Consider the following 41,550-nt stretch of genomic DNA (forward strand, 5'->3'; position numbering starts at 1 on the left):
GGCCAGGCGCGCCCCACACGGGGCGACGACCACGGCCCAGCCGGCCCGAGACATGATGCCCCGCACGGTGGCGAGTTCGCCGGCAGCCGTCGCGGGAGCCTGATCGGGATCCCAGCTGGTCACGTCGACAAGGATGGCAACGGCCGGTGCGCCGGCCGGGCGCAGCCCGCACAGCGCCGTGGCCAGGGCGGGTTCGGTCCGCCCCAGCACCGCCACGATCATGCCGCCCTGGCCGGCGGCGGGCCGGCGGGCCGCGGCCAACGCCGGCTGCAGCGAGGATGCCTCGGCCGGGGTGAGGGTGGACAGTTCGTCGAGCAGCCCGGACAGCGCCGTGCCCGTGACCGTTGCGACCGGGCCGCGATCGGTGATCAGTCGGACCCGGTGCCCGCCGCGCGCCAGATGCATCCCGACGCCACCGACGGCGGCGACCGCCCATTCGAAGGCCTCCGAGCCGCCAGGGCCGGGCCAGGCCCGGGACCGGGAGTCCAACAGCAGTGTGGCGGCGCTGGTGTGCGGATGCTCCTCCCGGCGGACCATCATCTCCCCGGAGCGGGCGGTCGTCTTCCAGTGCACCCGGCGCAGGTCGTCGCCCGGGCGGTAGGGACGGGTGGTGGTCTCGTCCTCGCCGACGAGGCCGCTGACGCGACGCTGCTCGGCCCGCTGACTTGCCGACCCGCGGGGCCGTGCGGGCGGCAGGCGCTCCAGCGTCGGGGCGACGACCAGCTCGTCGAGGCTGCGGAAGCTGCGGGTCAGTTCGCACAGGCCGAACGGGTCGCCGAGGCGGATCGCCATCGGGCCGATCTGGTAGCGCCCGCGGGCTGTGGCCCGCAGCGCGTAGGTCAGGTCACGACGCCCACCCGGCTCGATCCGGTCGAGGACGAACCGGGCGCCGCCGCCGAGGCCGGCACCGGCCGCGTCCTCGACGAGCAGCACCGACGATGCCGACCGGCTGACGTTCTCCAGCTGGATGCGTACGGCCACCCGATCGCCAGCGGTGACCCGGCGCGGCTCGAGGCGCCGGGTGCACGACAGCCGGTAGCGGGTGCGGGACACGACCGCCGCCGCGATGACCGGCAGACTCGCCAGCAGAATCCCGATGCGCAGCAGGTCCTGCTCGCCGAGCAGGACCGCGGACACCACACAGGCGGCGCCGGCAGCGAGAAAGGAGCGACCCCGGATCGTCAGGCCACGCAGTGCCGCGACAAAGTCCCGCACACGTAGCTCTAACGACCGTGGCGCAGCGGGCGTGCCCCGCCAGGCCGCGCGACGGGCACCCGATCCAGGATGTCGGCCAGGATCCGGCCACACACCTCGGTGGCCGGCTCGCCGGAGAGCAGGATCTCCGGGTGCGCCAGCAGCCGGTGGGCCAGCACCGGGATCGCCATCTCCTGCACGTCGTCGGGCAGCACGAAGGTCCGCTGGTCGAGTGCGGCCCGCGCCCGCGCCGTACGGATGAGGTGCAGCGCCGCCCGGGGAGAGGCGCCGAGCGCCACGTCGGGATGCGCGCGGGTGGCGCCGACCAGATCGACGATGTACTGGCGCACTTCGGGGGAGACGTGCACGGTGCGCACCAGGGTGACGAGCCGGGCGATCTCGGCGGCGTCGGTGACCGGGCTGACGCCGGCGAGCGGACTGGTGTTGCCGTGCGCGTCGAGCATCGCCATCTCGGCGGCCGGCGACGGGTAGCCCATCGAGATGCGGGCGGTGAAGCGGTCACGCTGGGCCTCGGGCAGCGCGCGGGTGCCCTCCATCTCCACCGGGTTCTGGGTGGCGATCACCATGAACGGGGACTCGAGCCGGTAGGTCACGCCGTCGACGGTGACCTGGTGCTCCTCCATGCACTCCAGCAGGGCGGACTGCGCCTTGGGTTCGGCTCGGTTGATCTCGTCACCGACGACGATGTTCGCGAACACCGGGCCAGGCCGGAACTCGAAGTCACGGGTGCCCTGGTTGTAGACGCTCACGCCGGTGACGTCGCCGGGCAGCAGGTCCGGGGTGAACTGGATGCGCCGCACCCGGGCGTCGATGGACCGGGCCAGCGCCTTGGCCAGCATCGTCTTGCCGACGCCGGGCACGTCCTCGATGAGTAGGTGGCCCTCGGACAGCAGTACGACGAGTGCGGTGGTGATCGCCTCACCCTTGCCGTCGATGACGGTCTCGACCGAGGCGCGTACACGCCCGGCCACGTCGGCGAGATGACCGATGTCGGTCACCGGGTCGCGCCAGTGACGCAGACCAGGGTCGGTCACCACCAGTGTCCCCTTCCGGGAGTCGGTCGTCCGGGTCTCAGAGCGCCCGGGTCTCAGGGCGCCCAGGCGTCGCAGCGCACGGCGCCGGGCCGCGCGGACACGAACGACCCGGCACCTGGTTGGTGCGCGGCCGGTTCCGGCAGTACCCGTTTCTTTTGAGTGTGACATCCGCGGGCGTGTCACAGGCGACGGTGGTCGCGGAAACTCCCTCCTGATCGGATCGGTGCCGGACCGGGGCGGGGCCGGGCGCCGGATCGGCGCGGGGCCGGCACAGGGCTGCCGCGAGGCCGGCGCGGGCCCCCCGACGGGGTCACCCACCCGTGCCGGGGCCGTTCCACCGACGTGCGATCTCGTCGACCGAACCATTGCAGGTAGAGCGTGTTTCCGTCCGGTTTTCGCGGTTTATACCACCCCGTAACAGGGCATAGCAGGCGCCCGCTGATGGAGTGTTCTCGGTGGGTTGGCGCGGGGTGTCGAGGGGGTGTTGGGTGGGGGGTAGTGGAGTAGAGTGGCGCGTAGTGGGGGGGATCGGCATTCGGGTGGCCGTCCTGGGTGATCGGGCGCCGTCCTCCTGGGCTGTGGCAGGGAGGTCGAGGGCGCATGTTCCTCGGCAGTCACACGCCGCGGCTGGATGACAAGGGGCGGCTAACCCTGCCCGCGAAGTTCCGGGACGAGTTGGAGGGGGGGCTTGTGATCACCAAGGGGCAGGAGCGCTGCCTGTACGTCTTCCCCATGGCGGAGTTCACCCGGATCAGCGAGTCCCTGCGGGCGGCTCCGGTCACCGCGAAGGCACTGCGTGACTACAGCCGGATCTTCTTCTCGTCCGCCGCCGACGACGTGCCCGACCGGCAGGGGCGCATCACCATTCCCGGCCCCTTGCGCACCTACGCGGGACTGACCCGCGAGTGCGTCGTCAACGGCGCGAACACCAGGGTCGAGGTCTGGGATGCCGCGCGTTGGCAGACCTATCTGGACGGTCAGGAAGAGTCGTTTGCCGAGCTGTCCGAGGAGGTCCTGCCCGGAGTGATCTGAGTCGTCGGGGACCTCGCGCCTCGCGCGCCACGGTCCGCTCGTCCCACATCCCGTCCGCTGCCACCGGCCGCCTCTTCCCCGGCGACCGGCGACCGGCGGACGTGGTTGCCGGGGTCGGGCGCCGCCGTCGGTGCTCGGACCGTCGAGTCGCCGGCCCGCCGGTCCGCCGCCTGTGGTGCCCTCTCGCCGCGTCCGAGCCCGTCCCGCACCGGGGCGAGAGCCCGTCCGCGCGGGTGGATGCCCGTCCTGCACATCTGAAGACGAGGTCCACGAGCGGTCGAGGGAGGCTCAGCACTGAACGCGATGCACACGCCTGTGCTGACCGGCCGCGTGCTCGATCTGCTGGCCCCGGCTCTGACCACGCCGGGGTCCGTGGTGGTGGATGCGACGGTGGGTCTCGGCGGGCACACCGCTGCCCTGCTCGAACGGTTTCCCGGGCTCGAGGTGATCGGGCTGGACCGCGACCCGCAGGCCCTGGCCCACAGTCGGGCGCGGCTCGACGTCGTCGCTGCCGGACAGTTCCGACTCGTCCAGGCCGTCTATGACGAGATCGGCGCGGTTCTCGCGCGCCTGGGTCGGGCGTCCGTGCACGGGGTGCTGTTCGACCTCGGGGTGTCCTCCCTGCAGCTCGACAGCGACGAGCGCGGTTTCGCCTACTCCCGGGACGCGCCGCTGGACATGCGCATGGACGGCGGCGACGGCAGCGGGCAGACCGCGGCGGACATCCTCAACAGCTACGACGCCGTGGCGCTCACCCGGATCCTGCGGGACTACGGCGAGGAGCGGTTCGCCCGGCGGATCGCCGAGGCCATCGTGCGCGCTCGCGCCGACGCGCCGTTCACCACCTCGGCCCGGCTGGTCGACCTGATCCGCAACGCGATTCCCGCGCCGGCCCGGCGCACCGGCGGCAATCCCGCCAAGCGGACCTTCCAGGCGTTACGCATCGAGGTCAACACCGAACTCGACGTGCTGGCCCGAGCCCTGCCCGCAGCCTTCGACGCGCTGGCCGTCGGCGGGCGCCTGGTCGTCCTGTCCTACCACTCGTTGGAGGACCGGATCGTCAAGCATCAGCTGGCACCGTACGCGCAGGAACTGGTTCCGCCGGGCATGCCGGTGGTCCCGGCGGGCGCGGCACCCAGACTGCGCTGGCTGACCCGCGGCGCCGAGCCGGCGAGCGACGCAGAGAAGGTCGACAACCCGCGAGCGGCCTCCGTCCGACTGCGGGCCGCCGAACGTACGGCCCCGAACCCGGGTCAGGCCCGGCCCACCACCGGAGGTGCATCGTGACCGCTCCCGCGCAGCCGCTTTCCCGCGGCGAGCGTGCTGCCGCCGGCCGCGCTGCCCGCCCGGCCTCGTCGGGTCGGACCACCTCCGCCGTTCGTGGCGCCTCCTCCGGTCGCGCCCGGTCCTCGGCTTCCTCGGCGCCGGCCCGCTCGTCCGCGGCGACCGCGCCCGTTCTCGAGCCGGCACCGCGACGTGTACCTGGCCGGGTACGGCTCACGGTGGTGCGCCCGGCGCCACCGGGAGCCCGCAAGGGTCCGTTCGTCGTCCTGTTGCTCATGCTGCTCGGTGCCGGGCTGCTCGGCCTGCTGCTGCTCAACCTCGCGCTGATGGAGGGCTCCTTCCAGGAGACCAAGCTGCGTAACCAGGCCGCATCCCTGGCCGACGCCCAGCAGTCCCTGGCGGTCCAGGCCGACCAGCTGTCCGACCCGGCGGCCCTGGCCGCCGCGGCCACCCGCGCCGGCATGGTGCCCGGCGGGGTCCCGCAGTCCCTTGCCGCCGGCTCGCCGCTGCCGCCCGGCGCCCGGGTGCTGTCCCGGGAGCCGGACAGCGGCGCCGTCCTCGTGATCGTCCCTGCGCCGGCCGGCCAGCAGGCCGCCGCCACCGGGCCGGCTCCCGCTGCTGCGCAGGCTCCGGCCGGTACGCAGCCGGCGACCACACCAGCCAGCTCGGCAGGGCCGGCCGACGGTGCCACCAGCACCGGGACGGGTTCGACGGGCACGGGTTCGACAGGCACGGGTTCGACAGGCACGGGTTCGACGGGAGAGGCCGCCGGGACGGGTGCGGGAGCTGGGCAGGGTGAGCCCGGACGGTGAGCTCGCCGCGGTCCGGCTCGCCGCGACGAGGGCGCGGCCGGCTGCAGCCGGTGTCGCCACCGGATGACCCGAGGTGGTCGGTATCCCGACGAACACGAGGACGAGGAACGCAGGGTGGCACCGGATGCGCCGCGCTCGGCGGATGGACGGGACCGGACCGAGCGCCGTCCGACGGGCTCGGGCACACGGCGCCCGCCCGCGGCCCGCGCGGCTGGGGCCCGCACGTCGACAGCCCGCACGTCGGCCGGGACACGGGTGGCAACGACTCGGGCAGCCGGGACTCGTGGGTCGGGTACCCGAACATCCGGCACCCGGGCATCCGGCACCCGCGGGTCGGGTCCGCGGGGGTCTGCGGGGCGGTTGGCCGGGAACCTGCGCAGCGACGGGCGACCGGGCGGTGGGCGGCGTCCACCGCGGCCGGCGGCGCCGCGGACCTACCGGCTGGGCAGCCCACGGCGGCGGGTACGGGTGACGGTGGTGCTGATGGTGGGGCTGCTCGCGGTCCTCGGGCTGCGCCTGACCCAGCTGCAGGGCATCTCCGCGTCGAAGTACGCCGCCCAGGCCGAGGCGCAGCGGCTGCGCACGGTGGTGCTGCCGGCGGCCCGCGGCGCCATCACCGACCGCACCGGGCACACCCTCGCCCAGCACGTCGAGCTGCGTGCCGTCTACGCCAACCCGACGAACATCAAGAACCCCAGGGCCACCGCGGTCAAGCTCGCCCCGTTGCTCGGTGAGAGCGTCGAGACGCTGACGACGCGGATGACCACCGACTCGCAGGACAACGTCAAGTTCGTCTACCTGGCCCGGCGACTCACCCCGCAGGTCGGTGACAAGGTCACCAGATTGGGGCTCGCCGGCATCGGCATCGCCGAGGAACGCGGGCGCACCTACCCGGGCGGGTCACTGGCGGCGAACGTCGTCGGCTACATGCGCCGCGGCGAGGGCGACACGCTCGTCGGCGGTGGTGGGCTGGAACTCGAGTACGACCAGCAGCTGCGCGGCACCGACGGGAAACGTCAGCTGCTGGCCAATCCGCAGGGCATCGAGATCCCGTCGGGACGCACCTCCCAGACCGACCCGATGCCCGGCTCGGCCCTGCGCCTCACCCTTGACCGGGACATCCAGTGGAACGCCCAGAACGCCATCGCCGAGGCCGTCCAGACCTCGCAGGCCGACGGCGGCACCGTCGTCGTGATGGATCCGCGCACCGGCGACATCCTCGCGATGGCCGACGCGCCGACGTTCGACCCGAACCACATCACCGACGCGGACCGGGACGCGCTGGGTAACCGTGCCACCCGGGACGCCTACGAGCCCGGCAGCGTCAACAAGGTGATCACGATGGCGGCCGCGCTGGACCGGGGTCTGATCACCGACCAGACGCCGGTGACCATCCCGCCGTCGATCGTGCGCGGCGGGGTGACCATCGAGGACTCCGAGAAACACGGCGTCGAGCACCTGACGACGGCCGGCGTGCTCGCCCGCTCCAGCAACATCGGGACGGTGGAGATCGCCGACCAGGTCGGCCGGGCCGGGCTGGAGCGGGCGCTGCGGGCCTTCGGCCTCGGCGCGACGACCGGACTGCGCTTCCCCGGCGAGGGCAGCGGCCTGCTGCCGGCGTCGAAGGCGTGGTCGGGCAGCCAGGCGGCGACCATCGCCTACGGGCAGGGCATGTCTGCGACGGCCCTGCAGATGGCCTCGGTGTACGCCACGGTCGCCAACGGCGGGGTGCGCGTCACCCCACGCCTCGTCGACGCCGTCACCGGCCCGGACGGCGTCGTCACCACCACCGCGCACCCGCCCGGCCAGCGGGTCATCAGCGCCCAGACCGCCTCGACGCTGACCGCGATGCTCGAGACGGTCGCGACCAACGAGGGCACCGCCCCGCTTGCGCAGATCCCCGGCTACCGGGTCGCCGGCAAGACGGGCACCGCCTACCGGGCCGATCCGGTGCACGGCGGTTATGAGGGTTACACGTCGTCGTTCATCGGGTTCGCCCCGGCCGACGCCCCCCGGGTGGTGGTCGAGGTCGTCCTCGACCACCCGAAGAACGGATACTTCGGTGGGCAGGTCGCCGCGCCGGTGTTCCAGAAGGTGATGAGCTTCGCGCTGACCACCCTCGGGGTGCAGCAGCCGACGACGAAGCCCACCCCGCTCGTTCTGAGCCTTGACCAGTAGACCTTGACCAGTAGGCCTTGACCGGCAGGGCTTGACCGACAGTCGCGGATGTCCGGTCTGTCCAGGCTCGCTCGGCGCGTCGGGCCCGGGTTACCAGGTGTCCGCGGCGGGACCACCCCCATGCCCGGGCGCCCGTGCGGATGCGGGTACCGGCGCCCACTAAGGTCGTCAGCGTGACCTCTCCGGCACCTCGACCGGCCGCCACCGCACCCTGCGGCCTGGCTGACCTGCGCACGGTCCTCGCCACCGCAACCGGGGACGCTCCCCCCGCGGCCGGCGATCCGGTCGTCCGCGGCGTCACCCACGACTCCCGGCAGGTGCGTCCGGGCGACCTGTACGCGGCGCTGCCCGGCGCCCATGTGCACGGGGCCCGGTTCGCCGCGTCCGCGTTCGCCGCGGGTGCCGTGGCCGTGCTCACCGATCCCGCGGGTGCGCGGCTGATCGCCGCGCAGGATGGTCAGGGTGCTCCGGGGAACCGGAAGCCAACGTCGGAATCGGTGCCGCTGCTGGTCAGCGAGGATCCGCGACGTGATCTCGCGGCGGTGGCCGCCCGGGTGTACGGCGACCCGTCGGCCCGGCTGCGGCTGCTCGGCGTCACCGGTACGAACGGCAAGACGACGACCGCGTTCCTGCTCGACGCGGGTCTGCGGGCCGCCGGCCACACCACCGGGCTGATCGGCACGGTGGAGACGCGGATCGCCGAGCAGCGTCTCGCCAGCGCCCACACCACCCCGGAGGCCAGCGACCTGCAGGCGCTGCTGGCGCTGATGGTGGAGCGCGGCGTCGACGCGACCGTCATGGAGATCTCCAGCCATGCACTGGCCCAGCATCGCGCGGGGGCCCTGCACGTCGCCGGTGCGCTGTTCACCAACCTCAGCCAGGACCACCTGGACTTCCATCCCACGATGGAGGACTACTTCGAGGCCAAGGCGAGCCTGTTCGCACCCGGGCGCTGCGACGTCGCCGTGATCGGCGTCGCCGACACCTGGGGCCGTCGCCTCGCCGCCCGCCGTCCGGACGCGATCACCTTCGCCGTCGACGGGCCGGCCGACTGGACGGTCGCCGAGCTGTCCGCCGGCCCCACCGGCTCGGACCTGGTTGCCTGCGGCCCGGACGGGCTGCGGGTGACGCTGTCGGTGCCGCTGCCCGGCCGGTTCAACGTCGCGAACGCGTTGGGCGCGCTGGCGCTGCTCGTCGCCGTCGGCCTCGACCCGGCGCAGGCGGCCGCGGGGATCGGTGCGCTCGCGGGTGTGCCCGGACGGATGGAACGCGTCGACGCCGGGCAGCCGTTCCTCGCCCTCGTCGACTTCGCCCACACCCCCGACGCGGTGACGACGCTGCTCGAAACCGTCCGGCCGCTGGTGAAGGGTCGCGTGATCGTCGTGCTCGGCTGTGGCGGCGACCGGGACCGCGGCAAACGCCCACTGATGGGCGGGGCCGCGGCGGCCCTGGCCGACCTCGCGATTCTGACCAGCGACAACCCGCGCTCCGAGGACCCGGACGACATTCTCGCGCAGATGCTCGCCGGCGTCGGCGAGCCGCTGCGTACGGCCGGGCGGGTCCTCGTGGAGCCGGACCGGTCCGCCGCGATCGCGACCGCGGTGGCCGCCGCCGGCGCGCAGGACGCCGTCGTCATCGCGGGCAAGGGCCACGAGTCCGGTCAGGAACAGGCCGGTGTGATCACCCCGTTCGACGACCGGATCGTGCTGCGAGCAGCCCTGGACGCCCTGAACGGCGAGGTGGGCGGATGATCGCGCTGACCCTCGCCGAGGTGGCCGCGGCCACCGGCGGCCGGCTCGACTCGGGGGCGGATCCGGCTGCGTCGGTGTGCGCGGTGACGGTCGACTCGCGCCATGTCGGCCCCGGCACGCTGTTCGTCGCGATCGTCGGCGAACGGGTGGACGGGCACGACTTCGCCGCCACGGCGATCGCTGCCGGAGCCCCCGCCGTGCTTGCCACCCGATCGGTGGACGTGCCGTCCGTGCTGGTCGTCGACCCGCTGGCGGCGCTGGCCGCGCTCGCGGCAGCGGTGCGGGAGCGGTCCCGGGCGACCGTCGTCGCCGTCACCGGCTCGGCCGGCAAGACCACCACCAAGGACCTGCTCGCGGACCTGCTCACCGAACTCGGCCCGACGGTATGGCCACCGGGGTCGTTCAACAACGAGATCGGCCTGCCACTGACCCTGCTGCGCACCGAGGCCGACACCGCCTTCGTCGTGCTGGAGATGGGCGCGCGCGGCCTCGGCCACATCGCGGCGCTGTGCGCGGTGGCCCGCCCGTCCGTCGGGGCGGTGCTGAACGTGGGCAGCGCGCATATCGGCGAGTACGCCGCCGGCCGGGCCGGGATCGCTCAGGCCAAGGGCGAACTCGCCGCGAGCGCCACCGACGCGGTCATCCTCAACGCCGACGACCCGCTGGTCGCCGCCATGGCCAGCCGCGCCCACCCCGGCGCCACGGTGATCACCTTCGGCCTCGCCGCCGACCCGCCGGGTTCAGCAGTCGATGTGCGGGCTGCCGAGGTGCGGGTGGATGCGGCGGGGCGGGCGTCGTTCGTGCTGGTCGCCGAGGGTGAACGTCATCCGGTGACGCTGGGGCTCATCGGCGCGCACCAGGTGCCCAACGCGCTGGCCGCGGCCGCGGTGGCGCTGCGGCTGGGCCTGCCGGCGGCGCGGGTCGCAGCCACGCTCACGGCGGCCCGTCCGCGCAGCCGGTGGCGGATGGAGGTCACCCCGACCGGGGCCGGGGTCACCGTCGTCAATGACGCGTACAACGCGAACCCGGAATCGATGCGTGCCGCGCTGCACACGCTGGTCGGCATGCGCGGGTCGGGTCGGTCGTTCGCCGTACTCGGTGGGATGGGCGAACTTGGCGTGGCGGCCGACGAGGCACACGAGGACCTCGGCCGGCTCGCGGTGAACCTCGGCGTCGACCGGCTCATCGCCGTCGGCACCCCGGCCCGTCGCGTCCACCGCGCCGCCGCGGACACGCTGGCTGCTGACGATGCGCTGGCCGCCGGGGACGGGGATGTCAGGTCGTCGACCTGGGTGGCCGATGCCGACGAGGCGGTGGCCGCGGTGGTGGCGCAGGCGCGGGCGGGTGACGTCGTGCTGGTGAAGGCGAGCCGGTCGTACGGGCTGGAGCGGGTCGCGCAGGGGGTGGTCGCGGCGCTCGGCCCGGCCGCCGGCGACGGAGCCAGCGGTAGCGAAGCCAGCGATGACGAAGCCAGTGGCAGCAGCGTCAGTGGTAGCGGAGTCAGTGGTAGCGGAGTCGGCAGTGGGGTCGGCCCGCAGGCCGGTGCGGAGATCGAGGGGATATGAGGACGGACGGCTGTCGGCATCGACGCGAACCCGCGGGCGGGACGTCCGGGTGAGGGGCGTACTGATCGCGGCACTGGTCGCGCTGGTTGTGTCGTTGCTCGGTACGCCCTGGGTGATTCGGCTCTTCCGCCGGCAGGGCTATGGGCAGGAGATCCGCGAGGACGGCCCGTCCAGTCACCTGACCAAGCGCGGTACCCCCACGATGGGCGGTACCGTGATCATCGTCGCGACGCTGGTGGGCTACTTCCTGGCCCACCTGGTGACCGGGATCGGCTTCACCGCGTCGGGGCTGCTGGTGCTGCTGGTGATGACCGGGCTCGGGCTGGTCGGGTTCCTGGACGACTACATCAAGATCCGCAAGCAGCGCAGTCTCGGGTTGACCGCGCGGATGAAGTTCGCCGGTCAGGCTCTGGTGGCGCTGGCGTTCGGCCTGCTCGCGGTGCGGTTCAAGAACCACGACGGGCTGCTGCCGGGCTCCACGTACATCTCGATCGTGCGGGACACGTCCTTTTCCGTCGGGATCGTCGCGTTCCCGCTGCTGGCCTGGATCATCATCGCGGCCACGTCGAACGCGGTGAACCTCACCGACGGCCTGGACGGGCTCGCTGCCGGAACCTCGGCGATGGTGTTCGGCGCGTACGTCGTCATCTCGTTCTGGCAGTTCGGCAACCAGTGCGGGTCGGTCGGTGACCAGTCTGGCTGCTACCTGGTGCGCGACCCGTTGGACGTGGCCCTGGTCGCGGCGGCGGCGATGGGAGCCTGCTTCGGCTTCCTGTGGTGGAACGCCAGTCCAGCGAAGATATTCATGGGGGACACCGGGTCGTTGGCCCTGGGCGGCGCGTTCGCCAGCATCGCCATCGTCAGCCGAACCGAACTGCTGCTGGTCGTCCTCGGCGGTCTGTTCGTCATCGAGACACTGTCGGTCATGATCCAGGTGGCGTTCTTCAAGGCGACGAAACGGCGCGTGTTCAACATGGCGCCGATCCACCATCACTTCGAACTCGCCGAATGGCCCGAGACGACGGTGATCATCCGGTTCTGGATCGTCTCCGGGCTCGCCGTGGCGTTCGGCCTCGGCCTGTTCTACGCGGAGTTCCTCAACCACGGCGGAGGGTAGACGCATGCCGGGTGACCGTCCGACGATCCCGGCCGACCCGGGCCGGCCGGGTGCTGCTGGCCGTCCGGAGCATGGCCGTCCAAACCCTGACGGTCGGCCGGCCGCTGGCGGTCGGTCGGATTCAGCCGGGTACCCGGAGCTGGCCGGTCGGGCAGTCCTGGTCGTGGGAGTCGGGGTGTCCGGCGCGGCGGCGGCGCGAACGCTGCTGGCCCGCGGGGCGCAGGTGCGTGTCGTCGACGCGGGTGATGACGAACGCCGGCGCGCCGCCGCAGACCGGCTGCGGGAGCTCGGTGCCACGGTGGACCTCGGCGGGTTGCCGACCGCCCCGGATGGCGCGGCACTGGTCGTCACGTCGCCCGGGGTGCCCCCCACCTCGCCGCTGATCACCGCCTCGGCCGCGGCGGGGGTACCCGTCTGGGGGGAGGTGGAGCTCGCCTGGCGGTTGCGCGGCGCGGCGGACTGGCTGGCCATCACGGGCACGAACGGCAAGACCACCACCACCGAGATGCTCGGTGCGATCCTCACCGCGGGTGGGCTGCGGGCGACCACCGCCGGCAACATCGGCACCCCGATCGTCGAGGCCGTCGAGGCCGATCCGCCGTACGAGGCGCTGGCCGTCGAGCTGTCCAGCTTCCAGTTGCACTACACCGAGCGGCTCGTCCCACTGGCCGCGACGGTGCTCAACGTGGCCCCCGACCACCTCGACTGGCACGGTGGCGCCGACGCGTACGCCGCGGCGAAGGGGCGGATCTGGTCGGCTGCGGAGACGATCGCGATCGGTAACGCCGATGACCCGGCCAGCCAGCGCCTGCTGGCCAACGCACCGGGCCGCCGCGTCCTGTTCGGCCGTAATCTGCCTGGTCAGGGCATTACGGTCGACAACGGCCGACTTGTGGATCATGAATTTGGCGGCGGGCGAATCGTTGCGGTGAGTGACCTTCGGGTTGCCGGGGATCACATGATCTCCAACGCTTTGGCTGCCACGGCGCTCGCTCGTGCGCGCGGAGTCGCACCGGAGGCGATCGCCGCGGCCCTCACCGGTTTCCGCGCCGGGGCGCATCGCAACGTCGAGGTGGCCGTCGTGGACGGCGTCCGTTGGGTTGACGACAGCAAGGCGACGAACCCGCATGCCGCCGCCGCGTCGCTGGCGGGCTACCCCTCGGTGGTGTGGATCGCGGGCGGCCTGAACAAGGGGCTGCGCTTCGACGACCTGGTTCGCGAGGCCCGTGGGGTGCTGCGCGGGGTCGTCCTGATCGGTACCTGTGCGGATGAGATCGCCGCCGCCCTCGTCCGACACGCCCCCGATGTCCCGCTCGAACGGGCTGCCGGCATGGACGATGCGGTGAAGGCTGCAGCGTCACTCGCCCGTCAGGGCGACACGGTGCTCCTCGCGCCGGCCGCCGCGTCGATGGACATGTTCCGCGACTACGCGGCCCGCGGTGACCAGTTCGCGGAGGCGGTGCACGCGCGAGAGGGGTGAGGCGTGGCGGGGTCGGGGCCGGAACGCGGTTCGGGGCCACAGCGCGGTTCGGGGCCACAGCGCGGTTCGGAGGCAGACCGCGGGTCGGGGTCGCAGCGCCGGTCAGGGTCGCAGCGCCGATCGGACGTGGACAGCCGGTCAGGGACGGATCGCCGCACGGGGGCGGACCGGCGCACGGGGCCGCCGCGGGAGGCGGGGGCGGACCGGCGTACGGGGGTGGACCGGCGCACGGGGTCAGGGCGGCGGTCGGGAACACCGCGTGACGAGGTGCCGCTGCGTCCGATGGCGGCGCCGGAGCCGGGTGCGCCGGGGGCGGGATCGCGGGCGCCGCTGCTGGACCGGCCGCTGGCGTCCTACTACCTGCTGCTGTCCTCGGTGGGCCTGCTGCTGCTGCTCGGCCTGGTCATGGTGCTCTCGGCGTCCAGTGTGCGGTCCTATGCCGACTCCGGCTCGTCCTACACGTTGTTCATCCGGCAGGCGATCTGGGTGGGCATCGGTGTGCCGATCGCGGTGCTGGCCAGCCGGCTGCCGGTGCGGGTGTTCCGGGCGGTGTCCTACCCGCTGCTCAGCCTGACGATCTTCCTGCTGCTGGTGGTGCTCATCCCGGGCATCGGCAGCGTACGTGGTGGGGCCCGGCAGTGGATCGTGGTCGGTCCGATCACCGTGCAGCCCAGTGAACTGGTGAAGATCGCCCTGGTGCTGTGGTGCGCGGACCTGCTGGTGCGCAAGCGGCGTCGGCTGGCCGAGGCCAAACACCTGCTGGTGCCGCTCGTCCCGATGTTCCTGTTCGTCGACCTGCTCATCCTGCTGGAGCCGGACCTCGGGGGCGCGATCTGCGTGACCGTCGTGCCGCTGACCATCCTGTGGGTGGTCGGCACGCCGAAACGCTTCTACGGCGCGATGCTCGTCGCGATCATCCTTGCCGCGACGATGCTCGCGGTGCTCGAGCCCTACCGGCTGCGCCGGCTGCTGTCGTTCACCGATCCCTTCGCCGACGCCAACGGAGATGGCTTCCAGGCCGTCCAGGGCATCTATGCGCTCTCGACCGGCGGCTGGTGGGGTGAGGGGCTCGGCGCGTCCATGGAGAAGTGGCCGGACCTCCTGCCCGCGGTGCACACCGACTTCATCCTGGCGATCATCGGGGAGGAGCTGGGGCTGGTCGGGAGCCTGGTGGTGGTCGGCCTGTTCGGGGTGCTGGGCTACGCGGGGCTGCGCATCGCGCACCGCTGTGACGACCTGTTCGTCCGGCTCGCCGCCGCCGGGGTCACCGCGTGGATCATCGTCCAGGCGGTGGTGAACATGGGCGCCGTGGTCGGCCTGCTGCCGATCACCGGCGTGACCCTGCCGCTGGTGTCCTTCGGTGGGTCGTCGCTGCTGCCCACGCTGCTGGCGCTCGGCATGCTGCTCGCCTTCGCCCGGTCCGAGCCGGCGGCTGCCGAATATCTGCAACGCCGCGCCGAGGAGCGGCGGGCGGCCCGGGCCGTCCCACTGCGGGTGCGGACCCGGCGCTGGCTGCCCGGACGGCGCCCCCGCCGTCCCATGCTCGGCCTGGTGACGATCGAGGGCGACCGGATCGATCCGCCCGGCCCGGGCTCGTCCGGGGGGCCCGGTCGCGGCGGCGGCGGACGGCCGCGCGACGTCCGCGAGCCGCGCAGGACCCGTGACACCCGTGGGTCCCGTGACACCCGTGGGTCCCGTGACACCCGTGAGTCGCGCGGGACTCGGGATGCCGGCGAGACCCGGGTACCCCGGGGGTCCACCCGGCAGCCGCGTGGGTCCGGCCGGCGGGAGACCGGTGAGGTCGCGGGTCCGGACGTCCGTGCCTCGAATCGCCGCAGGTCACGAGGGGCAGAGGGCTGGGACGGGGGCGCCCGGACGCCGACCGGTCCGCGTCGCCCGGGGCGGGGGATGACCACCCCGTCCGGCCCCACGGGGCGTGTCGGCGGGACCGGCGTGGCGTCGGTCCGCCGCGATGTGTCATCGTCTTGACCGATGTTGCGAAGCGTGGTGCTCGCCGGCGGCGGGACAGCCGGCCATGTCGAACCCGCCCTTGCCGTGGCGGATGCCCTGCGGGCCACCGATCCGAGGCTACGGCTGACCCTGTTGGGCACGACCACGGGTGTCGAGGCGCGGCTGGTGCCGGCTCGTGGGTACGAGCTGGCGACGGTGCCCAAGGTGCCGATGCCACGTCGGCCCGGCCCCGACCTGCTGCGGCTGCCCGGGCGGCTGCGCGCCGCGATCCGCCAGGCCGGCGCGACGCTGGACGAGACCCGCGCTGACGTCGTGGTCGGCTTCGGTGGGTACGTCTCGGTGCCGGCCTATCTGGCCGCTCGGCGCCGCGGCATTCCGATCGTTGTGCATGAGGCGAACCCCCTGCCGGGGCTCGCCAACCGGCTCGGTGCCCGGTTCACCCCGTATGTCGCCACCTCGTACCCCGGGACGCCCCTGCGCGGCGCGACCCTTACCGGGATTCCGCTGCGCCCGGAGATCCTCACCCTGGACCGGTCACCGGCCGCCGCTCGCGCCGCCCGCGCCGCCTACCACCTCGACCCGCACCGCCCCACCCTGCTCGTCTTCGGCGGCTCGCAGGGCGCGCGCAGCCTCAACCAGGCGATGACCGCGGTGGCGCGTCCGCTGGCCACCGCAGGCATCCAGGTCCTGCATGCTGCCGGTCCGAAGAACTACGACGAGGTCGCCGCGGCACTGCCCCGTGGCCTGCCGGCCCCCTACGAGCTGCGCCCCTATCTTGATCACATCCCGTCCGCGTATGCCGCGGCCGACCTGACGCTGTGCCGTTCCGGGGCGATGACCTGCGCGGAGCTCGCCGCGGTGGGCCTGCCCGCGGCCTACGTGCCGCTGCCCATCGGCAACGGAGAGCAGCGCCGCAACGCCCTGCCCACGGTGGAGGCCGGCGGGGGGCTGCTCGTCGAGGACGGCGAGCTGTCCCCCGAGTGGCTGCTCGCGAACGTGCTGCCGGTGCTCACCTCGGCGGAGCGGCTGGCCAAGATGTCGGCGGCCTGCGCCGGCACCGGCCACCCCCGCGCCGCCGCCGCGATCGTTGATCTGATCCGCACCGCCGCCGACGCCCGCCGCCGCCGCTCCCGCCCCCGTCACGCCGCATCCTGACCACGTCCGGATCCGGCCGGTGTGGGCCCGGCCGGTGCGGGCCTGTTCGTGCGACGCGGCACCGTCCCTCGACCATGATCACATGCCTCCGCGTGGCTGTGCCGCTACGTCCACGCTGGCCGGCGACCGTTCCGCACAGTCACGGATTCCTGCCGAGGCCTGGTGAAGATTTCGGCTCGTCGATCCTTCACCAAGCCTCGGCAGGAATGGATCGCAGTCCTTCGCCACCCTCAAGGCTGGCGATGTCGTTGCAAGAAGTGGCGTGGGCAACACCGACAGCATCGGTCGGCGGGCGTCGGACGTGGCCGGACGCCAGGGGGTCCCGTGGAACGTCCGCCGATCCCCAGAACGGTCACTCTCCGACATCTCCGCGCGGAACCGGGTGATACCCATGCATCTCGAGGAGCCAGGACCACCGTTCGGGGGCGCAGCGTGGGTGACTCGCTGCGGGGTGTGGTCGTCGTCGGGTCGGGGTTCGCTGGGGTCTGTCCGGCGAGCCGGACCTTTGCCTGCCGGGTGGGGGAGGCCGGCCGGGTAGGGGCCGGTCAGCTGGGTCGGGCCGGTCAGCGCAGCAGGGCGAGGACGACCACCGGGATGTCGCGGTCGACCTGCTCCTGGTGGCCGCGGATGCCGGGCATGGTCTCCACCAGTGCCGCGTGCAGCCGGACGCGTTCGTCTCCGGTGGCGGTCGTCGCCACCGCGTCGAGGTGCTCGTGGCCGAGCTCCACGACGACCTTCGGGTTCGTGGTCAGGTTGAGGTACCAGTCCGGGTGGCGCGGCGACGCCATGTTCGAGGCGAACACGACGAGACGGTCAGGCCGCCGTCCGTCGGTACCGTCATCGCGGACGGACCTGTCCGGCCTGTCGGCGCTGGCGTGCCCTTCACCGGGGGAGCTGGCGGGGTCGGGGCTGTTGTCGGTCACGTAGCCCAACGGGGTGGTGTGCTCCTGTCCGGATCGTCGTCCGATGGTCGTCAGCAGCACGAGGCGGGAGCCGGGGAGGGTCCTCTCCAGGACGCCACCGGTCGCCCGGTACTCGGCGATCACGGTCTGGTTGACGGCCTTGAGGTCGAAGCCGGGACTGCGGGGATCCTGCGTGTCAGCCATCGTCTCTCGATCCATCCTCACCGGTCGCCGCCGGCCGGAACCGGCGGTGGGCGTGTTGCGGCAGTCAACCATCCGTCCCGCGTGACGGCGAGCAGGATCGGGCCGGCGCCGCCGCGTCGGGATCGTGATCGGCCGGTGATCAGGTGGGCAGCGGGAGGCCCAGCGAGGCGAGCAGCCGGGGCCCGACGGTTGTGACCGTCCCGGCGCCGAGCGTCAACAGCAGCACACCACGGGCCGCATCACGCGTTGGCGCACCAGGCGCGGCCGGGTCGTCGGCAGCCAAGTTGTTGGCAGCCGAGTCGTCGGCAGCGGGGTCGTTGACAGCGGGGTCGTCGAGGGCGGCGTGCACGTCCGCGGCGAGCCGGTCGATCAGGTCCGGCCACGGCACGTAGTGCGCCGGGGGGGCGGTGATGCGGCGCACCAGGTCGGTCGGATGACGACCGAGGTCGTCGGTCTCCCGGGCGGCGTAGACATCGGTCACGTAGACCCGGTCGGCGTCGGTGAACGCGGCGGCGAAGCCGTCCAGCAGCGCCGCGAAGCGGCTGTACGTGTGTGGTTGCAGGACCGCCCACACCTGGCGGTCTCCGGCGCGCGAGCGGGCCGCGGCCAGCGTCAGCCGGATCTCGGTCGGGTGATGCGCGTAGTCGTCGATGACCTCGAGGCTGCGGCTGCCGTCCGGATCCGCCGCGGCGGAGGTGACGGGCAGCGGCGTGCCGTCCGACGAGGTGGCGGTCAGGGGGGCGGCGGTCGGGAGTACGTCCGCCGGCAGCGCGTCGGCGGGCGGGCGGACGACCGGCTGCCAGTAGCCGACGAACTCGAAGCGGCGGGCGGCGCCGGTGTAGGTGGCCAGGGTGCCCAGCGCCTGCGCGGGCGCGACGCCCAGCTCGGTGGCGACCGCCAGCGCGGCGAGCGCGTTGAGCACCGAGTGCCGCCCGGGAACGGCCAGGGCGAGCCGGCCGATCTCCACGCCCGCCCGCAGCACCCTAGCCTGCGTGGTGTCGTCACCGGCCGGGGGAGCGACCTCCACTGCCTGCCAGTGTCGCTCGGCACCGAAGCCGTAGTCGATCACGGTGACGTCGGGTCGGCTCTTCCCGTCCAGCGCGTCCAGCACGGCACGCACGCCGGGGTCGTCTCCGCAGACGACCAGCCGGCCGCCGGGGCGGACGCGCCCGGCAAAGGCGGTGAAGGCGCTGCGCACGGCGGCCTCGTCCGGGAAGATGTCCGGATGCTCCCACTCGACGTTGGTGATGACCGCGAGGGTGGGCGCGAGGCCGGCGAAGGCGCCGCCGTACTCGTCGGACTCCAGCACGAAGACGTCCCCGGCGCCGGTGAGCGCGTTGCCGCCGAGCTGGGAGACCTCCGCGCCGATGACGGCGGTCGGGTCGAGCCCGGCGGCCCGCAGCACCAGGGCGAGCATCGCGGACGTGGTCGACTTGCCGTGTGAGCCGGCCACCGCGACCAACCGGTAGCCGGCGGTGAGTTCGGGCAGCCACTGCGACCGGCGGCGCACCGGCAGGCCGAGCTCGCGGGCGGCGACGATCTCGGGATGGTCGTCGGCCAGGGCGCTGGAGGCCACGACGACGTCCACCCCGGCCAGTTCGGCGGCGAGTTCGGCCGGGCCGGCCGCGGGTCCGACGCGGACGGCTACGCCGCGGGCGCGCAGCGTCGCCACCCGGGGGGAATCCTCGGCGTCGCTGCCGCTGACGATGCCGCCACCGGCGAGATGGATCTGGGCGAGGGGCGACAGCCCGGCACCGCCGATGCCGAGGAAGTGGACGTGCTGGGTCCGCTGACGGGTCACGGGGGCAGTACATCATCCTCGGCGCGGGGGTCGAGGAGCCCGGGTGGGACCGCCTGGGTGAGTTCGGATGTGTGCGGTGGGTGCGCACGGTGGTGTCAGGTGTGCCGTTGCGTTGGACACCCGGCCGGGTCGAGCGCATCCTGACGTCAGGCACCAACCTGGCGTCAGGGACGCAGTGGTGCCAGGGCCGCAGGCCGGCCCGTGTCGGGCTTGTGGGGAGAGCTGGGACACGAAGCGGGATGACGCGCCGACAGCGTCCTTGACCCCTGCCGAAGGCGTGCCTACTGTCCGATCCACAGCCGGAAGTTGACATAACTGTAACCGTCTAGCTGACGGTGAAGGTTGAGACTCTGGCTGTTTCCCCCGCTCGCCGCGCGGCAGTGCCGTCCCGCGGTGCCGCAGGGGCGGGGTCAATCCCCGTCCGACCACCGACGCCGCTGGAGGACCGACACCGCATGGCTGCCCCCCAGAACTATCTCGCGGTCATCAAGGTCGTCGGGATCGGTGGTGGTGGTGTCAACGCCGTCAACCGGATGATCGAAGTCGGTCTCAAGGGCGTCGAGTTCATCGCCATCAACACCGACGCCCAGGCCCTGCTGATGAGCGATGCCGACGTCAAGCTCGACGTCGGCCGCGAACTGACCCGCGGCCTTGGCGCCGGGGCCGACCCGGAGGTGGGCCGCCAGGCCGCCGAGGACCATCGCGAGGAGATCGAGGAGGTCCTCAAGGGGGCCGACATGGTCTTCGTGACGGCCGGCGAGGGTGGTGGCACCGGAACCGGTGGCGCTCCCGTCGTGGCCAACGTGGCCCGCTCGCTGGGCGCGCTCACGATCGGTGTCGTCACCCGCCCGTTCACCTTCGAGGGCCGGCGCCGGGCGACCCAGGCCGACACGGGTATCGACACCCTGCGCAACGAGGTTGACACCCTCATCGTCATCCCGAACGACCGTCTGCTCGCTATGACGGACCGTGACATCAGCGTCCTGGACGCCTTCCGCAGCGCCGACCAGGTGCTGCTCTCCGGTGTTCAGGGCATCACCGACCTGATCACCACACCCGGTCTGATCAACCTCGACTTCGCCGACGTCAAGACGGTCATGTCGCACGCCGGCAGTGCCCTGATGGGTATCGGCCGGGCCAGAGGGGACGACCGGGCCACCGTGGCCGCCGAACAGGCCATCGCCTCCCCGCTGTTGGAGGCGAGCATGGACGGCGCCCAGGGCGTCCTGTTGAACATCTCCGGTGGGTCGGATCTCGGTCTGTTCGAGATCAACGCCGCCGCCGAGCTGGTCGCGGACGCCGCCCATCCCGAGGCGAACATCATCTTTGGTGCGGTGATCGACGACGCCCTCGGGGACGAGGTGCGGGTGACGGTCATTGCCGCCGGGTTCGACACGGTGCAGGACCGTCGCACCCGCACGCTCAACGCCACGCAGCGCCGCCCGAACGCCCCCACCGGGCCGACCGGCCCAGGTACCGGCGGGGCGGCCCTGCCGGCCGGTGCCGCCGGCACCCCGTCGTCGACGACGATCCTCCCGCCGCTGCCCACGATCCCCGGGACACCACGTCCCGTCACCCCGGCACCGACCCCCACCGCGGCCGCGGCACCGACCCCGCCGCCCGCACCGCCGGCTCCCGTGGCGCCGGCGCCGGTCCGGTCCCAGCCCGCGGCGCCCACCCCCAGCTACCTGCAGGCGCCACCTTCGCCGATCAGTCCGTCGAACGTGGGCCACTACCACCCCGACCCGCTGCCGGACCCGCCGGGAACACGCCCGAGCGGGAACCCGGGCGAGTCCACGGTGATCCCCACGGTCGAGTCGCGGGTCACCCCCCCGTCCCGGGACCAGGCCGCCGAACCGTCGACCGGCGACCACGGCTACGGCGCGCAGCATCGCTCCGAGCCGCCGCGGGCCAGCGGCCCCCGGCCGACCTATCCGCCCCGCCGTCCCGCCCGCCCGGTCGCCGACGACGACGAGCTGGACGTGCCGGACTTCCTCAAATAGCCGGGCCAGGGGAGACTCCGGCCATGCCGGTTCTTGTGACTACCCGGGCGGGTGGCGTCAGCGCGCCTCCCTTCGGCGGTCCCGGTTCCGGCGGCGGCCTCAATCTTGGCGATCATGTGGGTGATGATGCCGATGCGGTGGCGGCCAACCGGGCTCGGCTCGCCGAGCGGGTCGGCCTGCCGGTGCGGTACATGCGTCAGGTGCACGGCCGGCAGATCGCGCTGGTCCGTGCACCTGGCCCGCCACCCGAGGCCGACGCGCTGGTCACCGACGTGCCGGGCCTGGCGCTTGCGGTGATGGTGGCCGACTGCGCGCCGGTGCTGTTCGAGGCGCCGACCGCGGTGGCCGTCGCCCACGCCGGCCGGGGAGGCATGGCCGAGGGCGTCATCGGCGCGACCGTCGAGGCGCTCGCCGATCTCGGTGCCCGACCGGACCGGCTTGGTGTCACCGTCGGACCCTGCGTGTGCGCAGGCTGCTACGAGGTGCCGGACGGGTTGCGCGCCGAGGTGGAACGCCGGGTCCCGGGCAGCGCCGCCCACACCCGCCACGGCACCGCGGCCATCGATCTGCGGGCCGGGATCATCGGCCAGCTCACCAGGATGGGTGTGACCCGCATCGCGGTGTCCGGTCGATGTCCGGCCGAGGACCCCGAGCTGTACTCCTACCGCCGCGACGGGCGGACCGGCCGTTTCGCCGGTCTCGCCTGGCTCCCGTCACCACCGCTCCGCCCGGGTGCGTTGATCGGGTTGGCCGGCTCTGCCGGGCTGGACGAAGTGGCCGGGCTCGACGAAGTGGCCGGGCTCGACCTCGAAGGGGTGGTCGGAGTGGCCGGCGCGACCGCGACGGCCGAGCCGTCGTGACGGACGCCGTCCACGGGCAGCGCTCTGCGGAGCTTGCCGCCCGTCTCGCCGCCGTGCGGGAGCGCATCGCCGTCGCCGCCCGTGCAGCCGGACGTGACCCGGGGGAACTCACTCTTATTGCGGTAAGCAAGACCTATCCGGCCGAAGACGCCGTGATCCTGCACACTCTCGGCGTGCGACATTTCGCCGAGAACCGGGATCAGGAGGCCGGATCCAAGGTGAAACTGGTCACACACCGGCTCCTGGGTGTCACGGCGACGCCGGACGGGGGACCCGTCGCGGCAGCCTCCCCTGATCGCCGGGGTCCCGGCGAGGCGGTGCGGGCCGAAGTACCGCCGTCGCCGGCATCGGCGGCGGCGGGGATGCCGGCGACGGTGCCCGCTGGGCCGACGTGGCACTTCGTGGGTCAACTGCAGCGCAACAAGGTCCGGTCCGTGCTCCGTTGGGCGGACTGGGTGCAGTCCGTGGACCGGGTAGCCCTGGTGGACGGTCTGTCGCGGATCGCGGTCGAGCGGGGTTGGCCACTGTCGATCTGCCTGCAGATCTCGTTGGATCCCTCGAGGGCCTCCGGTGGGGCGGATTCGGGTGGGGTTGCCGGTTCGGGCCGAGGAGGTATCGATCCGGGCGCGTCAGGCGAGCTTGCCGATCTCGTCGCGCAGGCGCCTGGGCTGACACTGCGCGGCGTGATGGCGGTTGCGCCACGTGGCGAGCCGCCACGTCCCGCATTTGCCCGTCTGCGGACCGTCGCGGAACGCCTGGTCAGGGACCACCCTGAGGCCACGGTCATCAGCGCCGGCATGTCAGGTGATCTGGAGTCGGCCATCGCCGAGGGCGCGACACACCTACGGATCGGGACCGCTTTGTTCGGTGAACGGCCTGGTGTCCCTTAGAGTCGCGCCCATGGGGCTCGGGCGCAGGGCGATGGTCTACCTCGGTCTGGCCGAGGAGGACGACGACTATCTCGATGACGACTACGACGACGACGGTCGTGCGGTAGACCATGACGATCGGCGTCTCGACGATCGCCGTATGGTGCATGATCCGGTACCGATGGACCGCTCGGTCCGCCGGATCGATGCACGGGAGGAGTCGGTCGCCATGCCGCGTCGCCCACCGGTCGAACCACTACGTCCGGCCGGGCCGGTGCCGGTGCGCCGGGTGGCCCCGGTCGAGGAGCCACACCCCTACCGGATCACGACGCTCCAGCCCCGTAGCTACAATGAGGCTCGCCAGATCGGTGAGGAGTTCAGAGACGGCACGCCCGTTATCATGAACCTCACCGACATGGACGATGTCGACGCCAAGCGGTTGGTCGACTTCGCCGCCGGGTTGATCTTCGGGCTGCGTGGTGACATCGAGAAGGTGACCAACAAGGTCTTCCTGCTCTCGCCGCACAACGTCGAGGTCACCGAGACGGACAAGCGACGCATCCGCGAGGGTGGGTTCTACAACCAGTCATGACGGGGTTCGCGAGCTGGTCGCGTCCCCCTGTTCCACAGGAGAGGGCGCCATCAGCACGCTAGGACAGCTGCTCTCGTGGCTGCTGCTGGTCTACCTCCTGTTCCTGATCGCTCGTTGGATCACGGACCTGGTGCTCGTCCTCGGCCGCTCGTTCCGCCCGACCGGGCCACTGTTGGTGATCTTCGAGGCCGTGTACACGGTGACTGACCCCCCGTTACGGTTCATCCGGCGCATCCTGCCCCCGTTGAGGGTGGGTAGTGTCCAGCTTGACCTCGGTTATCTGGTGCTCTTTCTGGTGATCTTCGTTTTGCGAAGCTACGCCCAGAGGCTGTAACGGGGTTGTGTGCACACCGCGAACGCGGGCGCGGCAGACTGCCCGCAGACCGCCCTCTCTTCGGGGAGCGGCGATGCCGCACGAGGAGGCGACGTGGCTCTGACACCGCAGGACGTACAGAACAAGGTCTTCAGTCCGACGCGGTTTCGCACCGGCTACAACGAGGATGAGGTCGATACCTTCCTCGACGAGGTCGAGGCGGAACTGACCCGGCTGCTCGATGAGAACAGCGACCTTCGTCGTCAGCTCGACGAGGCCCGCCGCTCCGGCGGTGGAGGGCCCGCGGTGCCCGCGCAGATCCTGGAGGAGAACCAGGGCCTGCGCCGCCAGGTCGACGAGTCCCGTCGCCAGATCGCCCAGCTGCAGGCGCAGGCCGCCCAGGCTGCCCGCGAGCGCGCCGCGGCACCGCCGACCGGCCCGCAGCAACCGCCCCAGCCGCAGCCCCAGCAGGGCGGCGCACCGACCACGGTCATCCCCGCCGTCGGCCAGGGCGGTGGGCTCGCCCGCACCGGCCCCAGCCAGGCCAACGAGGCCGAGATCGAGCAGCGCGTCGCCCGCACGCTCGTCCTCGCCCAGCGCACCGCCGACGAAGCCCTGCGGGAAGCCCGCGCCGAGTCCGAGCGCGCCCGTCGTGACGCCCGTGCCGACGCGGACCGCATCATCGGCGAGGCCCGCGCCCACGTCGCCGAACAGCTCGGCGGTCTGGAAGAGGACAAGCGCCGCCTCGAGGGCCAGGTGGAACAGCTCCGCGCCTTCGAGCGCGAATACCGCACCCGCCTGCGCGCCTACCTCGAAATGCAGCTGCGCGACCTTGACGGCATGCCCACCCAGCCCGCCGTCGGCGTCGGCGCCCCGCCTCGCCCCGGTCTCAACCCAGGCGCTCCCACCCCGGCACCCACCGGCGTCAGCATGGGCCCCGGCCCCGGCCCCGGTCAGGGCGTCCCGCAGAACCCCGGCCACCAGCCGACCTTCCCCCCCGGCCCCCCCATGCCCGCTGGCGCGATGGCCCGCGACAACGGTCACGGCCGTCCCGACCTCGACCCGGCCCGCCGCGACACCCCCGGCATCCAGGAATACTGAGCCTGACCGGGAGCTTCGGCGGGGTCCGCACCACGGCAGTGGATGGCTGTGCGCTGAGACGATGAGGGAGATCACAGCGTGCTGACGCTCTGTGCTGCTTTGCTCGCGATCGGTCTGGTGTTGGCCGTGCTTGGCATGTTCGCTGGCAGCGGCTTCGTCTACGCCTCGTTGATCGTCATCCTGGTCGCCGCGGCGCTCCTGCCGATCGGCGCCCTGCGTCGCACCCCCACGTCCTGACGCGTCCCTTCCCGGACGCCGCCGCAGTCCCGGGTCGGAGATGGGCGGTCGCTGTTCTCGTCGTGCCGCCGTGCCGTGCCAGTGCGCACGGTGCCCATGAGGCGTCAGTGGCCCTGGTACCCGGGACGACGGGTCGGTGGCCGTGGTGGTGTGAGTGCCGGCCTCGCCTACCGTCGGCGTGGGTGCGCCGGGTCCGCTTACGCCGACCAGGTGACATTCTGTCGCTTATCGTGAATTGACGACCTCGAGAGGTTACCAGAGTGGCCTGGGGGCTGGCTACTCGGAGGCGTGGAGGGCTGTTCGAGAAATCGCCGAGGGTCCGACGCGCCGAACAACCCTCCGCATGTCCTGGGTCGAGCCCGGCGCGATGGGGTCATCGTCCCAAGGGATAGCCTTTAGTCCGATTTGCACCTTATGTTCAAGGCGGGTTGCGGCTGGGGCGAACCTGACCGGGTCCTCGTCGATCGTGAGTGTGTACGGACGGCACCGGACCCCGTGAAGAACGCCGGGGTCTATGGAAGGTTTTCTCTTGTACCTGGGGCGTTACGGCCGGGCGCCCGGGGACGCCCGGCCGATGGGGTGCCGGGGTGCGCAGGGGCAGGTCAGTCGGCCGTCGGCGGGGTTGCGCGGGTGAGGGTGAAGGTCAGGCCCAGGTCGCCTGCGGCGCCGGTGACGGCTCCCTTGACGTCGGTGGCGTTGACGTCGGTGGCGACGCCCTCGGTGATGGTGAGATCGGTGGTGGCGAGATCGGCGGGGTCGCCTTCGGTGAAGGTGACGGCAAGGATCTCTTCGGCAATCGTTTGACGGTGGGTGCGCAGGGCGAGCGCGGTGGGCTGGAGGGTGGCCGCCCAGCGGACATCGATCCGGTCGGTGATCGCCAGGCCGGCGGCCTTGCGGGCATCCTGCAGGATGCGCACGACGTCGCGGGCGAGGCCGGCGCGGGCCAGCTCGGGGGTGATCTCCAGGTCGAGCGCGACGGACAGGCCGGACTCCGCGGTGACCGCCCAGCCCTGCCGGGGTGTCTCGGTGATGATCAGATCGTCGCCGGACAGCTCGAGGGTTTCACCGTCCAGGGTGAGGGTGAGCCGGCCGTCGACCGGTGTGCCGGCGGCGGCGATGGCGGCGGCCACGGTCTTGGTGCGGTTGCCGAAGCGCCGGCCGAGGGCACGGAAGTTGGGCTTGACGGTGACGTCGACCAGGTCGGACGTCGCCGCCTCCACCGTGGCCACGTTGAGTTCCTCGGCGATCTGGGCGTGCAGCTCGGCGGTGAGAGTGCCGAACGCGGCAGCACCGACGACGGCCCGCGGCAGTGGCTGGCGGGTGCGCACCCCGCTGGACGCCCGGGCCGCCCGGCCGAGTTCGACGATCCGGCGGACCAGGTCCATCTGCGCCGACAGCTGGGCCGAGTGCAGGCCGGACGGCAGCTCGGGCCAGGCGGCGAGGTGCACCGAGTCCGGCGTTTCCGGGGTGGCATCGGCGAACAGGTGCTCCCACAGCCAGTCGGTGAGGAACGGGGTGAACGGCGCCATGATCCGGGTCAGCGCGTTCAGGCAGGTGTGCAGGGTGTCCAGCGCGTCCGGGTCGCCGGCCCAGAACCGCCGGCGGGAACGGCGGACGTACCAGTTGGACAGGTCGTCGACGAAGCGGGCGATGCGCCGCCCGGCGCGCAGCGAGTCGAACGCGGCCAGCGCCTCGTCCACCTCGGTGACGGTGTCGGCGAGCTCGGACAACGCCCATCGGTCCAGCACGTGCCGTGGCGTCGACGCGGTGCCCGCCGCAGCATCCCCGGTGGCGGTCGTGGTGGGAGACCAACCGGCGGCGCCGGCGTAGAGGGTGAAGAAGGAGGCGGTGTTCCAGTAGGTGAGCAGGACCCGGCGGACGATGTCCTCGATCGCCTCGTGGCCGACCCGGCGGTCGGACCAGGGGGAGCCGCCGGCGAGCATCAGCCAGCGCACCGCGTCCGCGCCGTGCCGGTCGAACAGCTCGAACGGGTCGAGGACGTTGCCGACATGTTTGCTCATCTTGCGACCCTCGGCGTCGAGCAGCAGACCGAGGCAGAGCACCGTCTCATAGGACGAACGGTCGAAGACCAGCGTCCCGATCGCCATCAGGGTGTAGAACCAGCCACGGGTCTGGTCGATCGCCTCGCAGATGTACTGCGCCGGGTAGTGCCGGGCGAACTCCTCGCCGTTGCGATGCGGGGCGCCCCACTGGGCGAACGGCATCGCACCGCTGTCGTACCAGACGTCGATCACCTCGGGCACCCGGTGGGCGGTCGCGCCGCAGCTGCGGCACGCCAGCGTGATCTCGTCCACGAACGGGCGGTGCGGGTCCAGGCCGGCGAGGTCACGTCCGGTGAGCTCGGACAGTTCCGCGAGTGAACCGATGCAGACCAGGTGGGACGGGTCGTCCTCGCACCGCCAGATCGGCAGCGGGGTGCCCCAGTAGCGGTTGCGCGACAGCGCCCAGTCGACGTTGCCACGTAGCCACTCACCGTAGCGGCCGTCGCGGATGCGCGCGGGGTGCCAGTCGGTGCGCGCGTTCTCGGCAAGGAGACGGTCGTGGATCGCGGTGGTGCGGATGTACCAGGACGGCAGCGGGTAGTAGATCAACGGGGTGTGGCAGCGCCAGCAGTGCGGGTAGCTGTGCGTGTAGGTCAGGGCACGCCACAGCCGGCCGCGGGCCTGCAGATCGGCGCTCAGCGGCGCGTCGGCGTCCTTGAAGAACAGGCCGCCGACCAGTGGCGTGTCGGCGACGAACCGCCCGTCCCGGCCGACCGGGTTCACCACCGGCAGCCCGGCGGCCCGGCAGACCGCGAGGTCCTCGGCGCCGAACGCGGGGGACTGGTGGACGAGCCCGGTGCCGTCGGTGGTGGTGACGTACTCGGCGGTCACCACCGTGTGCGGGACGCCGGTACCGGTGGCGAACAGCGCGGCGTCGAGCAGGTCGAACGGCCGGGTGTAGCGGGCGCCGGCAAGCGAGCGTCCGGTGAAGCGCTCGAGGATCTGCGCGTCCTCACCGACGGCCGCGCCGACCAGCGGCTCGGCGACGACGAACAGCTCGCCGCCACCGGCCCGGACCAGCACGTACTCGACGTCCGGATGCACCGCGACCGCCGTGTTCGACACGAGGGTCCACGGCGTGGTCGTCCACACCAGCAGTTCCGCGCCCCGCTCGGTCAGGCCCAGCGAGTCGGCGACCAGGGGGAAGCGGACGTACACCGACGGGTCGTCGACGTCGGCGTAGCCCTGGGAGACCTCGTGGTCGGACAGCGGCGTCTCGTCCCGCGGGCAGTAGGGGGTGACGCGGAAGTCCTCGACCAGCAGGCCCTTGTCGAAGATCTGCTGCAGCGACCACCAGACGCTCTCGATGTAGCTGGTGTCCATGGTGCGGTAGGCGGTGTCGAGGTCGACCCAGTAGCCCATCCGCTCGGTCATCGCGGCGAACTCGTCGACGTGGCGCTGCACCGACTCGCGGCAGCGGGCGTTGAACTCGGCGATGCCGTACGCCTCGATGTCGTTCTTGCTGGTGAACCCGAGTTCCTTCTCGACGGCGAGCTCGACCGGCAGGCCGTGGCAGTCCCAGCCGGCCCGGCGCGGGACGTGGTAACCCTTCATCGTCCGGTACCGGGGGAAGATGTCCTTGAACACCCGGGCCTCGACGTGGTGGGCGCCGGGCTTGCCGTTGGCGGTCGGCGGGCCCTCGTAGAACATCCACAGCGGCCGGTCGGCGCTGGCCGACAGCGACCGGTGGAAGACCTTGGTGTCCCGCCAGCGGGCCAGCGTCTCGCGTTCGAGCGCGGGCAGGTCCGCCTGCGCGGGCAGCGGCGCGTAGGTCGGGGTGCGTGGGGCGTCGTTCATCGTGGCGGACCCGGTCTTCCTCGGTCGTGGTCGCTGGCGTCGGTGCCCAGCTGGCGTCAGTGCCCAACAGAGGGACGACGCCGCCGGACGCCCCTGCGGACAACCGGAGGTACCGCGGTACCACCCTCCTTGCACGCCCAGAGCCGAGGCCGGGGCCGGGGCCGCCATGGGGCGGGCGCCGGAAGGCCCGGGAGGCCGGGCGGCCTCTCGTCACGCGCGCGACGACCGGATCTACTAGGAGCCCAGGGCGCCAGGACACGCCGGGCGGGTTCCGTTCTGCCGGCAGCTCAGGGGTGATCTTCGCAGACGTGCTGGCCACCGGGCTTCCACCAACCCCGGCTCGCTCGGGCTGCACCCGCCGCTACTCGTCCCCATCGACGCCGTGTCGCGCCCGGCCAAGTCTAGTCGACCCGCACACGCGATCCGTGGGGCGTCGGGCGATCGTAAGCCGCTGGGTGGCCCGTAGAGTGGATCCGATGGGTGAGGCGACAAGCATCGGGAGTAGCGTGTCCGAAGATCCCGCCGGCCGCGGTGTGCCCGCCACCGCCACCGCCGCCGGCCGTGTGGCGGCGGTGAGCGCGGCCCGGCGTTCGGTCGCCGTCCTGGGCACGACCGCTGCCGCCCTGCTCGCGCTCGACGTGGGCACCAAGCACCTGGCGGTGGCGAAACTGTCGGGCCGGGGGCCGGTCGAGCTGCTCCCGGGCGTGCTCGACCTGGAGCTCACCCGTAACTCCGGCGCCGCCTTCAGCATTGCCGGTGGGTCCACCGTGGTGCTGAGCCTGGTGGCCCTGCTGGTGATCGGGGTGGTGGTCTTCACCGCCCGTCGGCTGCGCTCGACGGGGTGGGCGGCGGTGCTCGGCGCCCTGCTCGGTGGCGCCGTCGGCAACCTGGCCGACCGGATCTTCCGCGCTCCCGGGCCGCTGCGCGGCCACGTGGTCGACTTCGTCCACCTGCACCACTGGCCGATCTTCAACGTCGCCGACTCGGCGATCGTCTGCGGCGGTGCGCTCGCGGTACTGCTGTCGCTGCGCGGCATCGGCCTGGACGGCAGCCGTTACAGCCAACCCTCCGCTGCCGCGGCCGGCCCCGACCCGACGTCCGGCCCCGACCCGACGTCCGGCCACGGCACGGCTTCGAGTGACGGCGCGACCACATCCGACCATCAGGTGCCCGGGCGGTGAGGACCGACGGTGATCTGCGCAGCCTGCCCGTGCCCGACGGCCTGGACGGCGTTCGCCTCGATGCGGCGATCGCGCGGATGTTCGGGCTGTCCCGGGCGGCGGCCGCCACCCTCGTCGAGGACGGCCAGGCCAGCCTCGACGGTCAGGTCCGCGGCCGGTCGGACCGGGTCCGCGGCGGATCGTGGCTGGAGGTGTGCCTACCGGCCCCGCCGCGACCCGTCACCGTGGAGCCGACCCCGGTCGCGGGGCTCGGCATCCTGCACGATGACGACGACATCGTCGTCATCGACAAACCGGTCGGCGTGGCCGCCCATCCGGCCCCCGGGTTCACCGGGCCGACGGTGATCGGCGCACTGGCCGCGATGGGCTACCGTGTGTCCACCTCGGGTGCCGCGGAGCGCCAGGGCGTGGTGCACCGCCTCGACGTCGGTACCACCGGTGTCATGGTCGTCGCCAAGAGCGAGCGGGCCTACACCCTGCTCAAACGGGCGTTCCGGGACCGGGAGGTGGACAAGCGCTACCGGGCGGTCGTGCAGGGCCACCCCGACCCCTCGAGTGGCACGGTCGACGCCCCCATCGACCGCCATCCCCGCCGGCCGAACCTGTTCGCGGTGGTCGCCGACGGCCGGCCCAGCGTCACCCACTACGACCTCGTCGAGGCGTTCCGGGCGGCCTCGCTGCTGTCGGTGCGCCTGGAGACCGGCCGCACCCACCAGATCCGGGTTCACCTGTCGGCGTTACGCCATCCCTGCGTCGGTGACCTGACCTACGGCGCCGACCCGACTCTGGCCGAGCGGCTCGGGCTTGCCCGCCAGTGGCTGCACGCGGCCTCGTTGTCGTTCGAGCACCCCGGGCACGGCGGTCAGGTCACGTTCACCAGCCCCGACCCCGCCGACCTCGCCGACGCGTTGGAACGGCTGCGGGACCAGTCGTGACGCAGGCCGCCGCGCCGCATCCACCCCGGGCGGGGCTGGCGGGCACGGCCACCGACACCGGTGGACGGGGCATGTTCGGCGCGCTCGACCGTCTGGACGCCGCCATGATGCCCCGGGCCCACCGGCTGCTCGCGGCCGTCGCACGCCGGCTCGGCGCCGCGGTCGACCCGCCGACGCGGCGGGTCCGCCAGATCGGTGACCGACTGCGCACCACCGGCAGCGTCACGGGCGCGGACGGGTCGACCGGCGGGCTCGCGCTGCCGGGCGGTCGGGGTGGGCGGATCGTGGTTCTCGGGGTGGTCACCCTCATCGTGGTCAGCGCGGTCGCGGCGATCGTGCAGGGCGCCCGCGACCGGGCCCCCACCCTCGTCTCGACCGGCGGCGTCTCGACCGGCAGTGGCTCGGCCGGCGGCGGCCTGAGCGGTGGCGGCGTGGCGGGTGGTAGTCGGTCGGGCGGGTCGGCGGCGGCATCGGTCTCCGGGCCGGGGAGCGCCGCGGTGGCGCCGACCGTGCGGATCGGGCCCGGCGCCCATGACACGGTCGCCGATTACCTTGGTGCGAGCCGGCAGAACCTGGCCTCCCTGACCGCCGCGGCCCCCGCCACGGACCTCTACGCCGTGGCCAGCCTGGTCGCGCCGGTCGCCCCCGGTGCGTTGCTCGACGTCGTCGGGGGCTACCGCGTGGTGCAGGCGTTCTTCACCGCCGGCGTCGGCGGGGAGGTCGAACAGGTCACCGTGCGAGATCCGGTGGCCGACGTCCAGGCCGCCTTCGCCGCTGCCGCCAGCCAGGCCGCCGACCGGTCGGCGGCCGACGGACGGGCCGGCGACGCACACGCCCAGGAACGCGACGACCGGACCGCGGTCGAGCTGCGCGCCGGTTGCGCCTGCCTGTTCGCCGTCGTCGTGCGCGCCCCGGCGGGACGGCTCACCCAGCTGGCCGCCGACCCGCGGGTCCGGGTCGTGGACCCGGCGCCGCCCGACACCGGTCCGCCAGCTGTGACCTTCGTCCCACTGTCGCCGGATCGGCGCTGACCGGCACAGTCGCGTACCGCATCATCGGCGCGGGTCGCGGTCGCCTCCCGGCCAAACCGCAGGCAACCCGACGCTCCTGCCGCGGTGGGGACCGGGCAGGATGACGGCGGACATGGTTTAGGTTCCGGACAACGACAAGGAGCCCATCGGTGAAGCTGGCGAGAGGGACCCGAGAGGTCTTCGACGCGGAAAGCCTGCTGGCCGAGTACCTGGGCCCCCGCCGGCGCGGACTGCGTTATGCCTATCCCTACTACGACGGCCTGGTCACCAACGACGATCCCGATCTGCTGTGCACCGGTGACCTGCTGGCACCGAGCCTGCTCGGCGTGCAGGTCGCCGTCGACCGGATGCACACCCTGACCGCTCTGCTCCCCCTGCTGCAGCGCGCGCTGGACAAGCTGCCGCCCGGCATCGAGCTCGTCGAGGCCGACGAGGTGACCCTCGACCTGATCGCGGCCCTCTACGACCCGCTCGACGACCCCGACGTCTCCGACCGGGACGTCAAGGGTTCGCTGCTGGCCAAGGTGCTGCACCGCAAGCGGCCGGCGCTGGTGCCGTTGTTCGACTCCAAGGTGCGGATCTTCTACCAGCACGAGGACTGCATCCCGCCCTCACCGCGGGACGGGCGCAGCTGGCGGCAGTACATGGGCCTGCTCGTCCGGGCCATGCAGTACGACCTGCGGGAGAACGCCGAGGAGTTCCGCCGGCTCGCAGCCCTGGTGCCCGACGGCGGGCCGCCCGTCACCCCGCTGCGCATGCTCGACATCGTGGTCTGGATGAGCAGCGCGGTCTGACGCGCAGCGCAGCGCGACGGCGGCTGCTGCACGCGGTGTGAGGCTTCCCCGGCGACCGGGTGGGCCCGCACGCCGAACCGGCTGCGAGAATGGGCGGTGTGTTGAGCTACGCCGTCCGCGGGCTCACCCGGCGACACGGGGTGGGCGAGCACTCCGTCCTTGCGAACGACCGCATCGACCTGGACGTGCGCCAGGCAGAGGTGTTCGGGGTCCTCGGCCCCAACGGTGCGGGCAAGACGACCCTGGTGCGCCAGCTGATGGGACTGCTGCGCCCGGATGCCGGCACCATCACGATGTTCGGCCGGGACGTGCGCGCCGCGCCGGACCTGCCCGCCCGCCTGGCCGGCTATCTGGGGCAGGCTGACCTGGCCCTGGCCGAACTGCCGGTGGCCACGGCCGTCAGCACCACGGCGCGGATGCGCGGGCTGTCCCGCCCGGATGCCCGGTCCGCGCGCGACGCCGTACTCGACGAGCTCGGCCTCGCCGACCTGGCGCACCGGCCGCTTTCCAGCCTGTCCGGCGGGCAGCGGCGGCTGGCCTGTGTGGCCACCGCCCTGGTCGGTGACCGGCCGGTGCTCATCCTCGACGAGCCGACCACCGGCCTCGACCCGGTGGCCCGCCGGGCGGTGTGGGGGGCCCTGCAGCACCGCCGTGACACCACCGGTACCACCATCGTGCTCATCACGCACAACGTTCTGGAGGCCGAGTCGGTGCTCGACCGGGTGGCGGTCCTCGAGGCCGGGCGGGTCATCGCCTGTGACACGCCCGGGCAGCTCAAGGCGTCCGTCTCCGGCGACGTCCGGCTTGACCTCGCCTGGCGGTACGACCCGCCCGCCGACGATCCGACCATCGCCATGCTCGCCGGGCTCGCCACCGTCCGCGGTCGCCGCTGGACGGTGCGGATGGCGCCCGTCGCCGCCCGCGAGGCGCTCGGCCGGCTCACCACCGGCGCGGCCTTCGCCGCCCTGGACGACTTCAGCCTCGCCACACCGTCCCTGGAGGACGTGTATCTCACCCTTGGCGGGGCGTCCCGAGACCTGGAGCGGACGTGACCGAACCTGCCTGTCGTCCGGCCCGGCAGAGGTGGGCCCGATGACCGTTGTTCCCGACGCCCACGACGCCGTGGCGAGCACAGGTACCGCTGCCCGGGACCACGCGCTCGGCGCCGTTCGCGGCACTCCCGGGGCGAACCTGCCCGGCCTGGCCGCGCCGGAGTTCACCCGGGTGCCGGCCGAGCCGTCCGGGCCGCTTGAGCAGCCCCGCGGATCGGCACCGTCCGCCGGGCCCGAAGGGCTGATGCCGCCGCGGATCCCGGCGGCCACCGGCTTCGGGACGGCGTTCGGCGCGGTCTACCGCGGGCAGCTGGCCCGGTCGAAGGTCGGGCGGATCCCGCTGTTGTTCGTGGCGTCGTTCCAGTCGATCGGCATCCTGGTGCTGCTGCGCGGCATCCTGGACGTCGGCGATGCCAACGCCGCCGGGCAGGTCGTCGCCGGGTCCACCGTGCTCGTCGTCGCGTTCGTCGCGTTGAACCTGCTGGCCCAGCGGTTCGGCGCCCTGCGCGCCGCCGGCGCCCTGGACTACTACCTGACCCTGCCCATCCCGCCGGCGGCGGTGGTGCTCGGCACCGCCGCGTCCTACGCCACCTTCGCCGCGCCCGGCACGCTGGTCACCGCCGTGTTCGGCAGCCTGCTGTACGGACTGTCGCTGTCCGGGCTGTGGCTGCTCGCGCCGGTCGTGCTGCTGGCCGGGGTGTGCCTGTCGGGGCTCGGTGCGGCCGTCGGCCTGCTCGCCCCCAAACCGGAGCTCGCGACGATCGCCGGCCAGCTCGGCATGAGCATCGTGCTGTTCCTCGGGGTCATCCCCGCCGACCGGCTGCCTGAGGTCGGTCAGCTGGCCCGCGACGCCCTGCCCAGCACCTACGCCGTCGACGCGCTGTCCGCCGCCTTCCAGCGCAACGTCCACTGGATGACGGTGCTCGTCGACCTCGCTGTCTGCGCCGCCGTCGGTGTCGGGGCCCTCGTCGTCGCCGTGCTCGCCCTGCGCCGCGTCGGCACCTCCTGACCCGAGCCGACCCGACCCGACCCGACCCGAGCCGAGCCGAGCCGATCTGGCCCGATCTGGTCGGCCGGGGCGTGCGCACCGGCACGATAGGGTCAGGTGTCGGAGGCGGTCGGTGGGGGGTGCCCGCGATGAGACCGCCGAGCGGGCACCTGGTGGCGGAGCGGGGCGACGTGAGGGAAAGATCATCCGAGTCCGAGCAGGTCTCGGCCAGTGCGGTGGAACCGTCGGCGCCGCCCGCGTGGCACGGCCTGCCGGGGCGCACGGGCTCGCTGGCGCCCCTCGCCTCGCCCGGGCGGGCAGGGTATCTCGCCGGTCTGATCTGCGCGGTGGCGATGGCCGTCGTGGGTTTCCCACTCGGTCTGCTGTGGGCGGTCGCGGCCCCGAAACTGAACCTGGACGGGGCACTGGCCGGCAACGAGTCGGCGTTCGCGGTACAGAGCGACATTGATGCGCGCTTCGGGCTCATCTGCCTCGTCGCCGGAGTGATCGGCGGCGCGGTGGCGCTGTGGCGGGCCCGCGACGCCGGCTGGCCGGTGCCACTGGGGCTTGCTGTCGGCGGGGCCGGCGGGGCACTCGTCGCCGGCTGGATCGGTCATCTGCGCCGCTCGCCGGGCGCCCTGCACGGGCTGCCGGCGAACGCGTCCTCGGTGCTGGTCGACCTGGTGGACGTGCGGGTCCGCGCGCACGGCCTCTACCTGGTGCTGCCGGTGACCGCGCTGATGGTGTTCGGGATCGGGCTGTGGCTCGGGTCCCTCGGGGTCAGTTCGGGCTGGGGTCGACGCGGCGCAGCTCGCTCGACCCGATCGTCGTGATCGTCCCCAGCAGCCCGACCTCGCGGTGCAGCAGCGCCCGCTCGGCGCGCAGCCGCTGGGCCGCATCCGCCTGGGCCAGCAGCCCCTGGCGTTCGGACAGGTCGGTCACCGCGGCCGCGGCCACCACATAGGACAGCGCGATCGGATCGTCGGGCAGATCCGGCAACGAGATCTGCACCGTGCCGGTAGCGGCGAGCCGCTCGGCGTAGGTCCGCATCAGTCGCTGCACCGGCGCCACAGCCTCCCGCGCCGCCTCGGCGTCACCCACCTCGTCCGGCAGGAACTCCACCTCGCCGAGCAGGTACGGCGCACCCTGCTGGTCGACCTCGTCGATGCGAAACCGCCGTCCGCCGACCGTCAGCAGCGAAAACCGCCCGTCCGGATGCTCCTGGACGCGCCGCAGCACCGCCGTGCACCCGATCTGGTGCAGCGCTGGCAGCGTCGGACCCACCTCGCGCCCCCGCCGGATCGCCACCACCCCGAAATGACGGGCATGATCGTCGGGCTGGGCGAGCAGCTCGCGCACCAGCGTCCGATACCGTTCCTCGAAGATCTCCAACGGCAGCACCAGCCCCGGCAGCAGGACAGTTCCCAGCGGGAACAACGGCAGTCTGGTGCTCATCGCCGGTGCTCTCCCCCCTCCGGCGCCCTGCACCGGTCCACGGCCGAGCCTTTCTCCAACCTTGTCCCGTGACGGGCGTGGTGTCCATGCAGCGGGCTCTGTGATTCTCCCCGATCCGCCGCCCATCCGCCGCCGGCAGTCGTCCCGCGACCGCCCCGGCCGCCGTCGACCACCGACCGGGGTGGCCCACCCGGGCGATGGGTGGGGCTCGGTCGGTGGCTCGGTGGGCGGTCCGGTCGGTGCTCCGGGCGGGTGGTGGGCCGTGCGTCGGCTGGTGGCCCGGCCAGGGGAGGGGCACCGGAAAGTCGCGTCGGTACCCGGGACATCGGCCATCGCGGGCCGGACAATGGGGCGGTGTGGGGAACCGAAGCGGAACTACTCGTCATCCTGGCCCAACCGGACGACCTGGCCCAACCGGACGACCTGGCCCAACCGGACGACCCAGGCTCGGACGCCCCACCCGCCACCACCGGTCTGGACGGGACGTCCCCCGACGACACCCCCGCCCGGGCCGGCTCCGCCGACGGCACCTGTGACATCGGGTCCGAAGATCCGGCGTCCGAACGCACCGTGTCCGGCGTCCGGTCCGGCCCTGTGCTCGAGGGCGCCGCGTCCGGCGTCCCGTCCGAGGGTTCCGCGTCCGGCCCGGCGGATGTGACCGGGTTCGGGCAGGTCACCTCGACGTTCCCACCGCGGCTCGTGCTGCTGGCGGCGCCGGCGTCCCGCGCCGGGGAGGTGGCCGCGCTGCCGGGGGTACGTGCGGTGTGCGTCGACGCGGTGCCACCGGATCTGCGTGCAGCGTTCAGCCCGGCCGAGTCGCTGTTCGTCGACGGCTGGCTTGCCCGTCACAGGGACAAGCCCCGCGGTCCGTCCGACGGCCAGGTCTGGGACGCCCCCGGCTTCTCACCCCCCGACCCCCGGCGTAGCCCTCCTTCTGCTGACTAGGGGCGCCGCTCGTCGGCGACACCTGTCGGCCGCGGGTATGGGGCGTGATGGTGGGCGGGAGCGGCCGGTCAGGGTGGGGGTCCATCGGGGCGGACTGTCGCTCAGAGGCAGAGTTCGCGGCCGGAATGGTCACGGAGATGGCGTGTGATCATGGAATGTGGAGGGTTGTTCGGGAAACGGGCCCGTATTTCCCGAACAACCCTCCACATGTGGAACGTGGTTAGAACTCGGTGTTACCTGAAGGGTGGGGCAGTCGCCATCCGTGTGAAAACAGATGCGTGCGGTAGTCCGGGAGGTGTCAGAAGACGCGGCGGGGGGTCGACCAGGTGGCGGTGGGGCCCGACGAGCGCCAGACCATGTGGAGTTCGTCGCCGACGCGGGCGAGGACCTCCAGATGGCCGTCGAAGTTGCTCTGGATCAGACTGACCGCGTCGACCTTGCCGAGGGACGGGGCGAAGGGGCGGGGGCCGCTCCAGAACGGGGTGGACGCGCTGTTGTTGCGGTAGTAGTGGATCAGGCCGCCGCTGGCGGCGGGCACGACGACCTCGAAGTTGCGGGCGCCGCCGGGAAACGAACTCTGGATGAGCGCAGGGTTGCCGGCGACGTTTTCGCCGAAGGTCGGGCCGGTGCGCCACACGGCGGTGCTGTCCCGGGTGAGGTGGACGAGTCGGGTGCCGACCCGGACGACGGCCTCGAGCAGGCCGGCGCCGCCGCCGAGGGTGCCGTGGATGAGGCTGACCGCATCGACCTTGCCGAGGTTGGCGCCGAAGCGGGCGGGGCTGCTCCACGGGTAGCCGTACACGTCGTGGTTGCGCCACAGGTGGACGAGGCCGACGTCCGCGGCGGGCACGAGCAGTTCGAAGTTGCCCTTGCTGCCCAGCCGGCTCTGCACCAGCGACGGCACCCCGCCCACGGCCTGGCCGGCGGCGAGCGGGGTGGGGGCGTGCCAGGCGAACATGCCGCTGCTTTCCCGCCACAGGAACTGCAGGGCGTCACCGACGCGGACGACGACCTCCAGCGGCCCGGGGGTGGCCAGCGTGCTCTGCACCATGGTCACCGCGTCGATGGGACCCAGGGACTGGGCGGTCTGCCACGGGTCGCGCCACGGGTAGGTGTTGACGTCGTTGTCGCGCCAGACGTGGGTGAGCCCGGAGAACACCGACGGGACGAGGACCTCGAAGTTGCCGGTCCGGCCCAGGCCCTTCGACTGGATGAGCACGGGGTTGCCGGCCACGCCGTGTCCCCAGCCGAGCTGGCTGGGGGTGTAGCGGCACAGCGCGAAGCTGTTGGAGCGCATCAGGCAGTCGACCGGTGCGGGAGCGCAGCTGTCGCAGTTGCCGTTGGGGGCGTGGAAGGCACCCCATTCGCCGCCGCAGTCGCAGCCGGCGCCGCCGTACTCGTCGGGGGCGCCGAAGATGTGTCCGGTCTCGTGGGTGAACACCCGGTCGATGTTGTCGGGGCCCCAGCCGTCGTTCGCGTACGACATGACGATGCGCGGTCCGCCGACGGACGAGTACGCGAAGTAGCCCACCGGATACTTGGTGAAGAACGCGCAGTACGCCCAGGCGGTCTGCAGCCGGCTGCGCAGGGCGTCGACGTAGTCGTAGACGCCGTCGAAGGTGGGCTGGTGGCCGAGGCGGTCCATCGTCGGATCGCGCCACAGTGCCTCGAGGTCGGTCGCGTTCGGGTTGGCCGCGACCGACAGGCGCACGATCTGGATGTCGTAGTGGAAGGTCAGGTCCGCTGCCGGGTTCGTGGTGGCGTACCAGGACAGGCCGTTCTGTACCTCGGCGACGACCTTGGTCCGTTCGGCGGCGGTGAACTGCAGGTCGGGGGTGGGCCCTTCGACGAGGATGAGCCCGACGGCGACCGAACCCTCAAGCTTCGTGCTGGTCGGCGCGCTCGCGGCGCCGGACGGGACCACCTGGCCGTTCGTGCTGCCGTCGGCGACCGCGCCGTTCGACGACGTCGCCCGCACCGTCGCACCACCGGTGGTGCTGCCACCGGTCGCGGCCCCCGCGGACGGCGTGCCCGCCGACGTGCCAGCCGTGGACGCGGCGCCGCCGGGGGCGATGGTCGTCGGCAGGGTCGCGGTGGGGGAGGGTGCCGCCTGCGGTGGCGCGATGCGTGGCGGCGACGTCCGCGGGGGCGGGACGTCGGTGCAGGGTCGGTCCATGTCCCAGGCATGGCCGTCGCGGGGGCGGTCGGCTTTGAGCTGGCGGTAGGCCGAGCTCGCCCGCAGCCGGAAGGCGTCCAGGCCGAGCGTCTCGGCGCGGCTCAGACCGGGGGAGACCCCCGTCGTCGACACGACGCTGCCGTCCGCGGGAGGTACCAGCGCGGCGAGTCCGCGCACGCCGGGCTGCTGCTGCGCGGGCGCCGGCCGTCCCGTGGCGTCGGGATCCCGCGGCCGGCCGAGTACCTGGACTCGTCCGTAGTGGTGCAGGGTCCGCTCGCCGCGAGGGGACGCGGGAGTCGCCCCGGCCGGGTCACCGCCGGCGCCGAAGGTGCTGCCGGCGGCCGACGCGGCGGTCGGGATGATCGTGGTCGGCGTGGTCGCCGCCCGCCCTGCCTGGTCGGGACTCGCCGCCGCGCGCAGGACCCCGGTGCTGTCGGGATCGAACGGAATGATCAGCGCGCGCTCGTCGACCGGTACGTCCCCCGCCATGCGTGATCATTGTCCTTTCGGTGGGAATGGCTGTGCGGAGTTGTATCGCGCTGGGTGGCCGTTGTGTCGGCCTTTGGTGGAAGCGGCCGCTTTCCGTGGCCGATCAGCCCGCGATGTGCCGTCGGCCTGTGGTGTGCCGTCGGCCTGTGGTGTGCCGTCGGGCCCCCGGCGGCTGTGGGCCTACCTGGCCTCCGTGGCTGGCGCACCTGGCCCGCGTGGCAGATGCGCCCGGGATGGCCTACCGGTTGGGCGGCAGTCCGACACCTGACTGCGGCATCTCCGGCCAGGCCTGGCCGACGGCCGAACGCTGCGCGTTGCCCACCCCCGGGTTGTTCATCCCGGGGTTTCCCAGCGCCGGGTTACCCATCGCGGGGCCGCCCACGGCTTCGGCGACCTTGCGCATGATGGCCTCGACCAGCCGGACCGCTTCGGTCGTTCCGAGGTTCAGCACGATCTCCGAGTCACCCGCCACCTGGAACCGCACCGACACGTCCGCCATGGTCAGGTACCCCTTCGTTGTGGCCGCCCGCACCTGTGCGGGTCTGTTGCCATCCGTGACGTTACGGGGGAAGCCGGTCGTGGCGCGCGCCGCCTCGACCTCGACTCTGCATCGTGTTGGAGTCGTCTCGACATCGGCGCGGCCAGCGTGACCGCATGGCAGACGGCTGCGACGGTACGGGTAGGGTTCTTTCGATGAACGATGGGACGGCAACGGTCCGTGACTGCGTCGCGGTGTTGGAGGGCGTCTACCCGCCGAGCTGGGCGGCGTCGTGGGACGCGGTCGGCCTCGTGGTCGGCAACCCGGACGCACCGGTGGAGTCGGTGCTGTTCGCGGTCGACCCGACCTCGGAGGTGGCCGCCGAGGCGGCCCGCTCGGCCAGTTTGCTGATCACCCACCATCCCCTGTTCCTGCGCGGCGTGCACGGGGTGGCCGAGACGTCCCCCGGCGGTCGGGTGGTCGCGACACTGGTGCGCGCCGGGGTGGCCCTGTTCACCGCGCACACCAACGCCGATGTCGCCGCGCCCGGCGTGAGCGACGCGCTCGCCGCCGCCTTCGGCCTGCGCGACGTCCGCCCGCTGGAACCCCTCCATGCCGCCGAGGCTTGGGCTGCGGCCGAAGCCGGTGCGGCGGGGGCGGCCGCGGACGGCGGCGATCCCGGTCCGGCGG

The 41,550-nt window shown here is 72.8% G+C and carries 33 protein-coding genes and 1 pseudogene; 26 read left to right on the plus strand and 8 right to left on the minus strand.

The features are described 5' to 3' along the window. Positions 1-1,215: DUF58 domain-containing protein (locus ND747_RS08810; RefSeq protein WP_251732999.1), on the minus strand; the 1,215-nt coding region annotated here is incomplete at its 3' end. A gap of 8 nt (positions 1,216-1,223) precedes the next feature. After that, positions 1,224-2,252 carry a MoxR family ATPase gene (locus tag ND747_RS08815; RefSeq protein WP_251733000.1) on the minus strand — a complete coding sequence of 343 codons (1,029 nt, stop codon included), beginning with the start codon at positions 2,250-2,252 and terminating at the stop codon, positions 1,224-1,226. Between the two features lie 597 nt (positions 2,253-2,849). Between ND747_RS08815 and mraZ the strand changes: the two genes are divergently transcribed. The 10 genes from mraZ to murG all read left to right on the plus strand — a co-directional run bounded on the left by mraZ (position 2,850) and on the right by murG (position 16,594). Then, positions 2,850-3,281, plus strand: coding sequence for a division/cell wall cluster transcriptional repressor MraZ (gene mraZ / locus ND747_RS08820; RefSeq protein WP_251733001.1), 432 nt, complete (start codon positions 2,850-2,852; stop codon positions 3,279-3,281). A gap of 303 nt (positions 3,282-3,584) precedes the next feature. Continuing rightward, the gene (rsmH, locus tag ND747_RS08825; protein ID WP_251733002.1) at positions 3,585-4,568 is read left to right on the plus strand and encodes a 16S rRNA (cytosine(1402)-N(4))-methyltransferase RsmH; all 984 of its coding nucleotides are present in this window, start codon (positions 3,585-3,587) and stop codon (positions 4,566-4,568) included. Next, positions 4,565-5,377: a hypothetical protein gene (locus ND747_RS08830; protein ID WP_251733003.1), complete on the plus strand. Its 813-nt coding sequence runs from the start codon at positions 4,565-4,567 to the stop codon at positions 5,375-5,377. The genes rsmH and ND747_RS08830 overlap by 4 nt, the downstream gene beginning before the upstream one ends. Before the next feature lie 360 nt (positions 5,378-5,737). Then, positions 5,738-7,555, plus strand: coding sequence for a penicillin-binding protein 2 (locus ND747_RS08835; RefSeq protein WP_251733004.1), 1,818 nt, complete (start codon positions 5,738-5,740; stop codon positions 7,553-7,555). 173 nt (positions 7,556-7,728) lie between these two features. Further along, a complete protein-coding gene (locus tag ND747_RS08840; protein ID WP_374216190.1) occupies positions 7,729-9,306 on the plus strand; it encodes a UDP-N-acetylmuramoyl-L-alanyl-D-glutamate--2,6-diaminopimelate ligase in 1,578 nt (525 codons plus the stop codon). Continuing rightward, on the plus strand, positions 9,303-10,871 hold the full coding sequence (murF, locus tag ND747_RS08845) for a UDP-N-acetylmuramoyl-tripeptide--D-alanyl-D-alanine ligase (RefSeq protein ID WP_251733006.1): 1,569 nt from the start codon (positions 9,303-9,305) through the stop codon (positions 10,869-10,871). Before ND747_RS08840 ends, murF begins: the two co-directional genes overlap by 4 nt. Positions 10,872-10,920: 49 nt before the next feature. Next, positions 10,921-11,988, plus strand: a complete 1,068-nt coding sequence (mraY, locus tag ND747_RS08850; protein ID WP_251733007.1) for a phospho-N-acetylmuramoyl-pentapeptide-transferase — start codon at positions 10,921-10,923, stop codon at positions 11,986-11,988. A gap of 4 nt (positions 11,989-11,992) precedes the next feature. After that, entirely contained in the window at positions 11,993-13,468 is a 1,476-nt protein-coding gene (murD, locus tag ND747_RS08855; protein WP_374216191.1) for a UDP-N-acetylmuramoyl-L-alanine--D-glutamate ligase, read from the plus strand. Between the two features lie 282 nt (positions 13,469-13,750). Next, the gene (gene ftsW, locus ND747_RS08860; RefSeq protein ID WP_251733008.1) at positions 13,751-15,457 is read left to right on the plus strand and encodes a putative lipid II flippase FtsW; all 1,707 of its coding nucleotides are present in this window, start codon (positions 13,751-13,753) and stop codon (positions 15,455-15,457) included. Positions 15,458-15,460: 3 nt separating this feature from the next. Further along, positions 15,461-16,594, plus strand: a complete 1,134-nt coding sequence (murG, locus tag ND747_RS08865; RefSeq protein WP_251733009.1) for an undecaprenyldiphospho-muramoylpentapeptide beta-N-acetylglucosaminyltransferase — start codon at positions 15,461-15,463, stop codon at positions 16,592-16,594. A gap of 563 nt (positions 16,595-17,157) precedes the next feature. Here murG and ND747_RS08870 read toward each other — a convergent pair. Together ND747_RS08870 and murC are read right to left on the minus strand one after the other, a co-directional pair. Beyond that, positions 17,158-17,700, minus strand: a complete 543-nt coding sequence (locus ND747_RS08870; RefSeq protein WP_251733010.1) for a nitroreductase/quinone reductase family protein — start codon at positions 17,698-17,700, stop codon at positions 17,158-17,160. A gap of 139 nt (positions 17,701-17,839) precedes the next feature. Continuing rightward, positions 17,840-19,501 (minus strand): UDP-N-acetylmuramate--L-alanine ligase, encoded by a 1,662-nt coding sequence (murC, locus tag ND747_RS08875; RefSeq protein WP_251733011.1) that lies wholly within the window; start codon positions 19,499-19,501, stop codon positions 17,840-17,842. Between the two features lie 455 nt (positions 19,502-19,956). Here murC and ftsZ point away from each other — a divergent pair, with 455 nt between their 5' ends. The 7 genes and pseudogenes from ftsZ (at position 19,957) to ND747_RS08910 (ending at position 25,476) form a co-directional block, all read left to right on the plus strand. Next, a complete protein-coding gene (gene ftsZ / locus ND747_RS08880; protein ID WP_251733012.1) occupies positions 19,957-21,504 on the plus strand; it encodes a cell division protein FtsZ in 1,548 nt (515 codons plus the stop codon). 23 nt (positions 21,505-21,527) lie between these two features. After that, positions 21,528-22,214, plus strand: a pseudogene (gene pgeF, locus ND747_RS08885) (peptidoglycan editing factor PgeF); the annotation flags it as partial. 146 nt (positions 22,215-22,360) lie between these two features. Beyond that, the gene (locus tag ND747_RS08890; RefSeq protein WP_251733013.1) at positions 22,361-23,254 is read left to right on the plus strand and encodes a YggS family pyridoxal phosphate enzyme; all 894 of its coding nucleotides are present in this window, start codon (positions 22,361-22,363) and stop codon (positions 23,252-23,254) included. Positions 23,255-23,264: 10 nt separating this feature from the next. Beyond that, positions 23,265-23,825 (plus strand): cell division protein SepF, encoded by a 561-nt coding sequence (locus tag ND747_RS08895; RefSeq protein ID WP_248812713.1) that lies wholly within the window; start codon positions 23,265-23,267, stop codon positions 23,823-23,825. Positions 23,826-23,904: 79 nt separating this feature from the next. Beyond that, complete coding sequence (locus ND747_RS08900; RefSeq protein ID WP_251733029.1) at positions 23,905-24,159, plus strand: YggT family protein; 255 nt, start codon at positions 23,905-23,907, stop codon at positions 24,157-24,159. A 93-nt stretch (positions 24,160-24,252) separates the two neighbouring features. Further along, positions 24,253-25,239 (plus strand): DivIVA domain-containing protein, encoded by a 987-nt coding sequence (locus ND747_RS08905; protein ID WP_251733014.1) that lies wholly within the window; start codon positions 24,253-24,255, stop codon positions 25,237-25,239. A 78-nt stretch (positions 25,240-25,317) separates the two neighbouring features. After that, the gene (locus tag ND747_RS08910; protein WP_251733015.1) at positions 25,318-25,476 is read left to right on the plus strand and encodes a hypothetical protein; all 159 of its coding nucleotides are present in this window, start codon (positions 25,318-25,320) and stop codon (positions 25,474-25,476) included. Positions 25,477-26,078: 602 nt separating this feature from the next. Here ND747_RS08910 and ileS read toward each other — a convergent pair. Beyond that, positions 26,079-29,336 carry an isoleucine--tRNA ligase gene (ileS, locus tag ND747_RS08915; RefSeq protein WP_251733016.1) on the minus strand — a complete coding sequence of 1,086 codons (3,258 nt, stop codon included), beginning with the start codon at positions 29,334-29,336 and terminating at the stop codon, positions 26,079-26,081. 506 nt (positions 29,337-29,842) lie between these two features. Here ileS and lspA point away from each other — a divergent pair. From lspA to ND747_RS08950, 7 genes are all read left to right on the plus strand, one after another. Further along, positions 29,843-30,517, plus strand: a complete 675-nt coding sequence (lspA, locus tag ND747_RS08920) for a signal peptidase II (RefSeq protein WP_374216192.1) — start codon at positions 29,843-29,845, stop codon at positions 30,515-30,517. Continuing rightward, positions 30,514-31,452 carry an RluA family pseudouridine synthase gene (locus ND747_RS08925; protein WP_251733018.1) on the plus strand — a complete coding sequence of 313 codons (939 nt, stop codon included), beginning with the start codon at positions 30,514-30,516 and terminating at the stop codon, positions 31,450-31,452. The genes lspA and ND747_RS08925 overlap by 4 nt, the downstream gene beginning before the upstream one ends. Continuing rightward, entirely contained in the window at positions 31,449-32,483 is a 1,035-nt protein-coding gene (locus ND747_RS08930) for a hypothetical protein (protein WP_251733019.1), read from the plus strand. The genes ND747_RS08925 and ND747_RS08930 overlap by 4 nt, the downstream gene beginning before the upstream one ends. A 149-nt stretch (positions 32,484-32,632) precedes the next feature. Further along, the gene (locus ND747_RS08935) at positions 32,633-33,277 is read left to right on the plus strand and encodes a DUF6308 family protein (RefSeq protein ID WP_251733020.1); all 645 of its coding nucleotides are present in this window, start codon (positions 32,633-32,635) and stop codon (positions 33,275-33,277) included. 89 nt (positions 33,278-33,366) lie between these two features. Next, the gene (locus ND747_RS08940; protein WP_251733021.1) at positions 33,367-34,329 is read left to right on the plus strand and encodes an ABC transporter ATP-binding protein; all 963 of its coding nucleotides are present in this window, start codon (positions 33,367-33,369) and stop codon (positions 34,327-34,329) included. Between the two features lie 244 nt (positions 34,330-34,573). Continuing rightward, positions 34,574-35,338 (plus strand): ABC transporter permease, encoded by a 765-nt coding sequence (locus ND747_RS08945; RefSeq protein ID WP_251733030.1) that lies wholly within the window; start codon positions 34,574-34,576, stop codon positions 35,336-35,338. 128 nt (positions 35,339-35,466) lie between these two features. Then, positions 35,467-36,150, plus strand: a complete 684-nt coding sequence (locus ND747_RS08950) for a hypothetical protein (RefSeq protein WP_251733022.1) — start codon at positions 35,467-35,469, stop codon at positions 36,148-36,150. On the opposite strand, the gene ND747_RS08955 is transcribed toward ND747_RS08950, so the two are convergent. Further along, positions 36,098-36,772 carry an LON peptidase substrate-binding domain-containing protein gene (locus ND747_RS08955; protein ID WP_251733023.1) on the minus strand — a complete coding sequence of 225 codons (675 nt, stop codon included), beginning with the start codon at positions 36,770-36,772 and terminating at the stop codon, positions 36,098-36,100. The genes ND747_RS08950 and ND747_RS08955 overlap by 53 nt on opposite strands. A 354-nt stretch (positions 36,773-37,126) precedes the next feature. Here ND747_RS08955 and ND747_RS08960 point away from each other — a divergent pair, with 354 nt between their 5' ends. Continuing rightward, entirely contained in the window at positions 37,127-37,717 is a 591-nt protein-coding gene (locus ND747_RS08960; protein WP_251733024.1) for a hypothetical protein, read from the plus strand. A 298-nt stretch (positions 37,718-38,015) separates the two neighbouring features. On the opposite strand, the gene ND747_RS08965 is transcribed toward ND747_RS08960, so the two are convergent. Then, on the minus strand, positions 38,016-40,382 hold the full coding sequence (locus ND747_RS08965; RefSeq protein WP_251733025.1) for a hypothetical protein: 2,367 nt from the start codon (positions 40,380-40,382) through the stop codon (positions 38,016-38,018). Between the two features lie 238 nt (positions 40,383-40,620). Continuing rightward, positions 40,621-40,881 carry a hypothetical protein gene (locus tag ND747_RS08970; protein WP_251733026.1) on the minus strand — a complete coding sequence of 87 codons (261 nt, stop codon included), beginning with the start codon at positions 40,879-40,881 and terminating at the stop codon, positions 40,621-40,623. Between the two features lie 194 nt (positions 40,882-41,075). Here ND747_RS08970 and ND747_RS08975 point away from each other — a divergent pair. Beyond that, the coding region (locus ND747_RS08975) for a Nif3-like dinuclear metal center hexameric protein (RefSeq protein WP_251733027.1) at positions 41,076-41,550 on the plus strand (475 nt) is incomplete at its 3' end.

Origin of the sequence: Frankia sp. R82 (assembly GCF_023716925.1) — a bacterium.
Lineage (GTDB): Bacteria > Actinomycetota > Actinomycetes > Frankiales > Frankiaceae > Frankia.

Excerpts from the sequence above, each read along its gene's own strand:
- ND747_RS08940 (WP_251733021.1), top strand. The coding sequence starts at position 33,367 with ATGGGCGGTGTGTTGAGCTACGCCGTCCGCGGGCTCACCCGGCGACAC.
- ND747_RS08945 (WP_251733030.1), top strand. The coding sequence starts at position 34,574 with ATGCCGCCGCGGATCCCGGCGGCCACCGGCTTCGGGACGGCGTTCGGC.
- ftsZ (WP_251733012.1), top strand. The coding sequence starts at position 19,957 with ATGGCTGCCCCCCAGAACTATCTCGCGGTCATCAAGGTCGTCGGGATC.
- murF (WP_251733006.1), top strand. The coding sequence starts at position 9,303 with ATGATCGCGCTGACCCTCGCCGAGGTGGCCGCGGCCACCGGCGGCCGG.
- ftsW (WP_251733008.1), top strand. The coding sequence starts at position 13,751 with ATGGCGGCGCCGGAGCCGGGTGCGCCGGGGGCGGGATCGCGGGCGCCG.
- ND747_RS08970 (WP_251733026.1), bottom strand. The coding sequence starts at position 40,881 with ATGGCGGACGTGTCGGTGCGGTTCCAGGTGGCGGGTGACTCGGAGATC.
- ileS (WP_251733016.1), bottom strand. The coding sequence starts at position 29,336 with ATGAACGACGCCCCACGCACCCCGACCTACGCGCCGCTGCCCGCGCAG.
- mraZ (WP_251733001.1), top strand. The coding sequence starts at position 2,850 with ATGTTCCTCGGCAGTCACACGCCGCGGCTGGATGACAAGGGGCGGCTA.
- ND747_RS08965 (WP_251733025.1), bottom strand. The coding sequence starts at position 40,382 with ATGGCGGGGGACGTACCGGTCGACGAGCGCGCGCTGATCATTCCGTTC.
- ND747_RS08955 (WP_251733023.1), bottom strand. The coding sequence starts at position 36,772 with ATGAGCACCAGACTGCCGTTGTTCCCGCTGGGAACTGTCCTGCTGCCG.
- rsmH (WP_251733002.1), top strand. The coding sequence starts at position 3,585 with ATGCACACGCCTGTGCTGACCGGCCGCGTGCTCGATCTGCTGGCCCCG.
- ND747_RS08950 (WP_251733022.1), top strand. The coding sequence starts at position 35,467 with ATGAGACCGCCGAGCGGGCACCTGGTGGCGGAGCGGGGCGACGTGAGG.
- ND747_RS08895 (WP_248812713.1), top strand. The coding sequence starts at position 23,265 with ATGGGGCTCGGGCGCAGGGCGATGGTCTACCTCGGTCTGGCCGAGGAG.
- ND747_RS08870 (WP_251733010.1), bottom strand. The coding sequence starts at position 17,700 with ATGGCTGACACGCAGGATCCCCGCAGTCCCGGCTTCGACCTCAAGGCC.
- murG (WP_251733009.1), top strand. The coding sequence starts at position 15,461 with ATGTTGCGAAGCGTGGTGCTCGCCGGCGGCGGGACAGCCGGCCATGTC.
- murD (WP_374216191.1), top strand. The coding sequence starts at position 11,993 with ATGCCGGGTGACCGTCCGACGATCCCGGCCGACCCGGGCCGGCCGGGT.